Genomic DNA, 55051 nt, shown 5'->3' on the forward strand with positions numbered 1-55051 from the left:
GTGCGGGGGTGGTTTGCAGTAGCAGGGCGAGCAGCATGACGACCTCCGATCGGGTGCGTTGATGCGAGGGTGCCGTGATCGGCACCGGATCGCAATGCGGATCGGAACCCGCGTGGTGCGGATGCGGTTGTGGCAGCGCAACGGAGAAAGCGCATGGCCGAAATCATGTCGGGCGGGTGTCAGTGCGGGCGGGTTCGCTATACGGTGACGATCCGCGATGAAGAGGCGTATCTGTGCCATTGCCGGATGTGTCAGCGCGCGACCGGCGGCGTATCGATCGCGTTCAAGCATGTCGCCAGGCGCGACGTGGCGTGGGACCGTCGGTCCGACCTGTACGAATCGTCGCCGATCGCCAGGCGCGGTTTCTGTCGCGAATGCGGAACGCCGCTCAGCTTCGATTTTCCCGATGGCGACAATATCGACCTGACGATCAGCAGCTTCGACGAACCGGCGCGTTTCCAGCCGCATCACCATTTCAGGGTCGAGAGTTGGCACCCGTAATGGCTCGACACGCGCGGGCTGCCCGAATATCGCGCCGACGAACATGACCCCACCGTCGAACGTTGGAAGAACGCACTTGGCACATCCTGAACCCACGACCCATCGTTTCGCCAGCTTCGATGGTGTCGAGATCGCCTGGACCGAACTGGGCGAGGGTCGGCCGGTGGTGCTGATCCATGGGTATTTCAGCGACGCACAGACCAACTGGATCAAATACGGCCATGCGGCAAAGGTTGCGGCACTCGGCCGCCGGGTCATCATGCCCGACCTGCGCGCGCATGGGGCAAGCGCCCGGCCGCATGATGCCGCCGCCTATCCGTCCGATGCGCTGGCGAAGGACGGCATGGCGCTGATCGAGCAACTGGGGCTGACCGACTATGATCTAGGCGGCTATTCGCTCGGCGCGCGGACGGCGGTGCGGATGGTGACGATGGGCGCCACGCCGGGCAGGCTGGTGTTGAGCGGTATGGGGCTGGAAGGGCTGCTCGATACCGGGCGGCGGGCGGCGCATTTCTGGCGGATCCTGACCAATCTCGGCAGTTTCGAGCGTGGGTCGCCGGAATGGATGGCGGAGGCGTTTCTCAAGACCACCGGCGGCGATCCGGTGGCGTTGCTCGGCATCCTCGGCACCTTTGTTGACACGTCGCGCGAGGAACTTGCCGGCATCGCTCAGCCGGTACTGGTGCTGGCCGGCGAGGAAGATGACGATAATGGCAGCCATCGGGCGCTCGCCGACCTGTTGCCCGATGCGCGATTGGTCGAGACGCCGGGCAATCACATGAGCGCGGTGGTAAAGAAGGAACTGGGCGACGCGATCGCTGCGTTTTTGGCGTAAATCCTCCCCGTACCGGGGAGGATTTACTTCACGACCTGCTCATACTGCTCCAGCACCCATTCCTCTTCCTGCGCGGCGGCGATCCAGTCCTGCATCCACGGATGGTTGATGAGGGTAATGATGTACCCCATCGCGAAGCGCGGGCAGGGCAGCGAATAGGTGACGATCCGCGTCGCTACGGGTGCGAACATGATGTCGGCGGCGCCGAACTCGCCGAACAAATAGTCGCCGCCATGGCCGAACCGCGCCCGCGCCTGCGCCCATAGCTCGTAGATGCGCGACAGGTCGGCCAGCACATCGTCGTCGGGCTGGGTCGGATCATAGACCTGACGGACGTTCATGCTGTGCTTGCGGCGCAGCGGCGCGAAGCCCGAATGCATCTCCGCCGCCATCGACCGCGCCATCGCGCGCGCGGCGGGATCGGTGGGCCAGAATTTCTCGCCCCCCGATTTTTCGTTCAGATATTCGACGATGGCCAGACTGTCCCACACGACGATCTCGTCGCCGTCCCACAGGATCGGTACCTTTCCCGACGACGGCGCGAACTCGTCGCCTTCGCGGCGCTTGTCCCAGTCGGCGTCGTAGAGCGGTACGACGACTTCCTCGAACGGCAGGCCCGACAGCTTGGCCGCCAGCCAGCCGCGCAGCGACCAGGAGGAATAGGCCTTGTTCCCGATGATGAGCTTGAGCATGGGCGCGGTCGTGCCACGTCGGTCCCAGCGTGTCGAGCCATTGGAACCGCGACCGAAACGATCCGTTGCCGACGCCATGGCGGATAACGACAAAAGCGGTGACCTGCACAGCGTGGGCGACGTACTCGACCGGTTGCAGGAACTGGGCGAGCAGGCCGGCGGGGCTAAGGTGCGGCTGGGCGACATGCTGGAGACGATGGGTCACCGCGCTTACGGCCCGTTCCTCATCGTCCTGCCGATGATCGAGATTTCGCCGGTCGGCGGCATTCCCGGCCTGCCGACCGCGTTGGCGGCGGTGCTGGCTTTGCTGGCGATCCAGCTGGTGTTGGGACGCGAGCATCTGTGGCTGCCGGGCTTCTTCGCCAATCGCGGAATGAGCGGCGAGAAGTTGCAGAAGGTCGTCGACAAGGGGCGGCCGATCGCGAAACGCATGGACAAATGGTTCCACGACCGGCTGCCTGCGCTGACCAAGGGACCGATGGTCAAGGTCGCTGGCATCGCGATCATCCTGCTTTGCCTGACGGTACCGCCGCTGGAACTACTCCCCTTTGCCAGTACCGCGCCGATGGCGGCGATCATGGCCTTCGGCATCGCGCTGCTGGTGCGCGACGGGGTGTTGATGGTGGTCGCCTGTGCGCTGTCGGTGGGGGCGGTGGCGCTGGGGGCAGGGTTGTTTGTGTCGCGGCAGGGGTGATTTCTCTCCTCCCTGGAAGGGAGGGGCCGGGGGGGCGCGGCTTGCGAGGAACGCTTACGTCCGCCAATTGGCCGACCCACCCCAACCCCTCCCTGTCAGGGAGGGGCTTGACCGCAAAGGTCAGCCGATCGACTCGATCACCGCCGCCCGCAGTTCAGCGATGCCCATGCCCTTTTCGCTCGATGTCGAGATGACGTCGGGGTGCGCGGCCGGGCGTTTGCGTACTTCTTCACCGACCGCGGCATAGACCGCGTCGAGTTCGGTCGCCTTGATCTTGTCAGTCTTGGTCAGGACGATGCGGTAGCTGGTCGCGGCCTTGTCGAGCATTTCGAACACCTCGCGGTCGACATCCTTGATGCCGTGGCGCGAGTCGATCAGCACCAGCGTCCGCTTCAGCACCTGCCGTCCGCGCAGATAGTCGTTCACCAGATAGCGCCACTTGCGGACCATGTCCTTGGGCGCCTTGGCAAAACCATAGCCGGGCATGTCGACCAGCCGCAGTTTGAGCGGCGTCCCGATGTCGAAGAAGTTCAATTCCTGCGTCCGACCCGGCGTGACCGACGTCCGCGCCAGCGACGTACGGCCGGTCAGCGCGTTCAAAAGCGACGACTTGCCGACGTTCGATCGTCCGGCAAAGGCGATCTCCGGCACGTCAGGCGATGGCAGATGCTCGAGCGACGGCGCGGACTTCAGGAACTGGATCGGCCCCGCAAAGATCTTGCGCGCCGCTTCGATCTGGTCGGGATCGAAGCGGTCGTCGCCCGGCGGCGGGGGCGGCAGGTCGCTCACTTGGCAGCCGCCTGCTTGAGCGCCGGATGCCGCGAATAGAGCAGCTGCTGCTGCGCGATGGTCAGCAGGTTCGACGTGATCCAGTAGACCTGCAAGCCGACGGCGAACGGCGCCATGATGAACATCAGCACCCATGGCATCAGCCCGAAGACCTGCTTCTGCATGTCGTCCATCGGCGCCGGGTTCAGCTTGAACTGGAAATACATCGAGATGCCGAGCAGCACCGGTACGATGCCGATCGCGAGGAAGTGCGGCAGGGTGAAGTCGAGATAACCGAACAGGTTGAGGATCGTCGCCGGATCGGGTGCCGACAGATCCTTGATCCAGCCAACGAACGGCTGGTGCCGCATTTCGATAGTCAGCAACAGCACCTTGTACAGCGCATAGAAGATCGGAATCTGGATCAGCGTCGGCAGACAGCCGGCGACCGGATTGACCTTCTCTTCCTTGTACAGCTGCATCATCTTCTGCTGAAGTTGCGGCTTGTCGTCCTTGTACCGCTCCTGCAGCGCCTTCAGCTTGGGCTGGATCGCGCGCATCGCCGCCATCGACGCGAACTGGCGCTGGGCGATCGGGAACATCAGGCCGCGGATCGTCACCGTCAGCAGGATGATCGCGACGCCGAAATTGCCGACCAGACGGAACAGCCAGTCGAGATAGACGAAGATCGGCTCCTCGACGATGCGGAACCAGCCCCAGTCGATCGAGCGCGAGAAATAGGGCACGCCCTGCGCCTCATAGGCGTTGAGCAGTTTGTTCTCCTTGGCACCGGCAAAGAAGCGGACGCTCTGCGTCAGCGCCTGCCCCGGCGCGAGCGCGGTCAGCGTCGGCGAACGATAGTCCGCTTGATGCCGCTGGTCGCCGCCCTTGAGCGTCAGCGTATGCTGCACGCCCTGATCGGGGATCAGCGCGGTCATCCAGTAATGGTCGGTGAAGCCCAGCCAGCCGCCCTTGGTGTTGAACGCCTCGGGAGCTTCGTCGATATCCTTGTAATCGACGTCGAACTTCACGCCGTTGCCGGCTTCGTAGACCGGGCCGACCTGGATCGTCATCGTATCCTTGTCGATCGGCGCGCCGCGGCGGCTGAGCAGGCCGTAGGTCGCGACCTGGATCGGTTGCGGACCGGCATTCGCCACGCTCTGGCGGACGGTGAACATATAGCCGTCATCGACGGAAATCTGCATTTGGTAGCGCTGCGTTCCGACGGTGGTCGACAGCGTGACCGGGGCCCGCGGGGTCAGCTTGGTGCCGCTCGCGGTCCACAGCGCATCGGCGGGCGGTGCCGACACGCCGGTGCCGCTCCAGCCGAACTGCGCGAAATAGGCGTCGGCGGTGCCCGACGGCGACAATAGGCGCACCGGCGGCGAGTTGGCGGCGATCGTTTCCTTGTGCTTCACCAGCACGAGGTCATCGATCCGCCCGCCGCGCAGGTTGATCGACCCTTGCACGCTGGGCGTCTCGATCGCGATGCGCGGGGTTTCGCGCAGGACGATCGCCCGGTCGCGAATCGCGTTCGCGGTGTCGGCGGCGGGATCGGTCGCCGGATTGGCGACGGGCTTGCTCTTGCCGTCCTCCAGCTTCGTCACCGGCGGATTGGCAGCCGGGAAGAAGTGGTTGGCGATATACGGCCAGCCGAACAGCACCAGCGCAGCCAGTACCGCGAACAGCAGGAAATTCTTCTGGTCGTTCTTCACGCGAAATCCTCAGGCTCTAAGGCACCGGGTCGTGGCCGTGCCCGCCCCAGGGATGGCAGCGCGCGATACGTTTCGCGGCCAGCCAGCCCCCCTTTGCCGCGCCATAGCGGGCAATGGCGGTGATTGCATAGGCCGAACAGGAAGGTTGATAGCGGCAGGACGGCGGCAGGATCAGCGACGGCCCCAATTGCCACGCACGCGCGATGAGCATCAGCGCGCGGGCGGCGATGCCCGGCCGGGGCGATTCGCCGTCGCCGGTCACCGCCGGACCTTGCGCAATGCCTTGGTCAGATCGGCCTTGAGATCGTCGAAGGGGCGTTCGATCCCGCTCGCCCGTCCGATCAGCACGTGATCGGCACCGACGATGCCCAGATCGGGCAGCATTTCGGCAGCAAGCGCGCGAAAACGCCGTTTCATCCGGTTACGGATGACGGCGTTGCCGACCTTCTTCGATACGGTAATGCCGATTCGCATCGCATTCGGCGATTCGGCCAGTTCGTCCGTACGGCGCGGTCGCACCAACAGGACGAAGCCGGGCATGGGGGCCCGGCGTCCCGCATTCGCCGCCAGATAATCCCGGCGGCGAAGCATTTTGATTAGGCCGACAGCTTCTTGCGGCCGCGCGCACGACGGGCGCGGATCACATTGCGGCCGCCCGGCGTCGCCATGCGCGAGCGGAAGCCGTGACGACGGGCACGTACCAGGTTGCTCGGCTGAAAAGTCCGCTTCATCACTCATTCCCCGGGTATTCAAACTGCTAGAACGTAAAAAGCCGCCAGTGACGGCGGCCGCGTGGTCAGCCCCTTAGCGATGCGCGGTTTCCAAGTCAACGGACGAGGCGACGATCCCGGCACGCAGCCGCCGCCGTCTCGCGCTGGGTCGGCGTAGCGCCCGGTCGGAGAGGGCGCGCATCCGCGGGAAACGTCGCATGGTCCGGGCGAAGCGGCGTCGCGCCCAGCGCGAGTTGCGTAGAATGAGTGCCAGCCCGGCGGCGAAGGTGAAGATCCCGACCGGTCCCGGCAGCACCGCGACCACCGGCGTCGCGAGGATCAGCAAAGCACCGAGCGCCAGGAGGAGGATCTGCATGATATGTCGCCATGCCACCCGTGTGTTGCGGGTTCAAGACGCCTGCGATGCCCTGTCGCTTGACCGCGTCGACCCGATGCGGGACACGGCTGGCCAAGGGGAATAGGGGCATTCATGGTCGCGATCGTATCGACGGCGGCGTATCTCGGGCTGGAGGCGCGGCGGGTGGAGGTTCAGGTGCAATTGGCACCGGGCGTCCCGGCATTCGTCGTGGTCGGGCTGGCCGACAAGGCAGTGGGCGAAAGCCGCGAACGGGTCCGCGCTGCGATCGCTGCGATCGGCCTGTCGCTGCCGCCCAAGCGGATCACCGTGAACCTCTCGCCCGCCGATTTGCCGAAGGAGGGATCGCATTACGACCTGCCGATCGCGCTCGGCCTGTTGGCGGCGATGGGTGTGGTCGACGCCGAAGGGTTGAGCGACTTTGTCGTCGTCGGCGAGTTGAGCCTCGACGGACGGATCGCCGGATCGCCCGGCGTGCTGTTGGCGGCGATGCTGGCGAGCGGGGAGGGGCGGTCGCTGATCTGCCCGGCGGAACAGGGGGCGGAGGCGGCATGGGCGGGCACGCCGGTCGTCGCCGCGCCGGATTTGCTGTCGCTCCTCAATCATTTGAAGGGCGAGCAACTGCTGGGCAATCCGAAGCCCGGCGGGGCGGAGGATGGCTGGAGCGGCAACGATCTCGCGCAGGTGAAGGGGCAGGAGACCGCCAAGCGCGCGCTGGAGATCGCGGCGGCGGGCGGTCACAATCTGCTGATGGTCGGACCGCCCGGCGCGGGCAAGTCGCTGCTCGCGTCGTGCCTGCCGGGCATCCTGCCGCCGCTGGATGCGGCCGAGGCGCTGGAGGTGTCGATGGTTGCGTCGGTCGCGGGGACGCTGACCGGCGGACGGATGACGCGGGTGCGGCCGTTCCGAACCCCGCATCACTCGGCATCGATGGCGGCGCTGACCGGCGGTGGTGTGGCGAGGGACCGACATATTGCATCGGGGAGAGATGGGCTGCACTGACGAAATTTAATGCCGACCATCGGCTCGCGCGGCGTAGTCTCTAGAATGGCCCTCTTGGCGCTCATCTGGAGGCGTTCGCCTTGTCCAAATATCTATAGAGGCTCGCGGAGCTGATGCCAAACTTCGCTTGCAGCTGTCTCGGGCTCAGCTCTCGGGATGCGTACAGTGCGCGTACTAAATCCACTTGTTCCGCTGAAAGTATTGGCTTGCGCCCTCCCATCTTTTTCTTCCTGTTCGAAGACTCTATCGAAGGCAAATCAGGAATGGGGCCAGAGGCTACAGCATCGCGACCTAGATATCGGTACATTGTCGCTAGTGAGATGCCATAGTGTAATGACAGGTCGTATGCCGTTGCCTTTCCACTTAGGAATAAACTTTTGGCGTCCCTATGATCCTCATTTGTGAGGGCGCTTTTTCTCCCCGCTTTCGCATGTGACGGGTTGCGCTTCCTCCCGGAAAGCGGCGAGCGCTTTCTTGTTGTTTCTAGAAACTCTAAAACTCTGTAAAAAACACTTACTTCCTCGGGGGCGGAAAATGTCACGCCGCTCCGAGCGAAATGAACTCTAATTCCTTTTTTGACTGCTTCATCCAATCGCTCCGCTAGGGTTTCTGGATTCCATGCAAGCGCTGAATAATGGCTAAATACAAAAGTTGTTCCCGCCGGAGATTTCATCATATATGTAAAAGCCAACTCACGCTGAAATTGCGAGTATATTACACTGGATGGCTTTTTGACGATCAGAGATTCGCATCCTGACTTGGAAATCAACCTGACTTGGTTCAGTATGTCTTTCGTAGATTGACCCCATACGTAACCCACCATCTCGGCCTTAAAAGAAGGACGTTCGGGAGAAGGAAGTCTGACGTATGACGTGGTGGAATTACGTTTGATAGTGTGAAGGCCGGCCGTCGTGTTTCTAGCTATTTTAGCCTGAAGATCGGGCGGGCAGGCGAAATCTACTTCTAAATTTGTACAGACTGGCCAGTCGAGCGCCTTCAGAAGGGGCCTCGTATTTGTAAAACCCAAATTGATAGCTACCCGCCTTAGCCAACTAGATAGAAGCTCGTCTTGAGATGGCCGTGTAAAGTGGTACGCGCGCTTCATCATGTCAGTTTCCCAACTCGACTGTGGCCTACTATTTCTGTCAATCAGGGTATACCGTCAACGAACCCATTGCCTCATACACCTTTAGCGTTCAAACAGGGTCGAAAATTCAGCTATTGAACACATCTCACGGCGGGTCTAGAGCCTGATTGAACACTTGAGGCCCGCATGTCACTTTTTGGTTACGCCCGCGTATCAACATCAGAGCAAGACCTCGGCATTCAGGTCGCTGCTCTACGTGCTGCCGGTTGCCAGACCATCCGATCAGAGAAAAAGTCGGGCACCGAGCGGGGATCGCGCACGGAGCTTCAAACCCTCCTCGACTTTTTGCGGGAGGGTGACGCACTGGTCGTGACCCGCATCGACCGATTAGCGCGGTCGATGAAGGATCTTCAGGACATAGTTCACGAATTGAAGGGCCGGGGGGTCGTGTTGAAAGCGACCGAGCAGCCGATCGACACGGGCACCGCGGCCGGGAAAGCGTTCCTCGACATGCTCGGCGTATTCGCAGAATTTGAGACGAACCTTCGCCGCGAACGGCAAGCTGAAGGGATACAGGCTGCGAAAGCGAGGGGCGTCTACAAGGGTGGTAAGGCAAGGATAGATCCCGAGGAGATAAGAAAGCTGGCGGCGGAGGGCGTGAAGCCTGCCCACATCGCTCGGCGCCTGGGGATTTCACGCGGTAGTGTTTATCGCTTCATGCCAGCTTCGATCGAAACTGGTCGCGATCTTCAATCTCAGCACCATACAGATGGTGGTGACGAGAAGCGGGGGGCGAGCTTTCCGTCAAACGGGGGTAATAACTGATTATGTTGGGTCTGACGCTACGCGAAGAGTTCAAGAGCAAGCGCCTCAAGGGCACTGCGATTGAACTATCGAATGACTCAAATACCGGCGCCACGCAGATTGCGGCGCAGGAGTTTTTGAACATCACATACCCTACCCATGACCTGTTGAAGGGCATTGAGGCTGTTGGTCCAGGAAAGGGGCGCCCCGTTGTCGTTATCGGTGAGCGAGGATTGGGTAAATCGCACTTGATGGCGGCGCTATACCATTCCGTTAATGATCCCGCTTCCACCCAGTCGTGGCTCAAAAATTGGTCTGTCACGCTTGGCGACGCTAGCCTAGCTGCCATCAGCCTGCGTGATCCGATGACCGTGATCGGCGAGAGCCTTCATCGGCAACGCTACAAATTCCTGTGGGACTTGCTCTTTGATCGTCATCCCCATGGCGCATACATTAAGGGCAAGTGGGAAGGGATGGGCGCTGCCAAAACCGACATCCCATCCGATCAGCTCATCGTTGAGATGCTCGAAAAAGCACCAACGATGTTGCTTCTCGACGAATTTCAAACCTGGTTCGACGGTCTAACGAACACCAAGCAATACCCGTGGAAGGTATGGGCTTTCAATTTTATCCAAATTCTATCGGAGATCGCCAAAGAGAGGCCCGATCTTCTCGTTCTCGTGATCTCGGTCCGAAATGGTAGCAGCGATGCCTATCAGCAAGTGCATCGGGTCAACCCTGTAGCTATCGACTTCCAAGCTGGAGGCAACGCCGAGCGCATCCAGCAAGATCGGCGTCGGATGCTTCTCCATCGCCTGTTCGAGAACCGACTTCAGATTTCGAATGTGACCATAGCTGCCTCAATTGAGACGCATGTTTCGCAGAATTTCAGGCTTTTGGATGTCCCCCCCGCCGAGCAGGAACGCAAGCGAAGCGAGTTCAACGAGTCGTGGCCCTACGCGCCGCACCTCCTCCGCTTGCTTGAAGAGCAGGTTCTGATCGCGACCGACGCCCAGGAAACGCGCGATATGATCCGCATTCTCGCCAACCTCTACAAGAGTAGGGGGGATGCTTCGCCGATTCTGACAGCGGCAGATTTCCGGCTCGACGACGATGGCTCCGGGATCGGCGCCCTGTTGGACTCAGTCTCGAATGAGCATCATCGCACCCTTCGGGCGAAAGCTCGGCAGAACATCATTTCCGTTACCGAAGCGGTAGCCGACCACGCCACCCTGCTCCCGCATTTGCAGGAAGTGATCGGCGCGCTCTGGTTGCGATCCATCGCCGTCGGAAACATGGCTGGCGCCGAACCGGCAACACTACAGGTCGATATTACCCACGGCTCTCCAATAGACGATAACGGCTTTCAAGCCGAACTATCTACAATTGTCGAGAATAGCTTCAATATTCATCAAGACGGTATGCGTCTCGTATTCCGCGAGGAAGAGAACCCGCGTGCTAAGCTCATGGCTTGCGCGAGGAACGATAAGCTATTCACGGATGGATCGGATCAACTTCAACTAACGAAGCAAATCCGATACGTCATCAGCGGAACGGATGAGGTCGCCAAACAGTATCGCGTCATCGCCCTGCCTCGTGGATGGCAAAGCGATCCATGGTCCAAGCTAGATGATGCCGAACGCCCTGATCGCTGGGACGATCGGCTTCCGATCTTGGTGCTACCGGAGGAGCCCGAGAACTTGGCCCCAGTGTTGGGGCGCTGGCTCAAGGATCAGCTCCAGACAAAGCGGAATACGGTCCGCTTTCTGCTGCCCGGCGCTGGAACCTTGAATGCCTTTCAGGATCGCGACCTCTTAATTCTCGCCCGTGCCGAGATGAAGGCTCAAGAGTGGAGCGGCCAAAGCCCGGAATACAAAAAGCTCCACACGGAGTTTGAAACTGCGCTACGAGACATTCTGAAAAAGCGGTTCGATAGATTTGCGGTCCTTCATCGTTGGAATTTCGCTGACCCGTCGCAATGCTTGTTCAGCGTGGAGACACTGAAAAAACAAGGCGCTCAGATACCGGAATCCATTGTAGAGACCCTCATAAACGACCTTTTTGTTCCCGAGGATTTCGAGGATCTTGTCATAGCGGCCGCCACTGACAATTCGTCAGTCGGCAAGCTCCTCCGCGAGTTGCAGGAGCCTCGCCCAGCGGGACAGGACTGCATCCCTTGGCTCGGTGAAACCGCCATGAAGGAGCGGATCGTCCGCCTATGCGCGAAAGGCAAAATCGCTATCAATCTTCGTGGCATGGAGCTTTTGCAGGCTCACTCTGGGGAGGATGACGATCTTGCTTGGAAGCGTCTCAGGCCGAAGCTGTCTTATACCGGACGGCAGTTAGATGAGATAACGCTCCTGCTACCTTCTGCCGCCCCAAGTACGGGCGGCAGCGCGCCCGCGACCCCGCAATCAGGCGCAGCACCGCAGGGGGATGGTCTGTTTGGTAATCCTGCGCCAGTGTCGCCGATCCACGACGAAGGCAGCAAAGTTGACGCGGGGCAGGGCACGACCCCGCCGCCTACAAGCATCTTCGGAGAAGCATCGGCTGCTGGCGCAAAGGCTCGCACACCGTTTAGCACCCCGGCCACGTCCTCTCTTAATCTGATCGGCAAACTAGAAGGGTGGGGTATCGGGCCGGCAACGAAGGTTGCCGACGTTGCGATCCGGGTTGCTGCGGCTAACGGCGCTCAGCTCAGAGAGCTGCTGAAGAAGCTCCCTGACGGCATGACGTTCGAAATTAGTCTTGAGAAGGAAGGCGAATAATGGCGCTGAATGCTGCCGTTGTGGCCGGCCTCATCCAAGGCTCTGCCAAGGACGCATGGGATACTATAATCGAGCGCGTCTTGGACATAGCCTCGAAACCGCTCTCTCCGGCCAATGCTCCAAGCGAGGTCATAAAGCGCGAGCGCGAAGTGGGCCTCCTCGATCAGTTCGTGTCATCGGCAGCTTGGGATTTGTGGCAGGATTTTGGGGATTCTGTCGAACGTAATTCCGCACGTTTAGCCCGCTGGTGGGCAGAGCCATACAGTGCCAAAGCCATTCTAATATTGGACGGGCTTTCCCTCCGAGAGCTTCCGTGGATTCTACAGGGGGCGATCGAGCGCGGCTTTGCTGTTCACGAGGTTTCCGCTTACGGCTCGGAACTGCCCGGAGAAACGAACGAGTTTGCCAAGGCCCTGGGCCTTGGAAGCCGCAGTCAGTTGCAGAATAATGGCGGGGGCCAATCGCACAAGCTGCAACCCGCCGCTACTGAATCCGTCGACATGCCCTGGAAAGATTGCGAGGGGCTCATAAATTCGAGCAAAAACTGGCTGTTTTGGCACCATTGGCCGGACAGCAAGGTGCACGAAGGAGCTGTTGCCGGGCAAGGTTTAGATACCTTGAGCCGTGACGCAGCCGAACAGCTCAACAGCACCGATTTCTGGTCGTTCGTAGAGCGCCTCGCTACAGGGCGGCGCCTGGTTATCACTTCTGACCACGGATATGCGGCAACCGGCTACTTTCCTGACGCTGACGGCGAAGTAGGCACATTTCTCAAATCGACCTTCTCTAGCGGGCGCAATGCACGCGGAAGGGGAGAAAGCGGTCCATTCGTCCCTCCCGTCGCAATGCAGATTGCGACCTCCCATGGAGATTGTCGTCTCGCTGTCGGTCGGTGGAAATGGAAAAGCCCCGGCGGATACCCAACAATGACGCATGGCGGGCTATCAATTTTGGAAGTCCTTTCCCCCTTCGTCGAGCTTACCAAATAGGAATTGCCCAGATGGCATCGAAAAAAGAGTTGATGGCGCAGGAAGTCGCCAGGCTGGTCGGCGCTGGCAAGGCAGTGTCTCTTGAAACTGTTGATTTCAATGACCCAAATCGGCCGAAGACCTGTCTAGAGGTTGACTTTCCAATCCTGCCTATCAATCAAGTCGCTATAATCGAAGGTAATGCTGGTAAACCAATATACCAAATGTCAAAGTGGTGGGCGAGGCGTCGTTCCAGCGTATTCCGGTCCATGCTGCTTTCGGCTGCTACAAAAGCGCCGGAAGACAAATCCCATGCGGCGAAACTGATTTGGGATAATTACTACGCTAACCACCAAAGGAAAGGCTCATTCAAAGACCTGCGGGTTGCCGATATATTTATGGGCGGTGGGACTACCCTGGTTGAAGGTTCGAGACTCGGCATGAAGATGCTGGGAAACGACCTTAATCCTGTTGCGTGGTTTGTAGTGAAGCAGGAGCTTGCTAGCGTCGAAGTCGATGAGATTACAAGACTGCTCGGTGACATAGAGGGGAGAATAAAGCCCCAAATCATGCCATTTTATAGTTGCGACGGACCGAATGGCGAAAAGGGTCAATGGACCCATATCTCTTCAAAGAAGGTCATGCCTAGCGATTTCGATCCTATAAAGCTGAGTCCGGATCAGCGCTGCGATTATAGCTACTCTGGGCCGGAAGTGATTTACACCTTCTGGGCAAAGCATGGGCCGTGTCAGGTGACGGGTTGTGGTCATCGAACGCCGATCATGACGAGCCCCGTAATGGCCGAAAAGAGTATTAGCGTTAAGCATTGGGAACACGAATGCAAAAAGTGTGGTTCATCATTCCATATTGAGGAGAATGACGTCCGCATTGCTCCAGATGTTCCGCTATACATTTCACCAGCAGAGCAACCGTATTCGGTTCTTGATAAAAAACGGGGCGTGGTTTGCCCTGAGTGTGGCTACACGGAGCTAGTCAAGCTAGCGAAGGGTTCGAACAAAAAGATTGAGTTGAGCCTGATTGTCCATCCGGACTGGCTTGCAGGGTGCCCGAAGACGGCTTCAGACGGGCAGCCCTATGGTGGCACCTCGCAAGATGATGCCACGTCATCCGAGCGCTGGAACAGCACACGAGCCTCAAAGATCAAGCTACTCGAAGTGCGTGGGCATATGCCGGATCAGGTGACATGCCCGGACACGCAGGCCAGCTTCAATCCAGAGGCTGGAACCGTGCCGAAGCGATCTCACTACGTATGCGGTGCCTGCGGGACTGTTCAGGACGTCCTCGCTACCGTGAAGGCAAGCGGCAAGAACGGCCCTATGTCGGCTTATGCGGTTCAGTGTTACTCGCCGACCCGAGATAAAGGCGGTGCACCTTACGGTGGAAGGTTCTTCTCGCCTTTTAATGGCGCCATTGCTGACCGGTATAGCAGAGCCTCTTTAGAATGGGAGGCGCGCAAAGATACTGATCTGGCAGGTTACTGGCCGCAGTCGAAAATTCCCTATGGCTTCATGACGAGCATGGCCAATGGAGATATCAGAGAGGGGCATGGCTTCACGCATTGGTGGACCATGTTCAATCCGAGACAACTCCTCGTGCATGCACTTTTTCTAAAGGATTTGGATCAGGCTGAAGCCCGAGGTTACTCCAGAGCTGCCGTGGAATCGGTTTTGGCTACTTATGTGCAAGCACTTCGCTACCATTGCATGTTTGGTATCTATCAAGCCGAGTATGACAAGCTCATTCCACATTTCTCTAATAATAACTTTCATCCAAAGAGTAATGTTGTTGAGGGTTCTCTTTTCAGCAGTGTTGGTGCTGGCAACATTGGAGCGATACATGATTGGCTGTCGAAAGGAGCCAAGTGGCACGATGAACCATGGGAACTCGTAGCATTTGAAAACCTGAAGAAAATGGAAAATTCCAGTGCTATCAGTTTCGCAGGGAAGAGCGAGAAGGTCTATCCGGCTGATCCAGTTCTCGGCGCTGACATACTATGCCGTTCATCGACCGATCTCGCCAACATCGCCGATCTAAGCGTGGATCTCGTTATTACAGATCCGCCCTTTGGAGGGCTGCTTCATTATTCAGAGTTATCAGACTTTTTTTACGTATGGCTAAGGCTTCTTTTGAAAGGGCGTTATCCCGATTATTTCGAGTCGGAATATACACCTAAGTCGCTTGAAGCCGTTGCGAACAAAGCTCGTGAGCCTGAAGACGCTGATGGTTTCTACCGCCGACTGTTGACCCAGTGCTGGCGTGAAGCGCACCGAATGTTGAAACCAGGCGGCATTCTAGCCTTTACTTTCCACCACAGCGAGGACGAACCGTGGGTTGCCGTCCTCGAATCCCTTTTTGACGCGGGATACTACCTTGAGGCGACATACCCGATCCGTTCGGATGAAACGAAGGGTGATGGGGAATTTGGCTCTAAAATGATTGAATATGACATCATCCATGTCTGCCGCAAAAGGACTGAAGAGCCTACTCCTGTAAGCTGGGGTAGGATGCGTCGCGAGGTAATGGCTGATGTCCGCCAGTTGCAAGCAATGCTGGAAAATCATGCGAAAGAGGGGCTTCCTGCTGCCGACATTCAAGTCATTCGTCGGGGTAAGGCGCTGGAGTATTTTTCGCGCCACTACGGCAAGGTTTACGTTGATGAAGGTCGCAATATATCGGTCAGGGACGCCCTCGTCGGTATCAACCAGCTAATCGACGAAGACGCCGACAAGGGGAAAGAACCACCGCCCGTTAATGCGGAGCCGATCACGAGACAGTTTTTGCGAACATTTGGTGCATTGACCGAAATGAAGCGCGATCAGCTTCAAAAGTTTTTGAAGGGTTCAATCACTACACCAGACGAATTTGAGCAGCGTGGATGGTGTTCAGAAAAGGCGAAGGTTTTCACCAGGGTCGATCCCCTGACATTCGCCCGAGATTGGTCGGGACGCCATAAGCGTCGGCTCACATCCGACTTGGATCAAGCGCTGGTTCTTATAGGATCGTGCTTTGATGGCAGCGGCATCAACGCATCAGATACTTTGAAGAATGACAACTTCAAGCCGCACATCGCCCTGAAACCGCTGCTGGAGTGGTTGCAGCGTAATGGTCCGGATCAATCCAATCGCAACGCTGCTTTACGGGCGCTGACAATCTATAATTCTTGGGCCGCATCTCTGGCTGTGAAGCCGCACCAAGGCTCGCTGTTCGAGGAGTATGAGCTATGAAACATACCTTCGACACGGTTTGGCAACGCCGCGGAACAAGCTGGATTTGGGACGAAGAAGCCCGGAACCAAGTCTGCGCTGCCGATGAGGTTTGGAGCCTCCGGCAGTTCCTTCGCGCTGCGGGCAATTGGCCCGATGATTTGCCGAGCAACCAGAACAACACCCTGGTCGTAGCAGGATTGGACGGGTGCCTCGATCTGCTGAGTCCCAACGATGCTGAAAGCTGGCTAGGTGATGCCGTCAAGGATGCCATCCTATCGTTCCAGTCGCATTACGAGAGCGAGGCCGCACTTTTATTTTGGCTGCCATCCGGGCTAGGGCGCATCAAGCTTCATCCTGCCACGGATTCCGTCGAATGGCGCTGCGCTGCGCCTCATACGGATAGCATGTTGGCCTTTGGGCGCATCCTCTGGGGAGAGGCTAACGAGTACCCCCAAGAGATCTTGCTACGGCAGGGGGCAAAGCCCGCTGGCCTCTTCCACCTCCGGATCACCTGAGGCTACCGTGGAAACGTCACACGACTTCCTTCCTGGCGAACGGATCACGCATCAGGAGTTCGGTCAGGGCGTCGTCATTGAGCCGGCGCGAGATGGCTATTTGCGCGCCTTCTTCAGTGCCGGAGAGCGCCGGGTATCTCTTTCGGCATTGCGAGCTGAGCTATCCCGAACCGAACGCATATTGGGATCTGTGGAGGGAGGGGCCGAGCGCGCCCGACGGGCTTGGCTGTCATTTGAGGCTCAGGCCCTTCCGATAATGGAAAGCGCTTCCGCGCTAACCTCTGCACGGATCGACCTGCTTCCCCATCAGGTGGTGCTGACCCATCGTATCGCGACGGCTTCACCACGGAGATTTTTGATCGCCGATGAAGTCGGGCTTGGGAAGACGATCGAGACGGCCTTGGTTCTCCGCGAGCTTGCAAGCCGGGGCGAGCTAGACCGTGCCCTCATGGTGGTCCCAGCCGGCCTTCTCCATAATTGGCATCGCGAGCTGAATGAGGTCTTCAATCTCGATTTCGAGATTTTCGGGTCGGAAGGCGATATCACCGATCGCAAGACGAACGCTTTCGCCAAGCATGACCGGCTGATCGCCAGCATCGACACGCTGAAGCGCCCTGCTCGGATCAAGCGGCTCCTCGAAGCCCCGCGCTGGGATCTCGTCGTTTTCGACGAGGCCCATCATCTGACTGCTCATCGTACCGGAGGCAAAGTCAGGAAGACCGAAAACTACAAACTAGCCGAAGCTCTCAAGGACCATGCTCGCGATCTGCTTCTGCTGTCGGCAACGCCACATCAGGGCAATCATTTCCAGTTCTGGATGCTGATCCAGCTTCTCAATCCGACCTTGTTCAATACGCCAGAGGAAATGGTCGAGAACCGACATCGACTGAACACAGTGATGTATCGCAGGACCAAGGCAGATGCTTGCCAGCCCGATGGATCACCGTTGTTTGCTCGCCGTTGGGTACATACTGAGTCATTCCTGATGGGTGATGAAGAGCGCTATTTCTATGAAAAACTAAGGGAGTATCTTGAAGACGGCTTTGACTTGGCGAAGCGGCAAGGGGGCAAAGGGCGCGCCCTCGGCTTCCTGATGGCGATTTTCCAGAAGATCGCGGCGTCGAGTTTTGCGGCGGTGAGGCGGACACTGAAGCGCCGTTTGCTCATGCTTACGCTGCATGAGGCCCATCTTCGGGATAAGGAGATGGATATCGAGGGTCGGGAACGCCTGACTGATGAAGCTCGAACCCTCATCCATGAGGAATTTCACCTCGGCCATGACGCTATCGGGCGCAGCGAGGTCGATCGCGTTTTCGCAGACCTCAAATATCGCTTGGTACGAAAGCTCGATGATGATGCGCTCGAAATGGCCTCAGACCCCTATGCGAGCGAGTTTTCGGCGATCCATGCGGAAGAGGCTGCATCGGCAGTCGTGGATCTCCACCTGCCCGAAGAGCGCCTTCGGATCGGAGATCTTCTTAGCGCCTTTCCGGTCCAGCGTGAAACCAAGGCCCAAAAACTGCTCGATGGTTTAGGCGCCCTTTGGCGGCAAAACCCTCAGGAAAAGATCGTCATCTTCGCGACCTACCTCGGCACGGTCGACCTAATCGCGCAGGAAATCGAGCGAGCGTTTCCGGGGCAGGGTGTGGTGGTCCTTCGTGGCGGCGATCACGGCGCGAAGACTGCCGCTGAGCGGAAGTTCCGTCAGAAAGATGGCCCGCGCGTCCTCGTCTGCACCGCTGCCGGCAGGGAAGGCATCAACCTCCAGTTCGCCAGGATTCTATTCAACTTCGACCTGCCATGGAACCCGATGGACCTAGAGCAGAGGATCGGCCGCATTCATCGCTATGGGCAGAATCACACGGCTCAGGTCTATAATCTTGTTCTTTCCGATACGATCGAGGGCCGCATATTCTTGCTGCTCGACGAGAAACTCGTCGAGATTGCGCGCACTGTCGGGAAGGTGGATGACGAAGGAAATGTGGCCGAAGACCTAAAGGCACAGATTCTGGGCCAGCTCTCGGAGCGCCTAAATTACGACCGTCTCTATCAAGAAGCGCTTTCCGATCCAGAGCTGAAGCGGACGCATGTCGAACTCGAAGCCGCCCTCTCAAATTCGAAAGAGGCTCGAACCGTCGTATTCGAACTATTCCAAGATTTGGACGGTTTCAGTCTCGACGATTACAAGCCATTCTCAGATATTTCTTCGAGCATGGCGCGGCTGTTGCACTTTTTCCAAGGGGCATCCCTCGATCAAGGCAAATCCCTCCAGAAGCTGGATGCGGAGACATACATCCTCGAAGGCAACGGTGCTTCGCCGACCCGATTCACTACCAACCGTGATGCGGCGACGAGCCATGAGGGTTTGCACTTGCTAGGGCTGGACCATCCGCTCATGCAGGATGCCTTAGCACGCTGGGGCAACACCACGCCCGAAGAACTCGGGCTATCCGTCTCATCAAGCGACGTTGCTGAGACGGGCCTCCTGTCCTTTTGGAAGGTGGAAACCTCGACGGCAAGCGGGGACAGACGCGTCCTTCTACAGCCGATCGCTGTGACCCACGAGGGGGTTCGGATACCGTCGATCGAGCGTCAGTATGACCGATATTGGCAAGCCAGCCCTACGCTACCAAAGCTCTCGTCCCAGCAGCGTCTGGCGCTTTTTTCTTCGATAGTTGAGCCTATGCTCCAGCGAGAACTTCGACATAAGGGAGCAGTTAACGCTGATGGCAGCTATTTGGCCGAAATTGTCGGTTACATTGAAATTAGTCCGTCCCATTCCACGGCAGCGCGAGAGCTGTAAGCTAATCGATTACTCCGGTTCCTCTAGATCCAACGCGTAGTTTTTCCCTACCGGGAGCGCTTCTGGGAACGCACGGAAAAAATTGCGCTCAAACTGTTTGATGTTGGTTGATGCGTTGCCAATACCAACAACTTGCCAGAGATGAGCCCGAATTGCGGGCATTCCAACCTCGTCTGAGAGAAACTGAAAGAGCTTATACCGGCGGCCGCCATTAGCGTAAACTACTGGGTTCTTCTCGTCCAAGATTTCGAGGATTTTGCCCCGGCTATTTGCGAGCGGGTGGTATATGAATTTCCGAGTAAAATTTGCGAAAAAACGAGGGTGCTGGGATTTTGTTGGATCAAATCGCCGAATACCATATAGTCGGTAAAGCATATCTGCGAATTTTTCCGGAAATTCGCGTTCCCACTGCGCCCACTCGCTTCGAACAAATTGCTGGAATAGCTGTCGATATTCGTCCTTTTGGCGCCCAGAGAAGCCGACCGCCTCATCGATAAGGCCGACGATGCCGAGTTTTGCTGCCGAGCGTAGGATTATCTCTGCATTTTTGGCTAGAAATTGCTGCGAGTGGTTTAGGCGACCTTCACGACCGGCGTCGATCAAGACCTCGCATACATCGATTAGGACGGTCCCTTCGTACCCATCGATTACGAGGCCGGCCGGTCCTGAATCGGTAGGTGCAGGGCGGAAATGCTGGGGATTTTCGATCACCTTCCAGAGCGCCTCGCTAATCCCGGAGCGCACGGCTTGTCGCGTCATCGACCGAAGAAACGCATTGCCGCCAGTCGATTGAAGCCCCAACGCAGAGGCCATCGCCGCCTTTGAAATCATTCTTCGCTTGTCGTCGAGAACATACGCATCGACGACCACTGCACCGATATGAAGCGGGGCTTGATGTGTAGCGACAGGCAGACGGGAAGGGTCTGATATTTTTGCCCAACGCGCCTTGGCCGCATTGACTGCGATCTCCCGCCGTTCTTCCGGGGATAGTTTCTTCGCGCGCTCGCTGCCGCCTAAGCTCTGCTTACTGGCCATACCACCTCCATGCTTGCTAAGGTTAGCGTAGAGATGCTTGCTATGCCAAGCAAGGATAAATTCTATAGGTTGTCGGTATATGCTTGCTCGGTCTCAATTTTCCGGATGCGATTGTGGGGTGCGGTTGACGGGATCGAAGCCGCTCTTCAGATCGCTCTCGCCCACTCGCTGGCAAAATTATAGCGGCTAAAACGCTGAGTTTGGTGAAGTGAGCATCTGCGACGGCATGAACGAAGCGTATCGATTCACTATTCGGTTAGCACTTGCTGTTCACGCCATCCCTTTGATCCAAAATGGAGATTTAGCCTCTGTCCGTTGCTGATCGCGGGCGGGGCACCTTTCTTCCAGAAACGCTCCATCTTTCCTTTGTCGTCCAAATGACCTTCATTGATGACAGCGCGGACGGCCTGGATAAATTGACCATGACTAAAAACGTAAACTAGAGCGTCGGGCGATAAGGCCGATAGCCTCTCAAGCGCCTTTTCCGCGCGGCGTAGTAGCGTTGCAAAACTTTCTGCGCCTTCTCCATCGCAGTACGTCGGGTCGGCGGCGCTCCAGAAACGTTCCAAATAGGGCATCCTTGTGGAGCTGAGGGTTCCGTTCCACCGAGAAGGCTGAAGATATGTGAACTCTTCAATTGGCCAAACCTCGACCGGTACGTCTGGAAAGCGCTCGATTGTAGGCGCTGCTGTTTGCCGCGTGCGAAGGTATGGCGAAGTGACCATAAGCGTTGGTGTTTCACCCCACGATGTGGCGACTTCTCGTGCTTGCTGCCAGCCGAGGTCGGTCAGTTCGATCAACGAGAGATCGTCGCTCGGCTTACCAGCATTTCCGGTGCTCTGGCCGTGCCGCACAAATGTCGCTCTCACGCTAAATTACGCCCTTTGAAGCCAAGGTCATGTTCGTACAGGCATCAGGCCGTTGCCCATAGGGTCTGTTTCTGCGATCTACGACGCGCGGCACGGTCAATCCCGTCCGTGGGGCGTCGTAACCCCGTTGAAGGCGTAGTCCGGTCGAGCTTCTCGGCCGGGTGGCTGCCGCGTATGTCCAAGGCTCTGCTCAAAGGCGGCAGCGCCTTGTGCTACGCGCGGGGTTACGAACACCCGGCTTCTGGCCGGGGCGTCTCTGTGATCCAGGAGGCGAATTTGTTGAGTATGCCAGACCGCGAAGTTGACTTCGATGCCGTCACAAGGCGCCTGTCGGCCATGCTTCAAGTGCTGGAAGCGGAGTTTGGACTTAATCGGTTTGAAGGCGCCATGGCTGCGATGCTCGTGGGAGCGAGTGATGTTGGGCTCGCCGAGGTGAAGATCATGCAGAAGGTTCTTCGAGATTACGCGGCCATTGCGTCAGCCGCAGAACGAGATGCGAAAAAGCGAGGTGGCGTGACCGTGTCTTCCGGTGTGGAAAGCTCGCTCTGATTAAGCCTGCGAAAGATAAGTTGCGACGGTATCGGCATATGCGAAGGGGATGTGCCTTTGATCGCCGCGCATAGCCCAGCTTTTCCACATCCCAGCCTCGGCGCAATGACCGATAAAGTTAAACGGCCATCCTTCTAACAAACACGCACCGATCGCGATCATGCGATGCCGGTCGGCTGTTGAAAGATTTTCAAAGGCCGCGTTCTTGGTCGAACGGATAGGTGGCGAGGGATCGGCACCCAAGTAGCGGCTTACAGTTTCCCGGAGGCGTGCTGAGCGGGGATTCGACGATACAACGCTGAACACCTGTCGTATCAGGTCGAAGTACGCCAAGGGGTGGAGGTCGCGAAGCGGCGGCGGCGGCGCCCCTGTTCCATACGCCACTGCGCGCATCGCGTGTTCGAGTTGCAACGCTCTTGTATCAGCTGCGGTCACTGGCGATGCACGGCGATCGAAACCGCATTGATGACATTGAGGATCGACGCCGCGATGGGGAACGGCGGGCTCTCCGCAGCTAGTGCATCGGTCGTGGAGGATCACGCCATGCCTTGAACACGAAGTTGAGAAAGCCAGCCGCCAATCCAGACGATAATAGGGTTGAGCATCTTCCTCCAGACACGAGGGGCACCATTGCTGGCCGCCCAATCGCCGTGTCCGGTGATAAACCCCGAGCGGTAAGACCCAGCGGGTCGCTACCTTGACCCGAACTTCCTCAAATACCACGCCCTCGAACGCCCGCAGGGTCGTTTTTTCCAGGAGCGCAGTGTTCCGGCCCGTCCGCGAAGCGAGCGACAACAATATGTCGGCAGGGGCAAGGGCATCAATGTCCCTGTTCCATAACTGCCGCCCTGGCCATAGGAGATGGCTAAATGTCTGGATCTTTTCGCTATTTCCTAAAGCCACTCGTCTTAACCATGACGAGAATAGCTCGTTTGGCTTAGGATTTGGCCGCCAAGGAAGGAGCGAGTTTACTGTCAACTGCGATGACCCAAAACAGCTTCGGCCGCTTTCCGCCTGTCCTCGGGGGCGACCCACCCGAGGCCATCTAACAAGTCAGAGTCGATGCGTTCCGTGCCTGAACGTATCGCTGTCTCAGCGGCTTCCCTGATTAGGCGAGATATCTCGCCGATAGTTCCACCAGAAAGCCCCAAAATTCGCTGCATCGTATCTGTCTCCGACAAATTCGATGGTTGCCGCAAAGGCAGTGTGGATTCGATCGTGTTTAAAAGAACCTTGCAGGCGTTGTCACTTTTCCACTTTGGAAGAGGCCAATGCTCAAAGCGATTGGTGAGCTGCTCGTCGGACTGTAATGCCCTCAAGGCAGATGCAAGGCCACAGCCTATGAGGTGTATTTGAAGTTCGTTCGAGATATAGCGGATCAGATTCAGAAATTGCCTCTGCTGCTCGATCCTCCCACCGTGGATGTTATGTAGTTCGTCAACAACAAGGACTTTAAGCTCAACTATTCTACATATTTTCAGCGTCTGAGCTTGGACGTGACTGAGGACCGCCGTGCGCTGTATGGGAACGTTGAGCTTTTCGAGAATGGCGAGGTAGAATTGTCGCGCATCCGGGGTGGGAGGCATTTGAATGTAGATCACCGGGCAGCGGACGGCATCCGCTTCATCATCGTGGACCGGTGGGTTTGCGTCGGTAAATCGACGCACGAGCATGGTCTTTCCATTGTTCGTTGCTCCTGCGATCAGCATACTCGCAGGCCGGTGTGATCTTGGGCCGTTTAGCAGGGCATCCATCCGGGTCAGGATGCGCTTTGCGATCCCGTAGGACACGAACGGCTCCCGCGCGAGCGAACTGATTCGTTCATCGTCCGAACTGCCCAAAAGCTCTTTCGCGGTCGGAGTGAGTTCGCGGGCGCGACCCATCATTCATCAACCTCATAGAATTCGTCGCCTTCCAGGTCATCCGCAGTGATACGACGCCACGGGGAGGCCGAGGCGGGCTCGTGGCTCTCAGGGCGGGTTTCAGAGTATGATTGGCTGATCTTCGCGCCATTCCGACGCTCATTCGCGAGCCGGCTCTTTCGTGAGGCTTTACGCGCTTCTAGCGATTTCTCGACAATCTCCTGCGCAAGTTCAGCAGCGCGGAAAAGCGCAGTCTCGTCATAGTCTCGTTGCCCGCTGGCGCGTAGGAGCTTGCGAGCGTTTTCCAGTTCCCAAGCCGTTATGCTTGGGCGGGAAATATCGCGCGAACGGACAGGATAATAAATGTTGTCGTCGGGGCAGAGGAACCAAATGCGTGAAACATCACGCGGGTCGCGTCGAACAACAAACTTACGTCGCCCCTGGTCGTCCAGATAAGGTCGTAGAATGTCATCCATATATAGGATCCCGCCCCATCTGATGCCCCGGCGGCTCACAGACCGACGTTCTATCGGTAGGAAATCTATAAGCAGCCTAGCCGGATCACTGATTGGCGTAGGAACGCCTCTCCCTGCCCGCTGTTTGTTCCCGAATATACCGGCCTGCCATCTCGCGTTTGGCGTCATCCCGTGATGGCTGTGCAGGCTGCAATGATAATGACCTGCAATGAACGTCGCGATCAGCAACTCCAACTCTTGCATGGTGAGCGACGCCTCTTTCGCGGGGTCGGTGTCGCCTCGTTCGACTATCGAACCGCCGGTCGCGCCGGGCAGGGTTCTTAAGGATCGCATTGCGGTGCCGATGACGCGCTCTACGATTCCGCCAAAGTGGGGCATCCCTCCGGGTCGGAAGTTGATCGCCATGCCCCAAGCCCGACAACCCAGCTCTACAGCCTCCGACCGAAAGTCCGCTCCATTATCAGTATAGATTTCGTCGGGCCGACCATGCGGAAGCCATTTAGGGCTGAGACCGATTCGTGCTGCCCAGCCGTCTTTCGGCAGGATGCTATGGACGAGGCATAGCCCTACGGATGTGGAGGATGGGGCTTCGAGCGAAAGATAGAAACCGAGCACCGCGCGGGAATATTCGTCGATCGCCACTGTGATCCAAGGCCGCTCAAGTGGCTGACGGAGCGCCTCGTCCACGACAATGAGATCAACCCGCGTGTGATCGATCTGGATGCGTTGCAGAGGAAACGTGGTTTCTGGTGTCGAGCCCGATACCAACCCGAACTGTTCCCGCGCTCGCTTAGCGCCCTCGCGCGAGCGAACAATTTGCACTGTTGGAATGGCGGCTATGCGTTTTCGCACTGTTTTCTGATCGGGAAGCCTGAGGCCGAGTCGCTCCGTTCGCCGTCGAACTTCCAGAATCGTCTGGGTGATAGTGGGCCTCATCCGGCTGAGATGATAGGAAGCGATCACATCCGATATGACAGCCTCAACTCGGGGATCGACCATGCTCCTGCCAGACAATGAGGAGCGCCTAAGCGGTGCTAAATCTGTGAGTCGCCGGGTCGCGCCGTATCTCTTTAGCAAGGTGAATACGGTTCGGATTGAGCAGTTTAGCTCTTCCGCCGCCACGCCGACGTCACGATACGTTCGCTTGGGAAGCGCGAGGAGCCGATCCAACACGGGCTTTCTGAGCATCGCGATTTTCAGCCGCTCTGGCGACGCCGTTATGTCATCGCCGTCCACAGTTTCGGCATGGATTGCTGATCCGTCAAAAACTGCCTGTTCTGGCAAGTCGGTCACGGTATCGGCTCCGATTGCTTCCATCGGTGATCGCGAAGAATCCAGTGCAGCTTATCGCTCCCCAAAATGCAGTCAATCGGCGGTAAGATTCGGCTCAAAGCCGTCGCTCAATGCGAGCAAGCATGGGCAGTCCACATGAGCGCCGCCGATCTGGTGCTGCCGCCGCCCGCCGAAGGATCGGCGGAAGTCGCGGCGCGGGTCGCGGCGGCGCGGGCGGTGCAGCATGCACGCTATGCCGGCGATGGTGTCCGGACCAATGCCGAGGCGGATGGCGGCGTGCTGGAACGGGCGGCGACGCTTGACGTGCCGGCGCGTACGCTGCTGGCGCAGGCGGCGGAGTCGATGCGGTTGTCGGCGCGCGGATTTCACCGCGTGCTGCGGGTCAGCCGGACGATTGCCGATCTGGCGGGAGCGGACGGCATCGGGCGGGCGCATGTGGCGGAGGCGCTCAGTTATCGGCGGCGTGCACCGATCAACTGAGCGATTGCGTTCTGCACGCCTGATTGCGACGATGCGGCATCGTAACGATTGGGGGGAGGTTCTATCATGTACTGGATGACGTTGCCGCTGCGACGCTATGCCGATTTCTCCGGACGGTCGCGCCGCATGGAATATTGGATGTTCGTGCTGGGTTACGGGATCGTGTTGATCATCCTGGGAGCGATCCTCGGGGTGATGGGCGTGTTATCGTCGAGCATGTCCGACCTACAGTCCGGGGCTGTGAACGGCGCGCTCATGCTGCCGATCATCGTCTTCGCTATCATCGGCCTCGGCATCCTTATCCCGTCGATCGCGGTGCAGGTACGCCGGCTGCACGATCGCAACATGAGCGGATGGTGGCTGCTCGGCGTCTACATCGCCAGCCTCATCCCGTTTGTCGGCTTCTTTGCGTCGATCGGGCTGCTCGTCCTTCTCGCGCTGCCGGGTACGGTCGGTCCCAACCGTTTCGGTCCGGATCCCAAGGATCCCTATGGCAGTCTGAATGACGCCGACGTCTTCTCCTGACGGTTGCAGGCGGCATCGCCTTGCGCTAACGGACCGCCTGCGTGCCCCTGTGGTGAAATTGGTAGACGCGTCCGACTCAAAATCGGATTCCGCAAGGAGTGCTGGTTCGAGCCCGGCCAGGGGCACCAAATTCGCGAACGCCCAATGGTTTACCGGGCGTTAGGCGACGATCTGCCATAAGCGGGGTCGTCATGAACGAATTTGCCACCGACCCACCGGCCGAACGTTCGCGCCGTGACAGCGTGATCCTGAACGCGCGGATCGAGACCGCCGATCAGATGGTCGAATGCCGGGTCCGCAACCTGTCGCAGACCGGGGCGTGCATCGACAATGTCGGCAATCTGCGCGCTGGCGACCGCGTGCTGGTGACGATGGGCATGGTCCATCATGTCGAGGCGAGCGTGCGCTGGGCGAATGGCGGACGGGCCGGACTGCATTTCGAAGGTGTCCAGATCGACATCGCCGCCGCCCGGCGTCCGCGGGGCACGGTGGTGGCGGCACCGCGCAACGTCGCGGGATGGCTCGACAATATGCACAGCCCCTATCGTCGCGGTGGCGATTGATCGTTCAGCTTTCGCTGCGGCAGTAACGGTCGAGGAATTGCTGGTGCGTCGGTAATGTCGCGACGGCGGCGGCGATGTTGCTGCGGAGATCGCCGAGCACTGCCGCCAGCTGACCCGGCGGCATCAGCTTCGCCAGCGGATGGTGACCGTGCGGTTCGAGCCGCTGGCCGAGCATCACCTGCAACCACGATCCGACGCGGAACAGGTCGTCGGCCGACTGATACGCATGGCCCCCTTCGGCAAACAGCGCGATGCGTTCGGCCAGCGTGTCGGGCGGAGGCGTCTCGCGGCGCTCCTGCCAAAAGGGTTCGGGCCGCTGGTTCAGGTGATAATGGAGCAGGACGAAGTCGCGCACCGCCTCGATCTCGCGGCGCGACTGGTCGCTGAAGCGGGCGCGGGCGGCTTCGCCCGGATGACCGAAGGGGAGCAACTGTACGAGACGCGTGAGCGCGATCATCACCAGATGGATGCTGGTTGATTCGAGCGGTTCGACGAACCCGCTCGACAGGCTGAGTGCGACGCAATTGCGCTCCCATGTCGCCAGCCGCCGCCCGGTACGAAAGCGGATCAGGCGTGGCTCGATCAGCGTCCGTCCATCGACAGACGACAGCAGCCGATCGCGCGCGGCATCGTCGCTCAGATGGCTCGAGCTATAGACCAGTCCGTTGCCGACGCGGTGTTGCAGCGGGATCTGCCAGCGCCAGCCGGCATCGTGCGCGATGGCACGGGTATAGGGCGGGGCGGGGCCGGTCGCCGCGGTCTGCACCGCCAGCGCGCGGTCGGTCGGCAGCCAGTGGCTCCAATCCTCGAACCCCACGCCCAGCGCCTGTTCGATCAGCAGCGCGCGAAAACCGGTGCAGTCGAGGAAGAGGTCGCCCGTGACCCGCCGCCCGTCGTCGAGCACCAGCGCTGCGATGTTCCCGCTCTGCCCGTCGAGCTCGACACGGTCGATCCTGCCCTCGATCCGCGTCAGCCCCTGCGCCTCGCTGTGAGTGCGCAGATAGGCGGCATAGCGGCCGGCATCGAAATGATAGGCATAGTTGAGCGGCGCGTCGGGTCCGGTCGCGAACCGCCCGGCCTCGGCGGCTTCATGTTCGAGGCAATAGGCGCCGATCGGCCCTGCCGCGCCTTGTGCGCGCGCCTCCAGCCAGAAATGCTGAAAGTCGCCCATCCAGGTCGATCGGCCGACCTCGCCGAACGAGTGGAGATAGCGGTCGCCGTCGCGCGCCCAGTTTTCGAACGCGATGCCCAGTTTGAAGCTGGCACCGGTCGCGGCCATGAACTCGGCTTCGTCGAGGCCGAGCAGCGCGTGGAAGGAGCGGATGGTGGGGATCGTCGCTTCGCCGACGCCGACCGTGCCGATGTCTTCGGATTCGACCAAGGTCACCTCGACCAGCGACGCCAGCTGCCGGGTCAGCAACGCGGCGGCGAGCCAGCCAGCGGTACCGCCGCCCGCGATCACGATCCGCATGGGGGTCATCGGTTCAGCCTCTGCAACAATCGCGCGCGCAACCGGCGGGCGGCGGGTTCATCGAGCGGGGCGAGATCACCCTGGATCGCAGGCGGCAGGTGCGCCCGCGCAGCATCGCCGCCGCTCCACACATAATGGTCGAACATCGCGGCCCATGCCGCGCGCTCCGCCGCCGGGCGGTCCCGCAGCGATAGCAGCGCATGGAGCAGCGTCGTCATCGGGCTGTCGGCGAAGGCGGGGGCGTCGTTCCACCAATAGTTGATCATGGCGTTGAACGGCGACAGCGCCTCGACATTATGCCACCACAAGGCCGGGTAGAAGAGCACGTCACCCGGCTCCAGCTCGGCGACCTGCGCATGGGCCAGCGCCTCGGCAACGCGTGGGAAGCGGTCGAGGTCGGGCGCGCGCAGGTCGACCATGCTCACCACCTGCCCACCGGGGGTGGGTTCGAGGGGACCTGGATAGAGGTTCGCGACCTGATCGGGCGGGAACAGGGTGAAGCGCCGCCGCCCGACCATGCATGCGGCAAGGTTGTTCGACATGTCGTAATGGGTCGCGGCGGTGGTGCGGTTGCCGATCCAGATGCTGACCATCGGCGTGGGCGTTCCGGCCGGCCATGGCAGGTCGTTCTCGCCACGCAGGCCGGGGAGGTACAGGTCGAGGTCAGTCGACCCGACATAGATGGCGGGGGCGGCGGGATCGTCCAGCCCCGCCGCGATGCGGTCGAGGCAGGCGGACAGGCCGGTGCGCGCCGCTTCGAAATTGAACCCGCTGAAATCGTCGCGGTAGAAAAAACGCCCGCCCATCGCCGCATCGCCAGTAAGAGCGACGACCGGCCTTCCGCCATCGAACCGCTTGAGATAGGCGATGGCACTGTCGACGCCGGTTTGGCCCGCCGCGACTAGCGGCCAGTCTGCAGTGAGGCCCCGCAGGACCACCGGCTCGTTCGTCGCGACCAGTGCCGCCGGCGACCAGTCCGCGCTCGCCGCGATCGACTGGACGATGCGCCGAGCGTTCACGTGCCGTGCCGCCGTTGCCGGCGCTCGATCAAGCGGGGGATGTTGTCGAGCGAGGCCGACGCCATGAACGCCGCGCGCAGCGCGCCGCTGCGGTGGAGCGTCGCCAGTGTCTCGGCATCCAGCGCATCAAGCCGGTCGTCGGCGATGACGAGGATGTCGGCAATGGCGCAGGTCTGTCCGTCGCCCAGATCGACCTCGATCGTGGTCGGGCGCAGCAATTCGGCCGCGTCCCAGGCGGCGAACAGCGGGGCGTTGATGGTTTGCCCTTCCCGAATTACGGCTAGTACCGCCTCGACATGCGCCAGATAGGGAGCGGTGCCGCCGTGGCGCAGATAGAGCGCCTCCCCCGAGCCGTCGCGCTGCAAGCGGGGGTCGTCGAGGTCGATGCGGATGCCTTCGCCCGAAGGGTCGGGTGCGAACGGCCCGCGTTGGCGGACGGCGGGAACATAGCTGGCCGACCAGATGCCGTCGGCGCCAAGAAAGAGATTGTCGTCGGGGTCGAGGCCCAGCAGCGCGACGGCATAGGTGCCGCCGCGATCGTCGCGGCGGAACAGGATCGGATAGTCGCGCTGCGCTGCCTCGAACTCGTTGGGGAAGAGCAGCACCTGATTGACCGCATCGCCATGCGCGGCACCGTGTTCCACCGCGACGGTCAGGTCGTGATGGTCGACATTGTTGAGCAGCACGGTGTTCAGCATCGCGATCCTTTGGGCAGCAGGCCGCCATGGTATGAAGGGCAGGTGGCAAAGAAAAGAGCCGTCCGGGGGTGCGAACGGCTCTTTCCAGTCACTTGACCGCGATCAGAAGCGGTAGCGGGCGCCGAGCAGGAAGCGGGGCTTCAGTTCCTGTGCAAAGACCAGCGCGTTGCGATCGCGCCCATATTGCACCAGCGGCTCGCTGGTCAGGTTCACGCCCTCGATCGACACTGCCATGCTGTCGCTGATGTCGTAGCTGATGTTGAAGTCGAGCGTGCCGAAGGGAGCGACGAACAGCGGGTTGCGGCTGTCGCCCTGATTGGTCGCGGCGAGGAACTTGTCGCGCCAGTTATACGACACGCGCGCCGACAGGCCGCTCTTGTCATAGATGATCGACCCGTTGGCACTGTCGCCAAGCCCGGTCAGCGCGAACACGTTGACGCTGGGGTCGGCGGCAATGTCGGCATTCACGTCGCCATATACCTTCGTGTAGGACGCCTGCACGCCGAAGCCGGTATTGCCGAAGAAGTGCTGCCCGGCCAGTTCGAAGCCATAGATATGGCCGTCGCGGTTGTTGACCGGCTGCGACACCGCGAAGTCGTATAGCGGGTCATCCCCGTTAGCGAAGATGTCGACCGATTGCAGGATGCTGTTGACGTAATCCTGGTTCAGCGCGCCCGCCGCATTCCGGTTCGCCTGGAAATTGGCGTCGGCCTGTGCGGTGTTGCCGCCATTCTGGCTGAGCAGCGCGGTATAGGTGAACAGGTTCACGTCGCTGAGATCGGCGCCCAGTGCGCGCAGCCGGTCGGCCGCCGTACCCGATCGCGTGCCCGCCGCACCCGACGATGGATCACGCAGGTCGAACAGGCTGCGGTTGAAGACGCCGGTGCCGATGAAGTTGCGCACCCGCTTGTCGAAGAAGCCGAGCGAGACATAACTCGACGGCTTGTAATACCACTCCACCGACACGTCGAAGTTGTCGGAGACCAGCGGCAACAGCCCGGCATTGCCCGAGCTGCCGGTCGGACGACCGCCCAGCGCGACCGGCCGGGTCGGTGGACCCGCCGTGGTCGATGCGAACAGGTTGCCGTAATCGGGCCGCGCCAGCGTCCGGCTGGCCGAGGCGCGGGCGACGAAGTTGTCGAACACCTCGATATTGAAATCGATGGCCGGCAAAAGGTTAGTGTAGCTGCCACGCTGCGAAACGGTGGACGAGGTGGCCGAGATCACCGACGAGAAGTCGTTGTCGGCGTCCCACTTTATCGCCGAGGGCACCGCCTGCAACGCGGTCGAGCGGACCTTGGTCTCTTCATAGCGCGTGCCGAAGACGAGGTTGGCGGTGCGGCCGGCAATCTCGCCCTTCCACGTGATCTGGCCGTACACGCCCCAGATTTTTTCGCCGACCTGATCGAAGTCGTTGGCGGTCGTGTTGATCGGGTTGGCGGCGTAGAAGTTCGAGAACAGGTCGTTCAGCACGACCGCGTTGCCGCGGAAGGCGGTACGCTTTACGTCCGCTGGGCTGAAGCTGCTGAACTTGCAGTCGAGGCAGAAGGTCTTGACGACGTTCGAGGCGAGCCGCTGGACGATGCCCGGATCGGTGATGCCCCAGTCGCCGAGCTGCTGCTGCGTCTGCACCCGCGCGCTGGTCATCTGTGCGTCGGTATAGGTGCCGCCGACATCGAACCGGCTGCCGCCGCCCAGATCCCAGCCGAGATCGGCGCGACCGCCGTTGATCCGCTGCCGCTGGGTCGCGGTGTTGGTCCGCCCGATCTGCGTGCCGAGGTCGCCCAGATCGAGGACGCCGTTGCCATTGCCGTTGATCGTGTCGTTGATCGTCTGCGTGACGCGGGGGAAGCCGCTGCTGTAATCGATCGCCTGGCTGCTGATGACCGGAGCGCCGAGCGACACCAGTGTCACCGACGTGCCGTTGGCGGCGTCCGGCGTCGACTTCGAGATGGCATGATAGCCATCGAGATTGAGCGTCAGATTGTCGGTCATCTCCCACTTGCCGTTCAGGCCGTAGGACTGAAGCTGGGTCTTGGTGGCGCGGAACTGCTGTTCGAAGCCCTGATCCTTCACGCCGTTGATCGATTCCGAGATGAAATCGGGGGTGGCGATCACGTCGTTGCCGTTGAAGCGGATCTCGCCGAACGGACGGTTGAACCAGTTGGTCTGCTCGCTGCGCTGCTCCTCCAGCCGGTTCTGCGCGAACAGCGCGTCGGCGGTGAAGGTCAGGCGTTCGGTGGGCGCGAGTTGCAGCACCGCCTGTCCGTTGATGCGTTCGCGCTTGTTTTCGGAGAACTGGTAGCGGCTGTCGTTCGGGACCAGCGTGAATTCGGTGGTCGGGCGGCTGCCGATCTGCGTCTGGCCGTTGACGTACGGGCCGGCGGGATTGAGCACGTCGGCGGTCGGGACCACGGTGAAGTAATTGGGTGCGCTTTGTGCCGAGGTGCTGTCGCGGCGCTGATAGCTGCCGAAGATCGACAGGCCGACGCTGCGCCCGTCGTTGCGCCAGCTGACCAGCCCCGAAACTTCGGGCAGGACGCGGGCGCCCTCGCCATCGTTGGTGCTCAGGTCGTGCAGCGCCTTGACACCGAACGATCCGGTGACGCCGGTCTCGCGCGATTCCAGTGGCTTGCGGGTGACGACGTTGATCGCCGCGCCGATGCCGCCCGACGGAATGGCGGCGCGGCCGGTCTTGTAGACCTCCAGCGCCGATACGCCTTCCGATGCGAGATTCTGGAAGTCGAACGACCGTCCGGTGCCGCGCGCGAAATCGCCCGCGCCGCTGGTATCGACGTTGGACGCGGGAAGCTGGCGGCCGTTCAACGTGACGAGGTTGAACCCGCCCGAGAAACCGCGGACCGAAACCTGCGAGCCTTCGCCGTTGACGCGGTTGATCGACACGCCGGTGATCCGCTGCAGCGACTCGGCGAGGTTGGTGTCGGGGAACTTGCCGATATCCTCGGCCGAGATTGCATCGACGACGCCCGCCGAGTTGCGCTTGATATCGATCGCGCGGTTCAGCGAGGCGCGGATGCCGGTGACGACGATTTCGCCGCCATCTTCCTGCACGGGGTCTTGACCGGTCGGCTGGGCGACGCTGCCCTGCGCGCCTTCGGTCACGCCCGGCTGGGCATTGGTGGCGGTGTCAGCGGTCTGCGCGGCGGCGATGCCGGGTGCTGCGAACAAGGCGGCAAGCGCGATCGTCGACGACGTACGCGCGAGCGTGTGCAGAAGGTGACCCTTCATACGAAATCTCCCCTAGGGTGTCTGACGGTTCGATCCGTCCATCATTGGCGTCGGCTGATCCGACATTGGTAACGCTACCAATATGTCCGACGTTGTCAATGCGCGAACTGCCGATTCGCGGGCGCTAAGATATTATATTGTATCCATATTTCAGGCGGCTCGCGGGTGCTCTGATCGCGAGAGATGGGGCATTGTCGATGTTAACCGTAAATTATGGGCCGGTCCGTATACCCCGACGATCGATACGACGACGCCGCCGTGCGAGCGCGTTCTCGGGGGAGCAGGTTACGATGAACTGGTTCAGCAAGAATGCGCCGATCCGCACGAAATTCCTCGCCATGGGGATCATCTACGTCACGTTGATGTGCGTCCCGTTCGCCACGACGGTGCTCGCGGTGAATGACACATTGTCCGAAGCGGCGCTGCTGGGGATCAACGGCGCGACCATTCTCGTTGCCATTCTGCTCGGCATCATGTTCCGCAACGTCGTCTGCGGACCCTATGTCGGCACCGTCGAGCGCATGGAAGGGATCGCGCGCGGTGACGTCACGACGCCGATCGGCTTTGCCGACCATCGCGACTGTGTCGGCCGTATGGCGCGGGCAATGGAAGTGTTCCGCGAAAACGGTCGCGTCGTGAAGGAAGCCGCCGCCGCGCAGCAGCAGGTCGTCGGTTCGCTGGGGCAGGGGCTGTCGCGCCTCGCAGCCAACGACGTGACCTATCGCATCGAACAGAGCTTCCCGTCCGATTACGAACGCCTGCGCATCGATTTCAACGCGGCGATGGATGCGGTGTCCGAAGTATTGTCGGCCGTGCGCGACGCGACCAGTGGCATCAACAACGGTGCCAACGACATTCGTCAAGCATCGGACGACCTGTCGCAGCGCACCGAGCAGCAGGCCGCCAGCCTCGAAGAGACCGCTGCCGCGATGGACCAGATCACCAGCACGGTGAAGGAAACCGCGACCGGTGCCAGCCGCGCCAACACGGTCGTCATCGAAACCCGCGACGAAGCCGAACAGTCGGGCGACGTCGTCCGCCGCGCGGTAGAGGCGATGAACGGAATCGAGCGCGCCTCGGGCGAAATCGGTGAGATCATCAGCGTCATCGACGGCATCGCGTTCCAGACGAACCTGCTGGCGCTGAACGCCGGGGTCGAGGCGGCACGGGCCGGTGACGCGGGGAAGGGCTTTGCCGTCGTCGCGAGCGAAGTCCGCGCACTGGCCCAGCGTTCGGCCGATGCGGCCAAGGACGTGAAGGCCAAGATCACCGCCTCGTCCGAACAGGTCGCGATGGGCGTCGAACTGGTCAGCGAGACCGGCAAGGCGCTGCAACGCATCATCACCCGCATCGGCGAGATCAGCACGCTGGTCGGCACCATCGCCACCTCGGCCGATCAGCAGGCGACCGGTTTGCAGCAGGTCAACACCGCCGTCGGCGAGATGGACGGCGTGACGCAGCAGAATGCGGCGATGGTCGAACAGGCGACCGCCGCTGCCCGCAGCCTGGCCGAAGAAGCGCAGGAACTGGCACGACAGGTGGCCCGCTTCACCATCGGCTCGGGCTTCCACGGTCATGGCAATAGCGGCCATGTCTCGCAAATGCCGACCGCCGTGCACCGGTTGCAGGCACGCGCCGCGCAGGTCGGTCGCGAAATCGCCCGCTCGTCACGCAAGAAGATGGCGGCAGGCGGCGGCAGCGCCGCGCCGATGGCGGCCCCGGTCGTCGTCGACGAAGACGACTGGTCCGAATTCTGATCCGCGCGCCCTCGCGCGACCCCAACGTCCCTTCCGATTGGACCCGATCATGCCCATCGCCCTAGCCGCCGTCCTCGACACCGCCGCCGCCGACCCGCTGCGCCAGACGCTGCACACCGCGATCGACGCCGGCAAGCCGATCCGCCTCGATGCATCGGGCGTCGAACGCATCGGACAGGCCTGTCTGCAAATCCTCGCCGCCGCAGAGGCTGCGGCCGAGACTGCCGGCATCGATTTCACCATCGTCGGCGCCAGCCCGGCGTTTGCCGACATGGCGACGCTGGCGGCCCTCGACACCCTTCTCGCCGCCTGATCCGGAGCGAACCGTCATGGACCTCGACGCAATTCAGCAGATCTTCTTCCAGGAATGCGAGGAAGGCCTTGCCGCGATGGAAGGCAATTTCGCGGCGCTGCGCGACGGCGACCGCGATTCGGAAACGATCAACGCCGTCTTCCGCTGCGTGCATTCGATCAAGGGCGGAGCGGGTGCGTTCGGCCATGAACGCCTGCAAGCCTATACCCATCAATATGAAACGCTGCTCGATCTGATCCGCAACGGTACGCTGGAACTGACGCCGACGCTGCTCGACGTGGTGATGGGCGCGTTCGACATGCTGGCCGACCATGTCGCCGCCGCGCGCGATGCCGGCGAACCGCCCGCCGATGCGGCGATGCTCGACCGACTCGCCGCCGCCGCCGGGGGCGGCGGCGCGCACGGTGCCGCACCCGCAGCGGCGGCGCCCGTCGCGGCCGAATCGGTCGCGATCTCCGACGATTTCGACGACCTGATGTCGCTGCTGGGCGACGTCGCCCCGTCCGAAGATGGCGCCGATGCCGCCGATGGCTGGCGGTTGCGTTATCAACCGGGGAGCAATGCGTTCGAACATGGCGCCGAACCGCTGTTGCTGCTGCGCGAACTGACGCTGCTGGGCGGCAAGGTGACCCGGTGCGACCGTAACGCGCTGCCGGTGCTCGAGGCGATCGATCCGGAAACCGGTTATCTGGCATGGGACGTGGCGCTGCCCGCCAGCGTCGCCGAGGACGATATCCGCGCGGTCTTCGAATTTTCCGACAGCAGCGCGATCACGCTGAACAAGGGCGATGCGTCGCCGGTGATGGACGATGTCGATTCGCTGTTCGACCTGCTCGACTCGGTCGTGGAACCGGTGATTGCCGAGCCGGTAATGGTCGAGCCGGTAGCCGTCGAACCGGTCGCGCCGCCGCCACCCCCGCCTCCGCCCCTGGCGGCAGCGCCGGCCGCCCCGGTCGATGATGCGAAGGCCGCGCCGCGTGCGCCGGCCGCCGCCGCCGCTCCGGCCGCGCAAACGATCCGCGTCGACCTCGACAAGCTCGATCGGCTGGTCAACCTGGTCGGGGAACTGGTGATTACCCAGGCGATGCTCGCGCAGCGTCTTGCCGAAAACGCGATGGGCGGCATCACCGAACTCAGCGATCTCGAACATCTGACGCGCGAATTGCAGGAATCGACGATGGCGATCCGCGCGCAGCCGATGAAGACGGTGTTCAGCCGCGTGCCGCGCATCGTCCGCGAACTGGAGGGTGAGACCGGCAAGCGCGTCCGCCTAGAGGTGGAGGGCGAGATGACCGAGGTCGACAAGACGGTCGTCGAGCGCATCGGCGAACCGTTGACCCACCTGATCCGCAACGCCGTCGACCACGGCCTCGAAATGCCCGATGTGCGCGTCGCCGCCGGCAAGCCGGCCGAGGGCGTCGTCCGGCTGTCCGCCGCGCACCAGTCCGGCCGCATCGTCATCACCGTCGCCGATGACGGGCAGGGCATCAACCGCGCGCGGGTGAAGGCCAAGGCGATCGAGAAGGGCATCATCCTGCCCGACGCGGCGCTTACCGACGAAGAGATCGACAACCTGATCTTCGCGCCCGGTTTCTCGACCGCGGCGGCAATCACCAACGTCTCCGGACGCGGCGTCGGCATGGACGTGGTGCGCAAGAACATCCAGGCGCTGGGCGGCCGCATCGGCATCCAGTCGCGCGAAGGCTTCGGATCTAGTTTTTCGCTCAGCCTGCCACTGACGCTGGCGGTGCTCGACGGGATGATCGTGACGGTCGGCGAACAGACCTTCGTCATTCCGCTGGGGCATATCGTCGAAAGCCTGCGCCCGACCGACCTGACGCTCAACCGGCTGGGGCCGGACGGGCAGTTGCTCGACGTGCGTGGTTCCTATGTGCCGGTGCTGCACATCGCCGATCACCTCGGCATCGCCGGGGCACAGCGCAACGCGACCGATGCGGTGCTGATCGTGGTCGAGGGTGATCATGGGCAGGCGGCGCTGGTGGTCGATTCGATCCAGGACCAGCGGCAGGTCGTCGTGAAGAGCCTCGAAGCCAATTACCAGGCGATCGACGGGGTGGCGGGGGCCACCATCCTCGGCGACGGGCGCGTCGCGCTGATTGCCGATGTCGATGCGCTCACCACCCGCGGTCGCTTCACCACCAGCCGCGCCCCGGTGGCGATCGCCGCATGAGCGCCGCCGCTGCCCTCGACAATGGCCGGGCCAGGGAGTTCGACTTCCAGCCCGCCGACCACCGCGCGATCGCCGCGCTGGTGTATGAAGAGGTCGGCATCCTGCTGCCCGAGGGAAAGGCGCAGCTGATCTACGGCCGGATCGCACCGCGCGTTCGCGCCTGCGGCCTGTCGAGCTTCGCCGAATATGTCGCGTTCATCGGCAGCGATGCCGGCGAACGTGGCCGTGCGGTCGACGCGCTGACGACCAACCACACCAGTTTTTTTCGCGAAAACCATCATTTCGAGGATTTCGTCGATCGGATTTGGCCGGGGCTGGTCGACCGGCTGAACAAGGGCGGCCGCGTCCGCCTGTGGTCGGCGGCCTGTTCCAGCGGTGAGGAACCCTATTCGTGGCTGATGGCGGCGTTCGGCGCCGATCGCAGCCTCGCGCAGCGGCTGCTGAAGGCCGATCTGCGGATGCTCGCGACCGACGTGTCGCCCAGCGTGCTCGAAAAGGCGCGGACCGGGCGATATTCGAAGGAGACGATGCGGACCGTGCCTGCCGGATTGCGCAGCGCATGGACACAGGGGGAGGGCGACGACCTGATCGTCGACCCGGTTCTGCGCGACGCGATCGCGTTCAAACCGCTCAACCTGCTCGGCGACTGGCCGATCAAGGGACGGTTCGACACGATATTCTGTCGCAACGTCATGATCTATTTCGACGAACCGACCAAGGAGAAGCTCTTGAGCCGGCTCGCCGACCGACTGGAGGTGGGGGGGATGCTGTACATCGGTCATTCGGAGCGGTTGCTCGGCGCGGTAACGGGGAAATTCCGCCCGATCGGTCGCACGGCGTATCAGAAGGTGACGGCATGACGGTCCGCGCGCTGGTCGTCGACGACTCCTATTCGATGCAGGCGATCATCCGCCGCAAGCTGCAGGCCGATCCGGGGATCGAGGTCGTCGGTACCGCCGCCAGCGCCGACGAGGCGCGCGCGCAGATCAAGGCGCTCGACCCCGATGTCGTCACGCTCGACATCGAGATGCCGGGGATGAGCGGCCTCGACTTCCTCGAACGGCTGATGCGGCTGCGCCCGACGCCGGTCGTGATGCTCTCGACGCTGACCGCGCAAGGGGCGGAAGCGAGCCTGACCGCGCTGGAGCGCGGCGCGTTCGACTGTTTCGACAAGAACCGGCTGATGGCACATAACGACCATAGCGGGTTCGAACTTGCCGATCTGGTCCGCGCCGCATCGCAGACCCGGCCGGCCGCGCGGGTCGCACCGGTCGCGCCGGTGGTCCACGAACGCCCCAGCTATAGCCCACGTCCCGGATCGATGATCGCGATCGGCGCGTCGACCGGTGGCGTCGAGGCGCTGATCGAACTGCTCTCCGCCTTTCCAGCCAATTGCCCGCCGACCATGATCGTGCAGCATATGCCGGCGACCTTCACGCCCAGCTTCGCCGCGCGTCTGAACCGCCTGTGCGCGCCGAGTGTCGAGGAAGCACGCCCCGGCGCGGTACTGGGCGTCGGCAAGATTTATCTGGCACCCGGTGGCGAGCGCCACATGGAACTGGCCGGTATCGGCGACCGCCGCCATTGCCGCCTGCTGGAAGGGGACAAGGTTAACGGCCATCGCCCATCGGTCGACCGGCTGTTCCATTCCGTCGCGAAGCTGGCCGGGCGCGATGCCACCGCCGCGATCCTGACCGGCATGGGCAGCGACGGGGCGGAGGGGATGAAAGCGATGCGCGCCGCGGGCGCCATGACCTTCGGCCAGGACAAGGCGACCAGCGTCGTCTACGGCATGCCCGCTATCGCGTGGCAGATCGGCGGCGTCGCCGAACAATTGCCGTTGCGCCGCATCGCCGGCCGGCTGCTTGCGGAATGTGCGCTGTGAGTGCGTTGCAGGCCCGCGATGGTCTGCGCCGGATCACGGTCGCACAGGGGGAGACGCAGGTCAGCCGCGAACCCGATGTCGTGCTGACCACGGTATTGGGCAGCTGCGTCGCCGCCTGCTTCTATGACCCTGTCGCGCAGATCGGCGGGATCAACCATTATCTGCTGGCCGATGGAACGGCATCGGACCCGGCATCGATGCAACGTTACGGCGTTTACGCGATGGAAGTACTCATCAACGCAATGTTGACCATGGGTGCGGCAAGATCGCGTTTGCGCGCCCGAATCTTCGGCGGTGCAACGATGCGGGAAGGATTTCGTGATATCGGGGGTGCCAACATCGCGTTCGCCCGCACCTTCCTGCGCAACGAGCGGATCGCGCTGGTCGGCGAGGATGTGGGCGGCACACAGGCGCGCCGGGTCGAGTTTCGCGCGGCGGTCGGGCTGGCGCGGTGCCGGTCGGTGGTCGATGCGGCCCCGCCGGTGATCGTGGTCCGCAAGCCGCCACCGCCACCCGCCGCCGTCGGCGATGTGGAATTTTTTTGATGACTGATTTCGTACCGAGGGAGCCTACCGTGGCAAAGACGATCATGACCGTCGATGATTCGCCCAGCATGCGGATGTTGCTGCGCGTCGCGCTGACCGATCTGGGATATAGCGTCGTGGAGGCGGAGGACGGTGTCCACGCGCTCGAAAAGCTCGACGGCTTTCATCCCGACCTGCTGATCACCGACATCAACATGCCGCGCATGGACGGGTTCGGCCTGATCAGCGAAGTGCGCGGGCAGGGGCGCCGCAACCTGCCGATCCTGGTGCTGACCACCGAGAGTTCGTACGAGAAGAAGCGGCGCGCCCGCGATGCCGGGGCGACCGGCTGGATCGTCAAGCCGTTCCACCCCGAAAAGCTCGCGGCGGCGATCCGCCGCGTGCTGCACTGACCCGTTTCCGGCCCGAGGATTAGAGCATGTCCCGCCAACTCATCACCTTTCAGCTGGGCGACCAGATTCTGGGCGTCGACATCATGGCGATCCGTGAAATCCGAGCATGGTCGCCGGCGACGCCGCTGCCCAATGTGCCGCCCTATGTCCGCGGTGTCGTGAACCTGCGCGGCGTCGTGCTGCCGGTGTTCGACCTGCGCCACCGGCTGAACTGGGGCCAGACCGACCCGTCGGCGCGTCACGTCATCATCGTCGTGCGCATCGGCGAGCAGTTGCAGGGCATCATCGTCGATGCGGTGAACGACATCGTGTCGATCCACCCGGATGCGATGCAGCCGATCCCCGACATGGGCGACACCGAATCGTCACGCTTCCTCGAAGGATTGGCGACGATCGACAATCGCATGATCCTGGTGCTCGCGCTCGACCGTCTGGTCGACCAGCCGATCGCCGAAGCCGCCTGAAGTACCGCGTAATCTTTTTGGGACAATCACATCATGGCTGCTAGCACGAAGGTTCTCGTCGTCGACGACTCGTTGACCATGCGGGCGCTCATCTCTGGGGCGCTGGAGCGGATTCCGGGTGTGGAAGTCGTCGGACTCGCCGATGGTGCCGACGAGGCGCGGTCGATGGTCGCGTCGCTCAAACCCCATGTCATCACGCTCGACGTCGAGATGCCGGGCATGAGCGGCATCGAATATCTGGCCGAGATCATGGAATCGAAGCCGATGCCGGTCATCATGTTCTCGACCCGCACCACCGATGGCGCGGGCGAGACGATCGAGGCGCTGCGACTCGGCGCGATCGACTGCCTGCCGAAACCGCGCGTCGCGGCGCCGGCCGAACTGAACGCGATCATCGCGAAGCTCGGCAAGCGCATCAAGTCTGCGCGCAACGCCCCGATGAAGTCGAAGGGGCCGGCGGCCAAGGCCGCGCCGCCGATCAACTGGAACGGTCGCCTGATCGTGCTGGGCGGCGATGCATCGAGCACCGCGTCGATGTTCGACATGTTCGGTGCCTTTCCCGCCAACTGCCCGCCGACGATCGTCGTCCAGCATCTGGGTCCGGGGCTGGTCGAGGGCATGGTCGAAAAGCTCGGGTCTCAGGTCGCGCCGAAGGTCGTCGTCGCTGAGGACGGCATGGCGATCAAGCAGGGCACCATCTATTTCGCGCCGCAGGGCGATCATCATGTCGTCGTCGACGCATGGCCCTCGGGCAAGCTGCGCCTGCTGGCGCGGGATCCGGTGGCGGGCGAGCGTCCGTCGATCTCGCTGCTGTTCGCCGCTGCTGCCAAGGCTGCGGGTGCCAATGCGGTCGGGGTGCTGATGATCGACGGCAGCGAAGACGGCGGCGGCGGGCTGAAGGCGATGCTTGGCGCGGGCAGCTATGCCTTTTCCCCGGCAGAGAATGGCGGCCATACGCTGGGGCGCGGCATGGTGGCGCAGCCGGTCGCATCCGACGCGCTGACCGCCAGCGTCTTGAAGCTGTGTTCGAAATGAACGCGGTGTCGACCTTTCCGCAGCCGATCCCGATGGGCGACGCACTGGCCGACGAGCTGGTGCGCGCCTCGCGGATGCTGGGCGACCTCGCCTTCGATCTCGGCAGCGACGAGGCGACGTTGCGTCGGCACCTGACGGGCCTGCAGTCGATCGATCACGTCACGCAGATCCTGCTGAATCTCGCCACCGTGCTGCGCGGGGGCGATGGGCAGGACCGGCTGGCCGAAGTGACGCTGGAAGACATGCTGGAACGGCTGCGCCGCCACATCGGCTGACCGACATGGCGTAGCGCGCTATCCCGGATGGTTCAGTGCCAGTGGCAGGAAGCACAGCGCGGCACCCACCGCGACCCAGATCAGGCCGCGCAGGTTGCGCGTCGCAGCGCTTCCGGCGGCATGGGCGAACGCCTGGTCCGATACCAGGATCAGCTTCAGGAAGCCGATGGTCATCACGATGTTCCCGATCGGGATCGCGACGAAGGCAACGATGTCGACCATGGTCAGTGCGGACAGTCGCTGACCGCGAGCAGCGCGGCCTTCAGCCGGTCGCGTTCCTCACGATAGGTGAAGGCGGCGCGTTCGACCTGATTGAACCGGCGATCGGCGTCCAGCAACGCGTCATTCAAACGCTGACGACGAATAAACGGCCACTGCATACACCCTCTCCTGCACGACTAGTTTGGGGGCGGGGGAGGTGCCGGACGGAATCGATCTTCCGCTCAGCTTTGCCATCGCAACGCCCGAAACACGCGCTAGTCCGAAGCGACGGCAAGCCGTTACTATAGCTTTACTATGTATGGACGTACCCTGCCGCCCGATTACCCCTCGGTCGGGGCACGCCGGCCGCAGCGCGTTCGTGGGAGTGGACCTGCCGATATGCCGTCGCATCCGATCACTGCCGACCTCGCCTCGCGCGGGTTCAAGCTGTCGCTGACCCGGCAGGGGCTTGCCTCGACCGCGACCGTCATCCTCGTCCTTGCGCTGGTCGGTAATCTGGTCGCGGCCCATTATGACGAAGTCACCGCCGCGCTGGTGTTCATGCTGGGGGTTACCGTTGCCGGGGCGGTCGGCGGCCTGTCGAGCGCGCTGATCGCGGCGGGGGCGGCGTTCCTGATCTTCAATTTCTTCATTACCCAGCCGGCCTTCTCGTTCCGGCTCGGCACCGAACGTGATCTGGCGCCGCTGTTCATCTTCAATCTTTGCGCGATCGTGACCGGCATCCTTGCCGGACGGCTGCGTGACCGGTCGGAACTGGCGAAGCTCGGCAATGCCCGGCTGACCAACCTCCTGCGGCTCAGCCGGGCGTTGCAATCCGCCGGGCGCGTCGCCGACATCACCGCGGCGCTTGCCGCCGTCGCCGAACCGATCCTAATCGCCCGCCTGACGCTGTTCCGACTGCGGCCGGGTGGCGTCGAATGTCTCGGTCCCGCAGATACCGCGCGCGACGTCGATGCGATGGTCCCGGCGCTGCTCGCCAGCGACGACGGGATGCTGGTCGAGCGTCCATTGGTGGCGATCCGACTGGATGGTAGCGAGGGCGCGATCGGCGTGCTGCTGCTGGAGGAATCGGGCGCCGGGCCGATGGACCTCTATCTGCTGCGAACCTTTGGCGGCAGCGTGTCGGTCGCGTTCGAACGCGCCATCCTGTCCGAACAGAATGCCGAACGCCGCGCGAGCGTGAAGGCGGAGGAGCTGAAGACCGCGTTGCTCAATTCGGTCAGCCACGATTTCCGTACGCCGCTGACCGCGATCAGCGCATCGGCATCGAGCCTGCGCCTCTATCGCGACAAGCTGGACGCCGATACGTTCGACCAGTTTCTGCGCCAGATCGTCGACGATTGCGAACGGCTGAACCGCTACACATCGAACCTGCTCGAAATGAGCAAGCTGGAGGTGGGCGACGATCCGGCATCGCTCCAGACGCTGGGCGTGGCCGACATGATCGGCGTCGCGATCCAGCGGGTGCGTCCGCGTGCCTGCAACCGCCATTTCGAAACGATCGGCCTCGACACGCACATCGCGGTGTCGGCCAACCCGGCGCTGTTCGAACTGGTGCTCATCAACGTCCTCGACAATGCAATCCTCTACAGTCCCGATGACACGCGCATCGTGCTGAGCGCCGAGGATCTGGGCGATCGCTGCCGGATCGGTATCGCCGACGAGGGTTGCGGTATTCCGGAGGACGACCTAGTCCGCGTGTTCGAACGTTTCTACCGGGTCCGCCGCAGCGAGGCTTCGCCGCGCGGCAGCGGACTGGGGCTGGCGATCGCCAAGGGCTTTGTCGAGGCGCTGGGCGGATCGATAAAGGCACAGACGCCGGGCGTCGCGAACGGAGGCACCAAGATCGTTATCGAACTGCCGATCGCCACCGGAACCCGCGCGCGATGATCCGGATCCTGATCGTCGACGACGAACCCTCGCTGATCGCGGTGCTGGAGCCGAGCTTGCGTGCCGCGGGCTATGACGTCGCCACCGCCTGCGACGGCGGATCGGCGGTCGCGGCGGTCAAGCGCAGCGACCCCGACCTGATCCTGCTCGACCTCGGTCTGCCCGACATGGACGGGAAGACGGTCATCGGCGCGGTGCGCGCAATCAGTGCCGCGTCGGTCATCGTCGTGTCGGCACGTCATCAGGAAAGCGAAAAGATTGCGGCACTCGACGAAGGCGCCGATGATTACGTCAACAAGCCGTTCGAGATCGGCGAACTGACCGCGCGCATCCGGGCAGCGGTGCGCCGGCGGGCCAGCGTCCGCGTCAAGCCGCGCACGTACGTCAGCGGCCCGCTGGCGATCGATTTCGACGCGCGGTCGGTCCGGATCGAGGACGAGCCGATTCGCCTGTCGCGCAAGGAATTCGATCTGTTGCACGCGCTGGCGATGAGTGCGGGACAAGTCGTCACCCATAAACGGCTGTTGGAAGTCGGCTGGGGATCGGCATCGGCGGACAGCCAGTATCTGCGCGTCTATATTGGCTATCTGCGCCAGAAGCTGGAGGAGGATTCAACCGACCCTCGGCTGATCCTGACCGAACCGGGCGTCGGTTACCGGCTGGCCCCGCCCGGCTGACCGGGGTGGGCGGAGAACGGTGGTGCCCCGTGCAGGAATCGAACCCGCGTCTCTTCGTTACAAAGGAAGCCGTTTACCATTAACGTAACGGGGCACACCCGATCGCCCTGTACCAAGCAGGATCGGCGAGCACAACGGCCGGCAGCTATCGCACGCCGAACGTCCACCCCTCGGTCCGCGCCACCATCGGCGTCAGCCCTTCCGGTGCCCAGAGCGCCGCATCCCCGGCCACCGTCCGCAACCACGCCGCGCTCAACAGCGCGTCGGTGGCATGATCGTTATAGCGCGCGATCGGCACATGCGCCGCACTGCCAAGCGTCGCCAGCGCCGCATCGAGCGAAGCTGCGTCGTGCAGCTTGCTCAGCCCCTTGCGCACCCCCGCTGCCCGCGCGGCGATGGTGGTGTAGATTTCGACGATCACCGGTCCGGTCGTCGGCACGGGATCGAACGGCCAGACCGGCACCTTGCCCGCCAGCCGGTGGAGCACCCGCATCCCGGTAAGGCTGGATTTGCCGACTTGCGCCGCACCGACCAGGTTGAAGCAGCTGGTCGGCGACAGTCCGGCCAGCAACTGGCGTTCCTCGCACAGCCGCAACCGCCCGCGTCCGCCGCCGAACCGGTCGCCGCACGCGCGTTGCCGCCGGAAATGGCGCGACAATTCCGCATCGGCGACCACCGAAGACGCCGCCAGATACGGATCGTCCGCGCTCATCCGGTCGACCATCGCCCAGAGCGACCGCGCATCGTCCGGCGATTCGTCCCAGCCCGGAAAATAGCTGCCCCGATCGAGGAAGGGCAGGGCCGGCGACAGGTCCAGCCCGATCAACATATCGGCCCGACTGTCCGCCAGTCCGGCCAGCCAGTCGATCACCCACTCCCGCGACCAGCCGCCCGCGCGGACCACCAGCGCCGGTCCACCGACGCCGACTTCGGCGACCGCCAGACCCTTCGGCCGAGCCACCGCCTGACCCGACCAGTCGATCGCGGCGAACCGGGTGAAACGCCGCGTCAGGGGCGTCCGCCCCATGCCCTACGCTGCGCGATAGTCGCCCGGTCCCACCATGTCCGACGCAGCGGCATCGCGATTTGATCGCCGGCATCGGTCCCGTAGCGCACCAGCACCACCAGCCAGCCGCGATACTGGTCGGTCTCCCAGAAGGTCGCCGGATCGGGTGCGGCCGTACCGGCCAGCGTCTTGGCCCGGAACCGCAGCGCCGGCCGGCCATCGCTGCTGCCTTGCTCGACGGCCGGCAGCGCACAGCCGGCCGCGACGACCTCCGCCCAATCCCTCATGCCTGCCGCCGTTCGTCCCACCACGCCATGCGTTCGGCAATGCGCTGTTCGAACCCGCGCCCGGTTGGTTCGTAGAAACGCTGCGGCGTCATCTCGTCGGGCCAGTAATTCGCGCCCGAAAATCCGTCCGCATGATCGTGGTCATAGGCATAGCCCTTGCCATAGCCGATATCCTTCATCAGCCGGGTCGGCGCGTTCAGGATCGATTGCGGCGGCATCAGCGACCCCGTCTCGCGCGCGCTGGCAAAGGCGGCCTTCTGCGCCTTGTACGCCGCATTCGATTTGGGAGCGGTGGCGAGGTACAGGCACGCCTGCACGATCGCCAGTTCGCCCTCGGGACTGCCCAGAAACTCGTACGCGTCCTTGGCGGCAAGGCATTGCACCAGCGCCTGCGGATCAGCGAGGCCAATGTCTTCACTGGCAAAGCGCGTCAGCCGGCGCAGGACATAGAGCGGTTCCTCACCCGCCGTCAGCATCCGCGCCATGTAATAGAGCGCCGCCTGCGGGTCCGATCCGCGCAGCGATTTGTGCAGCGCCGAGATCAGGTTGTAATGCCCCTCGCGGTCCTTGTCGTACACCGCGACCCGTCGTTGCAGCAGGGACGACAGCCCCGCCGGGTCGAGCGGTTCGGGCAATTCAATCGAGAACAACGTCTCTGCCTGATTGAGGAGGAACCGTCCGTCGCCATCGGCGCTCGCCACCAATGCCGCACGGGCGGCGTCATCAAGGGGGAGGGGGCGTTCCTCCGCCGCTTCCGCGCGCGTCAGCAGTTCGTTCAGCGCGGTCGCGTCCAGCCGATGGAGGATCAGCACCTGCGCCCGGCTGAGCAGTGCGGCGTTCAGTTCGAACGACGGATTCTCGGTCGTCGCCCCGACCAGCGTGACCGTGCCATCCTCGACATAGGGCAGGAAACCGTCCTGTTGCGCCCGGTTGAAGCGATGGATTTCGTCCACGAACAGCAACGTGCGTTTGCCGATGCGGCCATGGTCGCGCGCCTCGGCGAACACCTTCTTCAGATCGGCGACGCCTGAAAATACCGCCGAAATCTGCGCATAGCGAAGGCCCACCGCATCGGCGAGCAGCCGCGCGATCGTCGTTTTGCCGGTACCCGGTGGTCCCCACAGGATCATCGACGACAATTTGCCCGCCGCCACCATCCGCCCGATCGCGCCATCCGGTCCGGTCAAGTGATCCTGCCCGACCACCTCCGCCAGTGTCTTTGGCCGCAACCGGTCGGCGAGCGGCCCGCCGGTCGGCGTCTCGGGCGGGGGCGGGGCGAAGTCGGCGAAAAGGTCGGCCATGGCAGCAATATAGGGTGCGCCAAAAAAAGCCGAAAGCCGCTCTTGCATCCGATCGTTTGAGATATATCTCATCGTTCAAGATATATCGGAGAATGAAAATGCGATTTGGAATGGGATATGATTCATGGACCGGCGGGCCGGGCATGGGCGGACGCGGGCGGCATGGCGGCCCGCGCGGTCCACGCGGGCGGGTGCTGGGCGGTGACGAACTGAAGCTGGTGCTGCTGGCGCTGATCGCCGAGACTCCGCGACACGGCTACGACCTGATCCGCGCGATCGAGGCCCGCACCGGCGGCGCCTATGCGCCCAGCCCCGGGGTCGTCTACCCGACGCTCACGCTGCTGACCGACATGGGCCTGATCGGGGAACAGGCGAGCGAGGGCACGCGCAAGCTGTTCGCCGTGACCGAGGCAGGCACCGCGCAACTGACGACCGATGCGCCGCAGGTTTCGGAACTGTTCGAACGGCTTGCCGCGCTGGGCGAACACCGGGCGCGTACGGATGCCGGCCCGATCCACCGCGCGCGTGCAAACTTGCGCGCCGCGATCCACCACCGCCTGTCCGCTGCGGACGTCGACACCGAAACCCTCCACCGCGTCGCCGCCATCCTCGATGAAGCCGCGCAGAAAGTAGAACGCCTGTGACCGAACATACCGCCACCGCGACCGTCCCGACCGCCGATGCCAGCCGGTATCTCCAGCAACTGTGCAAACATTGGCAGCATAACCTGACGGTCGAATTCGATGCGAACCACGGCACCGTCACCTTCCCGCGCGATGCGCGCGGTGCCGACCACCCCGCCGACGCGCTGGTGACGTTCGATGCCGGCGACGACGCGCTGACCGTACGCATCGATGCAAGCTCGCCCGAACAGCTCGAAGGCTTGGAAGGCGCCGTCGTGCGCCATCTCGACCGTTTTGCCTTTCGCGAAGCACCGCTCGCTTTCGACTGGCGATGAGGCGCGGCGGGGCTTCGTGCGTTCAGGTCGTATGACCGAATCGATCGAAACCCTGCGCCAGCAGATGGAGGCCGCCGCCGCCGCGATGGATTTCGAAACGGCGTCGCGGCTGCGCGATCGGATCAATCTGTTGCGCGGCGGTGCGGCGGAGGACGCGGCGCAGGTTGCCGACACCGCCGGCCTGACCCGACAGCAGCCGGGCGCAATGGGGCTGGGCACCAGCCGCCAGCGCGTCGAACCGCCCAAGGGATGGAAGCCGCCGAAAAAGCCCGACCTGATGGTCACCCGCAAGCGGTAGCGCCTGATCCAACACACCGGAAACACCGCTCCAGCCAAAACGATCGCACGGATCAGGGACTTTCCAACCCGCTGCCCCACCCATCGAACCAAATCCGCATGACGACGTTCAATCGCCGATGAAGCGTTATGTTGTATCTTCGCGCGATCCGGGGCATAAGGCGCCCATGCGCAGTTCCGCCGCTCGAACCTGGTTGCAGGAAGGTCGCCTCGACCGTGCCGGCATGTTGTTGTCCGCGCTTTGCGCGGTGCATTGCGTGACGACGATCGCGGTCATGGCGTTGCTTGCTTCGGTGGGCGGGGCGCTGCTGCATCCCGCGATCCACGAAATCGGCTTGGCCTGTGCGGTGCTGCTCGGCATCGTCGCGCTCGGGGCGGGCTATCTGCGCCACGGCCAGCGGCTGCCGACCGCGATCGGCAGCCTCGGGCTGGCGATCATGGCGCTGGCGCTGACCCTGCCGCATGGCGTGCCGGAGGCGATCGCGACCCTGAGCGGCGTCGCGCTGCTGGCGTACGGACATCATCTGAACCGCCGCGCCGGCTGCTGACCGGCTTGCCGCGCCCGGTGCGGACGCTTATCTCGTTGGAATGGCGCACGAGCATCACGAACATCACGGCCCGGAATGGAACAAGGCCGCCGAAGCAGCCCTGACCAAGGCCGGCGAACAATGGACCGCGATGCGCGCAAGCATCTTCGACGTGCTCGCCTCGTTCGACAAGCCCGCCTCCGCCTATGACATCGCCGATGCCGTATCGAAGGCGCAGGGTCGGCGCGTGGCGCCCAACAGCGTCTATCGCATACTCGACCTGTTCGTGAACGCGAACCTCGCCCGCCGCGTCGAAAGCGCCAATGCCTATCTGGCGAACAGCCATCCCGACTGTATCCACGACTGCATCTTCCTCGTCTGCGACCGGTGCGGACAGACGACGCATATCGACGATGACCGGATCACCGGCAGCGTCCGGTCGGCGGCGAGCGGCGCCGGTTTCACCCCCGTCCGCCCCGTGATCGAAGTGCGCGGCACCTGCGCCGACTGTGCAGGATCGGTGCAGGACTGACGCTTTCCCAAGGGATCATCGCCCTTTGTCCGCGCGCGGTACGACGAACAATCGACAGTCTGCTTCACCTGCGATAAGCACGGATGATGGCCGATCCAATTAGCACGCCGCTGCTCGATACCGTTCAGACGCCCGCCGATCTTCGCAAGCTCTCCGCCGGCGATTTGCGACAACTCGCCGATGAATTGCGACACGAAACCATCAGTGCGGTCGGTACGACCGGCGGTCATCTCGGCTCGGGTCTGGGCGTCGTCGAACTGACGGTCGCGATTCATTATGTGTTCGACACGCCGGCCGACCGCCTCGTCTGGGACGTCGGTCACCAATGCTATCCGCACAAGATCCTGACCGGCCGCCGCGACCGCATCCGCACGTTGCGGCAGGGCGGGGGGCTGTCGGGCTTCACCAAGCGATCGGAAAGCGAATACGACCCGTTCGGCGCGGCGCACAGCTCGACCTCAATCTCGGCTGCTTTGGGCTTTGCCGTCGCCAACAAGATCGCCGGTACGCCTGGCAAGGGCATCGCCGTGATCGGTGACGGCGCGATGTCGGCGGGCATGGCGTATGAGGCGATGAACAACGCCGAACAGGCCGGCAACCGGCTTGTCGTGATCCTCAACGACAACGACATGTCGATCGCGCCGCCGGTTGGTGGCTTGTCGGCTTATCTGTCGCGCATCGTGTCGAGCCGTGAGTTCCTAGGTATCCGCGAGGCGTTCAAGAGGATCGCCCGCAAGCTGCCCCGCCCGCTGCACACCGCCGCGCGCAAGACCGACGAATTCGCCCGCGGCATGGCGACCGGCGGTACCTTGTTCGAGGAACTGGGCTTCTATTATGTCGGCCCGATCGATGGCCACAATCTCGATCATCTGATCCCGGTGCTCGAAAATGTCCGCGATGCCGAGGAAGGCCCGATCCTCGTCCATGTCGTGACGAAGAAGGGCAAGGGCTATGCCCCGGCCGAGGCCGCTGCCGATAAATATCATGGCGTTCAGAAGTTCGACGTCATCACCGGTACGCAGGTGAAGGCGCCCGCCGGCCCGCCACAATATCAGAACGTGTTCGGCGAGACGCTCGCCAAGCTGGCCGCGACCGACGACCGCATCTGCGCGATCACTGCGGCGATGCCGTCGGGCACCGGCCTCGACAAATTCGCGAAGGCGCACCCGACGCGTTTCTTCGACGTCGGGATCGCCGAACAGCATGCGGTGACCTTTGCCGCCGGCCTTGCCGCGCAGGGGATGCGGCCGTTCTGCGCGATCTATTCGACCTTCCTCCAGCGTGCCTATGACCAAGTCGTGCACGATGTCTGCATCCAGAATCTGCCGGTCCGCTTCGCGATTGACCGCGCCGGGCTGGTCGGCGCTGACGGCGCGACGCATGCCGGCAGTTTCGACGTGACCTATCTCGCCACGCTGCCGAACATGGTGGTGATGGCGGCGGCGGACGAGGCCGAACTGGTCCACATGACCTATACCGCCGCCGAATATGATGCCGGTCCGATCGCGGTCCGCTATCCGCGCGGCAATGGCGTCGGCGTCGCGCTGCCCGAAACGCCGCAGAAGCTGGAGATCGGCAAGGGGCGGTTGGTCCGGGAAGGCAACAAGATCGCGATCCTGTCGCTCGGCACGCGGCTGGAGGAAGCGCTCAAGGCCGCCGACGCGTTGGAGGCGAAGGGGTTGTCGACCACCGTCGCCGACCTGCGCTTCGCCAAGCCGCTCGACGAAGCGATGATCCGCCGCCTGCTGACCACCCACGAAGTGGCGGTGACGGTCGAGGAGGGCGCGGTCGGCGGCTTGGGCGCGCACGTCCTGACCTTCGCCAGCGACACCGGCCTGATCGATGCCGGCCTGAAGCTGCGCACGATGCGCTTGCCCGACACTTTCCAGGACCAGAACAGCCCCCAGAAGCAGTATGATGAAGCCGGCCTCAATGCGCCGCAGATCGTCGATACGGTGTTGCAGGCGCTCCGCTGGAACGAAAGCGGGGCCACCGAAGTCCGCGCATGACCGGCCCGCAAAAGGCGGTCGCGATCATCGCGCTGGCGGTGATCGCGCTCGGCTGGTTCAATTGGCGGATGTGGCGGCGGTTTCGGACGGCGAAGGCCTATCGCGCCGGCTGGGGCAAGGCGGATTTCGACGCGATGGTCGCCGACAACGGCGTGTCGGCTTCGGTCGCGGCACTGACCCGCGAACTGGTCGCGCCCCATTACGGACAGGGGGTCGTCCCACACCCCGACGACGACTTCGCGCGCTTCCTGGTGATCGACGACGAAGAGATTTCCGATCTGGTTGAGCAGGCACGGGAACGGCTGGGCATTCCCGTGCCAACCCCGATCGACCCGGTCGAACTGCCGCCGATGAAGGACGTCCGCGACCTCGCCGTTTATCTCGGTTCGATCGCGGCTGACCCGGCGTTCAACGCAGAAACTGTCCCTGCGCCGCTTCGGTCGCGTTGATCGCCAGCACCGATCGCGCATCGCTGGGATGGCGGACATTGCCATGGCCGTCGCCCGACGCGGCGATGACGCGTTCGAGCAATTCCTGGCCCTCTTCCCACCAGCCGATGCCGCTGGCGGCATTCAGATGCCCTTGCGGTCCGGCATCGACGAAGTGGCTGCCCCAATCGACCGCCATCGAATGCGCGCGTTCGATCGACACCCACGGGTCGTCGGTCGATGCGACGACCAGCGAGGGGAAGGGCAGCGAGAAGCGCGGTGCCGGGGCAAAGCCCTGCAATTCGGGCGGTGCGCCGGGGCGATCGACATCCGCCGGCGCGACCAGCAAGGCGCCTGCAACCGGCCAGCCATAAGGCTGCGACGACAGTTGCGCCCACCACGCGACTGCAAGACAGCCGAGTGAGTGCGCGGCCAGCACGACCGGCGCCTGCGCCTGTCGGATCGCCTGATCCAGCTTCGTCACCCAGGCATTGCGTAAAGGACGCGACCATAAACCCAGTTCGACGCGTGCCGTGTCCGGCCGCGACTGTTCCCACAAGGTCTGCCAGTGCGACGGCCCGGAGCCGTTCAACCCGGGCACGGTCAGCACCGTCGGCAGGGCGGTCGGAAGTGTCGAAAACTGCGCCATCGTCACTCTCCTGCGGTTCGGTTCGAAACGGTGGAGGCCGACCCGCCAGCTTAGGGGGAGGGTCGGGTCCGGGTCAGCCTCCGACGAACAAGATATTCCTACTGCAAAGATAGGCAATAGCCATTCGGCCAATCGATGAAGGGTTGCGACCAACCGAAAGTCGCGCCATGCGCAGGCGATGGCAAAGCAACGCGCGGACCAGATGCTCGTCGATCGTGGCCTCGTCGAAAGCCGTACGCGCGCGCAGGCACTCATCATGGCCGGGCTGGTATTCGTCGGCGATCGCAAGGTCGACAAGCCGGGCCAGCAACTGCCCGACGATGTCGCGCTCGACGTGCGCGGACGCGATCACCCTTGGGTATCGCGGGGCGGGGTGAAGCTGGCGCACGGCCTCGACCATTTCGGCTGGGACGTGACCGACGTGGTTGCGATCGATGTCGGATCGTCGACCGGCGGCTTTACCGACGTACTGCTGACGGGCGGCGCGACCCGCGTCTATGCGGTCGACAGCGGTACCAACCAGCTCGCATGGAAGCTCCGTCAGGACCCGCGCGTCATCGTCCTCGAACAGTTGAGCGCCCGGCTGCTGACGCCCACGCATATCCCGGAACCGATCGATCTGGTCGTTTGCGACGCCAGCTTCATCGCGCTGTCGAAAGTGCTCGCCGTACCGCTCGGTTTCGTGAAACCCGGCGGCCGCCTGCTCGCGCTTATCAAGCCACAGTTCGAGGCGGGGCGTGACGAGGTCGGCAAGGGCGGAGTGGTCCGCGATCCGGCGGTCCATGCCCGCGTATGCGATGAGGTAGCCGCGTGGTTGACCGGCCTCGGCTGGCAGGTGATCGGCGTCGATCGCAGCCCGATCACCGGGCCGGAGGGCAATATCGAGTTCCTGATTGCCGCGACTGTCCCGAAATCTGCCGCTTTGGCTTGCAATGATGCAACGCACACAGCAAGCAATGCGCCCTGAACGGCCGCGCATGGGGCGGGGCCGGCACCGGGGAGCGGGATGAACGAGATCGCGTCGAAGTGGCAGTTGCGTTCGGAGTTCCTGCGGCGGGCCGTGGTGTGCGTGCCGTTGATCCTGTTGCTTGGCTTCACGTCGGGGCAGCTGGTCGTCGCTGGCGACGACAATGGCTGGTACCGGATGCTCGACCTGCCGGCGTTGCGGCCGCCCAACTGGGCGTTCCCGGTCGTGTGGTCGATCCTGTACGTGCTGATGGGCCTGTCGCTGGCGATCGTCCTCAGCGCGCGTGGCGCGCGGGGGCGGGGCATCGCCATCGCACTGTTCGTGCTGCAACTGGTTATGAATCTGGTTTGGTCGCCGCTCTTCTTCGGCGCGCATCAGGTCAGCCTTGCGCTGATCCTGATCGTCGCGCTGTTCTTTACGGCCCTCGCCACCACCTTTGCCTTCGGCCGCATCCGCCCGCTCGCGGCGTGGTTGCTGGTGCCGTATCTGGCATGGCTGGTCATCGCATCGGCGCTCAACTGGCAGATCGACCGGCGTAATCCCGACGCGGAAACCCTTGTGCCGCCGGCCCATTCCACCCAAATCGCACTTTGACGGCGGGCGGCTTCACGCCCTTGCCAATGGAAGGATTTCCCATGCAGTCCGACAATCGCCTGTTCGACGATTTCGCCAAGTTCGTGAACGGCGCCGCCGGCACCATCGCCGGCATGGCCCGTGAGGGCGAAGCGGCGGCGCGCGAACGGGCCAAGACGTTCCTCGGCGGCATGGATTTCGTCAGCCGCGACGAATTCGAAGTGGTGAAGGCAATGGCCGTCGCCGCCCGCGACGAAGCCGATGCGCTGCGCGCCCGGCTCGACGCGCTGGAGGGCAAGCAGGTCGCTTCACAGCCG

At 62.4% G+C, this 55051-nt stretch carries 58 protein-coding genes, 2 tRNA genes and 3 pseudogenes (2 of these 63 running past the window's edge); 37 read left to right on the forward strand and 26 right to left on the reverse strand.

Annotated elements, in window-relative coordinates; genetic code table 11:
* Positions 1 to 37, reverse strand: partial view of a hypothetical protein gene (locus ASE59_RS00460; RefSeq protein ID WP_156359810.1) — the 5' end (the start) only. 827 nt of this gene lie to the left of the window's left edge; only the first 37 of its 864 coding nucleotides appear in the window; the start codon lies at positions 35 to 37; its stop codon lies beyond the left edge, outside the window.
* 116 nt (positions 38 to 153) lie between these two features.
* On the opposite strand from ASE59_RS00460, the gene ASE59_RS00465 reads away from it, so the two are divergent.
* Positions 154 to 501, forward strand: a complete 348-nt coding sequence (locus ASE59_RS00465) for a GFA family protein (RefSeq protein ID WP_321163206.1) — start codon at positions 154 to 156, stop codon at positions 499 to 501.
* 76 nt (positions 502 to 577) lie between these two features.
* On the forward strand, positions 578 to 1336 hold the full coding sequence (locus ASE59_RS00470) for an alpha/beta fold hydrolase (RefSeq protein WP_235515589.1): 759 nt from the start codon (positions 578 to 580) through the stop codon (positions 1334 to 1336).
* 23 nt (positions 1337 to 1359) lie between these two features.
* Here ASE59_RS00470 and ASE59_RS00475 read toward each other — a convergent pair whose 3' ends face one another.
* Positions 1360 to 2028, reverse strand: coding sequence for a glutathione S-transferase family protein (locus ASE59_RS00475; protein WP_056452570.1), 669 nt, complete (start codon positions 2026 to 2028; stop codon positions 1360 to 1362).
* Positions 2029 to 2104: 76 nt separating this feature from the next.
* Between ASE59_RS00475 and ASE59_RS00480 the strand changes: the two genes are divergently transcribed.
* A complete protein-coding gene (locus tag ASE59_RS00480) occupies positions 2105 to 2722 on the forward strand; it encodes an exopolysaccharide biosynthesis protein (protein ID WP_056450772.1) in 618 nt (205 codons plus the stop codon).
* Positions 2723 to 2842: 120 nt separating this feature from the next.
* Here the strand turns inward: ASE59_RS00480 and yihA are convergent, their stop codons facing one another.
* The 6 genes from yihA to ASE59_RS00510 form a co-directional block, all read right to left on the reverse strand.
* Positions 2843 to 3511 (reverse strand): ribosome biogenesis GTP-binding protein YihA/YsxC, encoded by a 669-nt coding sequence (gene yihA / locus ASE59_RS00485; protein WP_056450778.1) that lies wholly within the window; start codon positions 3509 to 3511, stop codon positions 2843 to 2845.
* Positions 3508 to 5205 carry a membrane protein insertase YidC gene (gene yidC, locus ASE59_RS00490; RefSeq protein WP_056450783.1) on the reverse strand — a complete coding sequence of 566 codons (1698 nt, stop codon included), beginning with the start codon at positions 5203 to 5205 and terminating at the stop codon, positions 3508 to 3510. The genes yihA and yidC overlap by 4 nt, the downstream gene beginning before the upstream one ends.
* A 16-nt stretch (positions 5206 to 5221) precedes the next feature.
* Positions 5222 to 5434, reverse strand: a complete 213-nt coding sequence (gene yidD / locus ASE59_RS00495; RefSeq protein WP_056452573.1) for a membrane protein insertion efficiency factor YidD — start codon at positions 5432 to 5434, stop codon at positions 5222 to 5224.
* A 29-nt stretch (positions 5435 to 5463) separates the two neighbouring features.
* Positions 5464 to 5796, reverse strand: a complete 333-nt coding sequence (gene rnpA, locus ASE59_RS00500; RefSeq protein ID WP_056450786.1) for a ribonuclease P protein component — start codon at positions 5794 to 5796, stop codon at positions 5464 to 5466.
* A gap of 5 nt (positions 5797 to 5801) precedes the next feature.
* Positions 5802 to 5936, reverse strand: coding sequence for a 50S ribosomal protein L34 (gene rpmH, locus ASE59_RS00505; RefSeq protein ID WP_055760664.1), 135 nt, complete (start codon positions 5934 to 5936; stop codon positions 5802 to 5804).
* A gap of 73 nt (positions 5937 to 6009) precedes the next feature.
* Entirely contained in the window at positions 6010 to 6291 is a 282-nt protein-coding gene (locus tag ASE59_RS00510) for a hypothetical protein (RefSeq protein ID WP_056450790.1), read from the reverse strand.
* Positions 6292 to 6405: 114 nt separating this feature from the next.
* On the opposite strand from ASE59_RS00510, the pseudogene ASE59_RS20850 reads away from it, so the two are divergent.
* Positions 6406 to 7248 (forward strand): annotated as a pseudogene (locus ASE59_RS20850) (YifB family Mg chelatase-like AAA ATPase); the annotation flags it as partial.
* Positions 7249 to 7354: 106 nt separating this feature from the next.
* On the opposite strand, the gene ASE59_RS19390 reads toward ASE59_RS20850, so the two are convergent.
* Positions 7355 to 8401: a hypothetical protein gene (locus ASE59_RS19390; protein WP_156359811.1), complete on the reverse strand. Its 1047-nt coding sequence runs from the start codon at positions 8399 to 8401 to the stop codon at positions 7355 to 7357.
* A gap of 165 nt (positions 8402 to 8566) precedes the next feature.
* On the opposite strand from ASE59_RS19390, the gene ASE59_RS00520 reads away from it, so the two are divergent.
* Genes ASE59_RS00520 through ASE59_RS00545 form a run of 6 tightly spaced genes read left to right on the forward strand, consistent with a single transcriptional unit; the run spans position 8567 to position 19465 of the window.
* Positions 8567 to 9205, forward strand: coding sequence for a recombinase family protein (locus tag ASE59_RS00520; protein WP_235515591.1), 639 nt, complete (start codon positions 8567 to 8569; stop codon positions 9203 to 9205).
* A 2-nt stretch (positions 9206 to 9207) separates the two neighbouring features.
* Complete coding sequence (locus ASE59_RS00525) at positions 9208 to 11952, forward strand: DUF499 domain-containing protein (protein WP_056450793.1); 2745 nt, start codon at positions 9208 to 9210, stop codon at positions 11950 to 11952.
* Positions 11952 to 12941, forward strand: a complete 990-nt coding sequence (locus tag ASE59_RS00530; RefSeq protein WP_056450803.1) for a hypothetical protein — start codon at positions 11952 to 11954, stop codon at positions 12939 to 12941. The genes ASE59_RS00525 and ASE59_RS00530 overlap by 1 nt, the downstream gene beginning before the upstream one ends.
* Before the next feature lie 11 nt (positions 12942 to 12952).
* Complete coding sequence (locus ASE59_RS20475; RefSeq protein WP_056450805.1) at positions 12953 to 16165, forward strand: SAM-dependent methyltransferase; 3213 nt, start codon at positions 12953 to 12955, stop codon at positions 16163 to 16165.
* On the forward strand, positions 16162 to 16662 hold the full coding sequence (locus ASE59_RS00540) for a hypothetical protein (protein WP_056450808.1): 501 nt from the start codon (positions 16162 to 16164) through the stop codon (positions 16660 to 16662). The genes ASE59_RS20475 and ASE59_RS00540 overlap by 4 nt, the downstream gene beginning before the upstream one ends.
* Before the next feature lie 7 nt (positions 16663 to 16669).
* Entirely contained in the window at positions 16670 to 19465 is a 2796-nt protein-coding gene (locus ASE59_RS00545) for a DEAD/DEAH box helicase (RefSeq protein WP_056450811.1), read from the forward strand.
* A gap of 9 nt (positions 19466 to 19474) precedes the next feature.
* Here the strand turns inward: ASE59_RS00545 and ASE59_RS00550 are convergent, their stop codons facing one another.
* Both ASE59_RS00550 and ASE59_RS18905 read right to left on the reverse strand, forming a co-directional pair.
* On the reverse strand, positions 19475 to 20500 hold the full coding sequence (locus tag ASE59_RS00550) for a P63C domain-containing protein (RefSeq protein WP_082457984.1): 1026 nt from the start codon (positions 20498 to 20500) through the stop codon (positions 19475 to 19477).
* A gap of 248 nt (positions 20501 to 20748) precedes the next feature.
* Positions 20749 to 21369 carry a histidine phosphatase family protein gene (locus ASE59_RS18905; RefSeq protein WP_082457985.1) on the reverse strand — a complete coding sequence of 207 codons (621 nt, stop codon included), beginning with the start codon at positions 21367 to 21369 and terminating at the stop codon, positions 20749 to 20751.
* Positions 21370 to 21543: 174 nt separating this feature from the next.
* On the opposite strand from ASE59_RS18905, the gene ASE59_RS00555 reads away from it, so the two are divergent.
* Positions 21544 to 21918, forward strand: coding sequence for a hypothetical protein (locus ASE59_RS00555; RefSeq protein ID WP_056450818.1), 375 nt, complete (start codon positions 21544 to 21546; stop codon positions 21916 to 21918).
* Here the strand turns inward: ASE59_RS00555 and ASE59_RS20480 are convergent, their stop codons facing one another.
* From ASE59_RS20480 to ASE59_RS00565, 4 genes and pseudogenes are all read right to left on the reverse strand, one after another.
* The gene (locus ASE59_RS20480; protein WP_235515643.1) at positions 21919 to 22251 is read right to left on the reverse strand and encodes a hypothetical protein; all 333 of its coding nucleotides are present in this window, start codon (positions 22249 to 22251) and stop codon (positions 21919 to 21921) included. It lies immediately after the preceding gene.
* A gap of 213 nt (positions 22252 to 22464) precedes the next feature.
* A pseudogene (locus ASE59_RS20855) lies at positions 22465 to 22953 on the reverse strand (TniQ family protein); the annotation flags it as partial.
* Positions 22893 to 23804, reverse strand: coding sequence for a TniB family NTP-binding protein (locus tag ASE59_RS00560; protein ID WP_056450821.1), 912 nt, complete (start codon positions 23802 to 23804; stop codon positions 22893 to 22895). The pseudogene ASE59_RS20855 and the gene ASE59_RS00560, both read right to left, overlap by 61 nt.
* The gene (locus ASE59_RS00565; protein WP_162235254.1) at positions 23801 to 25549 is read right to left on the reverse strand and encodes a Mu transposase C-terminal domain-containing protein; all 1749 of its coding nucleotides are present in this window, start codon (positions 25547 to 25549) and stop codon (positions 23801 to 23803) included. The genes ASE59_RS00560 and ASE59_RS00565 overlap by 4 nt, the downstream gene beginning before the upstream one ends.
* A 135-nt stretch (positions 25550 to 25684) precedes the next feature.
* On the opposite strand from ASE59_RS00565, the pseudogene ASE59_RS00570 reads away from it, so the two are divergent.
* The 4 genes and pseudogenes from ASE59_RS00570 to ASE59_RS00585 form a co-directional block, all read left to right on the forward strand.
* Positions 25685 to 26029: pseudogene (locus ASE59_RS00570) on the forward strand (ATP-binding protein); the annotation flags it as partial.
* Between the two features lie 66 nt (positions 26030 to 26095).
* A complete protein-coding gene (locus ASE59_RS00575; RefSeq protein ID WP_200913128.1) occupies positions 26096 to 26554 on the forward strand; it encodes a DUF805 domain-containing protein in 459 nt (152 codons plus the stop codon).
* A gap of 43 nt (positions 26555 to 26597) precedes the next feature.
* Positions 26598 to 26682, forward strand: a tRNA-Leu gene (locus ASE59_RS00580).
* Positions 26683 to 26745: 63 nt separating this feature from the next.
* Positions 26746 to 27117, forward strand: coding sequence for a PilZ domain-containing protein (locus ASE59_RS00585; protein ID WP_056450833.1), 372 nt, complete (start codon positions 26746 to 26748; stop codon positions 27115 to 27117).
* A gap of 4 nt (positions 27118 to 27121) precedes the next feature.
* On the opposite strand, the gene ASE59_RS00590 is transcribed toward ASE59_RS00585, so the two are convergent.
* From ASE59_RS00590 to ASE59_RS00605, 4 genes are all read right to left on the reverse strand, one after another.
* A complete protein-coding gene (locus tag ASE59_RS00590; RefSeq protein WP_056450845.1) occupies positions 27122 to 28597 on the reverse strand; it encodes a tryptophan halogenase family protein in 1476 nt (491 codons plus the stop codon).
* Positions 28594 to 29607 (reverse strand): cupin-like domain-containing protein, encoded by a 1014-nt coding sequence (locus ASE59_RS00595; protein ID WP_056450848.1) that lies wholly within the window; start codon positions 29605 to 29607, stop codon positions 28594 to 28596. Before ASE59_RS00595 ends, ASE59_RS00590 begins: the two co-directional genes overlap by 4 nt.
* Complete coding sequence (locus ASE59_RS00600) at positions 29604 to 30305, reverse strand: SapC family protein (protein WP_200913129.1); 702 nt, start codon at positions 30303 to 30305, stop codon at positions 29604 to 29606. The genes ASE59_RS00595 and ASE59_RS00600 overlap by 4 nt, the downstream gene beginning before the upstream one ends.
* Before the next feature lie 102 nt (positions 30306 to 30407).
* On the reverse strand, positions 30408 to 33554 hold the full coding sequence (locus tag ASE59_RS00605) for a TonB-dependent receptor (RefSeq protein ID WP_056450851.1): 3147 nt from the start codon (positions 33552 to 33554) through the stop codon (positions 30408 to 30410).
* Between the two features lie 290 nt (positions 33555 to 33844).
* Between ASE59_RS00605 and ASE59_RS00610 the strand changes: the two genes are divergently transcribed.
* Genes ASE59_RS00610 through ASE59_RS00655 form a run of 10 tightly spaced genes read left to right on the forward strand, consistent with a single transcriptional unit; the run spans position 33845 to position 42411 of the window.
* Complete coding sequence (locus tag ASE59_RS00610; RefSeq protein ID WP_056450853.1) at positions 33845 to 35311, forward strand: methyl-accepting chemotaxis protein; 1467 nt, start codon at positions 33845 to 33847, stop codon at positions 35309 to 35311.
* Between the two features lie 49 nt (positions 35312 to 35360).
* A complete protein-coding gene (locus tag ASE59_RS00615; RefSeq protein WP_056452583.1) occupies positions 35361 to 35624 on the forward strand; it encodes an STAS domain-containing protein in 264 nt (87 codons plus the stop codon).
* Between the two features lie 16 nt (positions 35625 to 35640).
* Positions 35641 to 37815 carry a chemotaxis protein CheA gene (locus tag ASE59_RS00620; protein WP_056450856.1) on the forward strand — a complete coding sequence of 725 codons (2175 nt, stop codon included), beginning with the start codon at positions 35641 to 35643 and terminating at the stop codon, positions 37813 to 37815.
* The gene (locus ASE59_RS00625; RefSeq protein WP_056450859.1) at positions 37812 to 38675 is read left to right on the forward strand and encodes a CheR family methyltransferase; all 864 of its coding nucleotides are present in this window, start codon (positions 37812 to 37814) and stop codon (positions 38673 to 38675) included. The genes ASE59_RS00620 and ASE59_RS00625 overlap by 4 nt, the downstream gene beginning before the upstream one ends.
* Positions 38672 to 39700, forward strand: a complete 1029-nt coding sequence (locus ASE59_RS00630) for a protein-glutamate methylesterase/protein-glutamine glutaminase (protein ID WP_056450862.1) — start codon at positions 38672 to 38674, stop codon at positions 39698 to 39700. Before ASE59_RS00625 ends, ASE59_RS00630 begins: the two co-directional genes overlap by 4 nt.
* Positions 39688 to 40245: a chemotaxis protein CheD gene (locus ASE59_RS00635; RefSeq protein WP_082457988.1), complete on the forward strand. Its 558-nt coding sequence runs from the start codon at positions 39688 to 39690 to the stop codon at positions 40243 to 40245. The genes ASE59_RS00630 and ASE59_RS00635 overlap by 13 nt, the downstream gene beginning before the upstream one ends.
* 29 nt (positions 40246 to 40274) lie before the next feature.
* Positions 40275 to 40637, forward strand: coding sequence for a response regulator (locus ASE59_RS00640; RefSeq protein ID WP_056452589.1), 363 nt, complete (start codon positions 40275 to 40277; stop codon positions 40635 to 40637).
* 26 nt (positions 40638 to 40663) lie between these two features.
* Positions 40664 to 41101: a chemotaxis protein CheW gene (locus ASE59_RS00645; RefSeq protein ID WP_056450865.1), complete on the forward strand. Its 438-nt coding sequence runs from the start codon at positions 40664 to 40666 to the stop codon at positions 41099 to 41101.
* Between the two features lie 33 nt (positions 41102 to 41134).
* On the forward strand, positions 41135 to 42136 hold the full coding sequence (locus ASE59_RS00650; protein ID WP_235515592.1) for a chemotaxis protein CheB: 1002 nt from the start codon (positions 41135 to 41137) through the stop codon (positions 42134 to 42136).
* Between the two features lie 5 nt (positions 42137 to 42141).
* The gene (locus ASE59_RS00655; RefSeq protein WP_235515593.1) at positions 42142 to 42411 is read left to right on the forward strand and encodes a hypothetical protein; all 270 of its coding nucleotides are present in this window, start codon (positions 42142 to 42144) and stop codon (positions 42409 to 42411) included.
* Between the two features lie 18 nt (positions 42412 to 42429).
* Here the strand turns inward: ASE59_RS00655 and ASE59_RS00660 are convergent, their stop codons facing one another.
* Both ASE59_RS00660 and ASE59_RS19395 read right to left on the reverse strand, forming a co-directional pair.
* Positions 42430 to 42633, reverse strand: coding sequence for a hypothetical protein (locus ASE59_RS00660; RefSeq protein WP_056450875.1), 204 nt, complete (start codon positions 42631 to 42633; stop codon positions 42430 to 42432).
* A 2-nt stretch (positions 42634 to 42635) separates the two neighbouring features.
* The gene (locus tag ASE59_RS19395; protein ID WP_156359813.1) at positions 42636 to 42791 is read right to left on the reverse strand and encodes a hypothetical protein; all 156 of its coding nucleotides are present in this window, start codon (positions 42789 to 42791) and stop codon (positions 42636 to 42638) included.
* A 136-nt stretch (positions 42792 to 42927) separates the two neighbouring features.
* Between ASE59_RS19395 and ASE59_RS00665 the strand changes: the two genes are divergently transcribed.
* Positions 42928 to 44523 (forward strand): ATP-binding protein, encoded by a 1596-nt coding sequence (locus ASE59_RS00665; RefSeq protein WP_082457989.1) that lies wholly within the window; start codon positions 42928 to 42930, stop codon positions 44521 to 44523.
* The gene (locus ASE59_RS00670; protein ID WP_056450881.1) at positions 44520 to 45200 is read left to right on the forward strand and encodes a response regulator transcription factor; all 681 of its coding nucleotides are present in this window, start codon (positions 44520 to 44522) and stop codon (positions 45198 to 45200) included. The genes ASE59_RS00665 and ASE59_RS00670 overlap by 4 nt, the downstream gene beginning before the upstream one ends.
* Before the next feature lie 20 nt (positions 45201 to 45220).
* Here the strand turns inward: ASE59_RS00670 and ASE59_RS00675 are convergent.
* The 4 genes from ASE59_RS00675 to ASE59_RS00690 all read right to left on the reverse strand — a co-directional run bounded on the left by ASE59_RS00675 (position 45221) and on the right by ASE59_RS00690 (position 47794).
* Positions 45221 to 45294, reverse strand: a tRNA-Thr gene (locus ASE59_RS00675).
* Between the two features lie 51 nt (positions 45295 to 45345).
* Positions 45346 to 46227, reverse strand: a complete 882-nt coding sequence (locus ASE59_RS00680) for a hypothetical protein (protein WP_056450884.1) — start codon at positions 46225 to 46227, stop codon at positions 45346 to 45348.
* Entirely contained in the window at positions 46209 to 46493 is a 285-nt protein-coding gene (locus tag ASE59_RS00685; RefSeq protein WP_056450887.1) for a hypothetical protein, read from the reverse strand. The genes ASE59_RS00680 and ASE59_RS00685 overlap by 19 nt, the downstream gene beginning before the upstream one ends.
* Positions 46490 to 47794, reverse strand: coding sequence for a replication-associated recombination protein A (locus ASE59_RS00690; RefSeq protein ID WP_056452592.1), 1305 nt, complete (start codon positions 47792 to 47794; stop codon positions 46490 to 46492). Before ASE59_RS00690 ends, ASE59_RS00685 begins: the two co-directional genes overlap by 4 nt.
* A 98-nt stretch (positions 47795 to 47892) precedes the next feature.
* Between ASE59_RS00690 and ASE59_RS00695 the strand changes: the two genes are divergently transcribed.
* The 7 genes from ASE59_RS00695 (at position 47893) to ASE59_RS00725 (ending at position 52566) form a co-directional block, all read left to right on the forward strand.
* Positions 47893 to 48438 (forward strand): PadR family transcriptional regulator, encoded by a 546-nt coding sequence (locus ASE59_RS00695; protein ID WP_056452597.1) that lies wholly within the window; start codon positions 47893 to 47895, stop codon positions 48436 to 48438.
* Entirely contained in the window at positions 48435 to 48752 is a 318-nt protein-coding gene (locus ASE59_RS00700; RefSeq protein WP_056450890.1) for a DUF2218 domain-containing protein, read from the forward strand. The genes ASE59_RS00695 and ASE59_RS00700 overlap by 4 nt, the downstream gene beginning before the upstream one ends.
* Positions 48753 to 48783: 31 nt before the next feature.
* Positions 48784 to 49050, forward strand: coding sequence for a UvrB/UvrC motif-containing protein (locus ASE59_RS00705; RefSeq protein ID WP_056450893.1), 267 nt, complete (start codon positions 48784 to 48786; stop codon positions 49048 to 49050).
* Positions 49051 to 49216: 166 nt separating this feature from the next.
* Positions 49217 to 49597: a MerC domain-containing protein gene (locus tag ASE59_RS00710; RefSeq protein ID WP_056450897.1), complete on the forward strand. Its 381-nt coding sequence runs from the start codon at positions 49217 to 49219 to the stop codon at positions 49595 to 49597.
* A 40-nt stretch (positions 49598 to 49637) separates the two neighbouring features.
* Positions 49638 to 50108, forward strand: coding sequence for a Fur family transcriptional regulator (locus ASE59_RS00715; RefSeq protein ID WP_056450900.1), 471 nt, complete (start codon positions 49638 to 49640; stop codon positions 50106 to 50108).
* Positions 50109 to 50194: 86 nt separating this feature from the next.
* Complete coding sequence (dxs, locus tag ASE59_RS00720) at positions 50195 to 52117, forward strand: 1-deoxy-D-xylulose-5-phosphate synthase (protein WP_056452600.1); 1923 nt, start codon at positions 50195 to 50197, stop codon at positions 52115 to 52117.
* Positions 52114 to 52566 carry a hypothetical protein gene (locus tag ASE59_RS00725; protein WP_056450903.1) on the forward strand — a complete coding sequence of 151 codons (453 nt, stop codon included), beginning with the start codon at positions 52114 to 52116 and terminating at the stop codon, positions 52564 to 52566. Before dxs ends, ASE59_RS00725 begins: the two co-directional genes overlap by 4 nt.
* Here the strand turns inward: ASE59_RS00725 and ASE59_RS00730 are convergent.
* Positions 52526 to 53194: an RBBP9/YdeN family alpha/beta hydrolase gene (locus tag ASE59_RS00730; RefSeq protein WP_056450908.1), complete on the reverse strand. Its 669-nt coding sequence runs from the start codon at positions 53192 to 53194 to the stop codon at positions 52526 to 52528. The two genes, ASE59_RS00725 and ASE59_RS00730, sit on opposite strands and share 41 nt — an antisense overlap.
* Positions 53195 to 53372: 178 nt before the next feature.
* Between ASE59_RS00730 and ASE59_RS00735 the strand changes: the two genes are divergently transcribed.
* The 3 genes in view from ASE59_RS00735 to ASE59_RS00745 are tightly spaced (at most 41 nt apart) and all read left to right on the forward strand, a layout consistent with a single transcriptional unit that may run on beyond the window.
* Positions 53373 to 54161, forward strand: coding sequence for a TlyA family RNA methyltransferase (locus tag ASE59_RS00735; RefSeq protein ID WP_200913130.1), 789 nt, complete (start codon positions 53373 to 53375; stop codon positions 54159 to 54161).
* A gap of 39 nt (positions 54162 to 54200) precedes the next feature.
* Positions 54201 to 54755, forward strand: a complete 555-nt coding sequence (locus tag ASE59_RS00740; RefSeq protein WP_056450911.1) for a TspO/MBR family protein — start codon at positions 54201 to 54203, stop codon at positions 54753 to 54755.
* Positions 54756 to 54796: 41 nt separating this feature from the next.
* Positions 54797 to 55051, forward strand: the 5' portion of a protein-coding gene (locus ASE59_RS00745; RefSeq protein ID WP_056450915.1) for an accessory factor UbiK family protein. It continues 42 nt past the right edge of the window; 255 of the gene's 297 nt are visible here — the first part of the coding sequence; its start codon is at positions 54797 to 54799; its stop codon lies beyond the right edge, outside the window.

The sequence above is a fragment of the Sphingomonas sp. Leaf10 genome (assembly GCF_001421245.1).
Classification (GTDB): Bacteria; Pseudomonadota; Alphaproteobacteria; order Sphingomonadales; family Sphingomonadaceae; genus Sphingomonas.

What these genes read in the sequence shown, in the direction of transcription:
- ASE59_RS00630 (WP_056450862.1), top strand. Translation starts at nt 38,672, where the DNA reads ATGACGGTCCGCGCGCTGGTCGTCGACGACTCCTATTCGATGCAGGCG.
- ASE59_RS00665 (WP_082457989.1), top strand. Translation starts at nt 42,928, where the DNA reads ATGTATGGACGTACCCTGCCGCCCGATTACCCCTCGGTCGGGGCACGC.
- ASE59_RS00725 (WP_056450903.1), top strand. Translation starts at nt 52,114, where the DNA reads ATGACCGGCCCGCAAAAGGCGGTCGCGATCATCGCGCTGGCGGTGATC.
- ASE59_RS00575 (WP_200913128.1), top strand. Translation starts at nt 26,096, where the DNA reads ATGTACTGGATGACGTTGCCGCTGCGACGCTATGCCGATTTCTCCGGA.
- ASE59_RS00690 (WP_056452592.1), bottom strand. Translation starts at nt 47,794, where the DNA reads ATGGCCGACCTTTTCGCCGACTTCGCCCCGCCCCCGCCCGAGACGCCG.
- ASE59_RS00600 (WP_200913129.1), bottom strand. Translation starts at nt 30,305, where the DNA reads ATGCTGAACACCGTGCTGCTCAACAATGTCGACCATCACGACCTGACC.
- ASE59_RS00625 (WP_056450859.1), top strand. Translation starts at nt 37,812, where the DNA reads ATGAGCGCCGCCGCTGCCCTCGACAATGGCCGGGCCAGGGAGTTCGAC.
- ASE59_RS00560 (WP_056450821.1), bottom strand. Translation starts at nt 23,804, where the DNA reads ATGATGGGTCGCGCCCGCGAACTCACTCCGACCGCGAAAGAGCTTTTG.
- ASE59_RS00620 (WP_056450856.1), top strand. Translation starts at nt 35,641, where the DNA reads ATGGACCTCGACGCAATTCAGCAGATCTTCTTCCAGGAATGCGAGGAA.
- ASE59_RS00660 (WP_056450875.1), bottom strand. Translation starts at nt 42,633, where the DNA reads ATGGTCGACATCGTTGCCTTCGTCGCGATCCCGATCGGGAACATCGTG.
- ASE59_RS00670 (WP_056450881.1), top strand. Translation starts at nt 44,520, where the DNA reads ATGATCCGGATCCTGATCGTCGACGACGAACCCTCGCTGATCGCGGTG.
- rnpA (WP_056450786.1), bottom strand. Translation starts at nt 5,796, where the DNA reads ATGCTTCGCCGCCGGGATTATCTGGCGGCGAATGCGGGACGCCGGGCC.
- ASE59_RS00680 (WP_056450884.1), bottom strand. Translation starts at nt 46,227, where the DNA reads ATGGGGCGGACGCCCCTGACGCGGCGTTTCACCCGGTTCGCCGCGATC.
- ASE59_RS00585 (WP_056450833.1), top strand. Translation starts at nt 26,746, where the DNA reads ATGAACGAATTTGCCACCGACCCACCGGCCGAACGTTCGCGCCGTGAC.
- ASE59_RS00540 (WP_056450808.1), top strand. Translation starts at nt 16,162, where the DNA reads ATGAAACATACCTTCGACACGGTTTGGCAACGCCGCGGAACAAGCTGG.
- ASE59_RS00530 (WP_056450803.1), top strand. Translation starts at nt 11,952, where the DNA reads ATGGCGCTGAATGCTGCCGTTGTGGCCGGCCTCATCCAAGGCTCTGCC.
- ASE59_RS00650 (WP_235515592.1), top strand. Translation starts at nt 41,135, where the DNA reads ATGGCTGCTAGCACGAAGGTTCTCGTCGTCGACGACTCGTTGACCATG.
- ASE59_RS00590 (WP_056450845.1), bottom strand. Translation starts at nt 28,597, where the DNA reads ATGACCCCCATGCGGATCGTGATCGCGGGCGGCGGTACCGCTGGCTGG.
- ASE59_RS00710 (WP_056450897.1), top strand. Translation starts at nt 49,217, where the DNA reads ATGCGCAGTTCCGCCGCTCGAACCTGGTTGCAGGAAGGTCGCCTCGAC.
- ASE59_RS00520 (WP_235515591.1), top strand. Translation starts at nt 8,567, where the DNA reads ATGTCACTTTTTGGTTACGCCCGCGTATCAACATCAGAGCAAGACCTC.
- ASE59_RS00550 (WP_082457984.1), bottom strand. Translation starts at nt 20,500, where the DNA reads ATGGCCAGTAAGCAGAGCTTAGGCGGCAGCGAGCGCGCGAAGAAACTA.
- ASE59_RS00715 (WP_056450900.1), top strand. Translation starts at nt 49,638, where the DNA reads ATGGCGCACGAGCATCACGAACATCACGGCCCGGAATGGAACAAGGCC.
- ASE59_RS00735 (WP_200913130.1), top strand. Translation starts at nt 53,373, where the DNA reads ATGGCAAAGCAACGCGCGGACCAGATGCTCGTCGATCGTGGCCTCGTC.
- ASE59_RS00610 (WP_056450853.1), top strand. Translation starts at nt 33,845, where the DNA reads ATGAACTGGTTCAGCAAGAATGCGCCGATCCGCACGAAATTCCTCGCC.
- ASE59_RS00685 (WP_056450887.1), bottom strand. Translation starts at nt 46,493, where the DNA reads ATGAGGGATTGGGCGGAGGTCGTCGCGGCCGGCTGTGCGCTGCCGGCC.
- ASE59_RS00705 (WP_056450893.1), top strand. Translation starts at nt 48,784, where the DNA reads ATGACCGAATCGATCGAAACCCTGCGCCAGCAGATGGAGGCCGCCGCC.
- ASE59_RS00635 (WP_082457988.1), top strand. Translation starts at nt 39,688, where the DNA reads ATGTGCGCTGTGAGTGCGTTGCAGGCCCGCGATGGTCTGCGCCGGATC.
- ASE59_RS19395 (WP_156359813.1), bottom strand. Translation starts at nt 42,791, where the DNA reads ATGCAGTGGCCGTTTATTCGTCGTCAGCGTTTGAATGACGCGTTGCTG.
- ASE59_RS00730 (WP_056450908.1), bottom strand. Translation starts at nt 53,194, where the DNA reads ATGGCGCAGTTTTCGACACTTCCGACCGCCCTGCCGACGGTGCTGACC.
- ASE59_RS00605 (WP_056450851.1), bottom strand. Translation starts at nt 33,554, where the DNA reads ATGAAGGGTCACCTTCTGCACACGCTCGCGCGTACGTCGTCGACGATC.
- ASE59_RS19390 (WP_156359811.1), bottom strand. Translation starts at nt 8,401, where the DNA reads ATGATGAAGCGCGCGTACCACTTTACACGGCCATCTCAAGACGAGCTT.
- ASE59_RS00475 (WP_056452570.1), bottom strand. Translation starts at nt 2,028, where the DNA reads ATGCTCAAGCTCATCATCGGGAACAAGGCCTATTCCTCCTGGTCGCTG.
- ASE59_RS00645 (WP_056450865.1), top strand. Translation starts at nt 40,664, where the DNA reads ATGTCCCGCCAACTCATCACCTTTCAGCTGGGCGACCAGATTCTGGGC.
- ASE59_RS00465 (WP_321163206.1), top strand. Translation starts at nt 154, where the DNA reads ATGGCCGAAATCATGTCGGGCGGGTGTCAGTGCGGGCGGGTTCGCTAT.
- ASE59_RS20475 (WP_056450805.1), top strand. Translation starts at nt 12,953, where the DNA reads ATGGCATCGAAAAAAGAGTTGATGGCGCAGGAAGTCGCCAGGCTGGTC.
- dxs (WP_056452600.1), top strand. Translation starts at nt 50,195, where the DNA reads ATGGCCGATCCAATTAGCACGCCGCTGCTCGATACCGTTCAGACGCCC.
- ASE59_RS00480 (WP_056450772.1), top strand. Translation starts at nt 2,105, where the DNA reads ATGGCGGATAACGACAAAAGCGGTGACCTGCACAGCGTGGGCGACGTA.
- ASE59_RS00510 (WP_056450790.1), bottom strand. Translation starts at nt 6,291, where the DNA reads ATGCAGATCCTCCTCCTGGCGCTCGGTGCTTTGCTGATCCTCGCGACG.
- ASE59_RS00555 (WP_056450818.1), top strand. Translation starts at nt 21,544, where the DNA reads ATGTCCAAGGCTCTGCTCAAAGGCGGCAGCGCCTTGTGCTACGCGCGG.
- ASE59_RS00695 (WP_056452597.1), top strand. Translation starts at nt 47,893, where the DNA reads ATGCGATTTGGAATGGGATATGATTCATGGACCGGCGGGCCGGGCATG.
- ASE59_RS00525 (WP_056450793.1), top strand. Translation starts at nt 9,208, where the DNA reads ATGTTGGGTCTGACGCTACGCGAAGAGTTCAAGAGCAAGCGCCTCAAG.
- ASE59_RS00740 (WP_056450911.1), top strand. Translation starts at nt 54,201, where the DNA reads ATGAACGAGATCGCGTCGAAGTGGCAGTTGCGTTCGGAGTTCCTGCGG.
- ASE59_RS00615 (WP_056452583.1), top strand. Translation starts at nt 35,361, where the DNA reads ATGCCCATCGCCCTAGCCGCCGTCCTCGACACCGCCGCCGCCGACCCG.
- rpmH (WP_055760664.1), bottom strand. Translation starts at nt 5,936, where the DNA reads ATGAAGCGGACTTTTCAGCCGAGCAACCTGGTACGTGCCCGTCGTCAC.